Origin of the sequence: Paraburkholderia dioscoreae, assembly GCF_902459535.1 — a bacterium.
Lineage (GTDB): Bacteria > Pseudomonadota > Gammaproteobacteria > Burkholderiales > Burkholderiaceae > Paraburkholderia > Paraburkholderia dioscoreae.
In genome coordinates this window covers 1-55,278 of the sequence record NZ_LR699557.1, presented here as the reverse complement: position 1 = coordinate 55,278, position 55,278 = coordinate 1, and the positions used below count along the sequence as shown (strand labels likewise).

The 55,278-nt window shown below is 60.8% G+C and carries 62 protein-coding genes (1 of these 62 only partly in view); 45 read left to right on the top strand and 17 right to left on the bottom strand.

Annotated elements, in window-relative coordinates; all coding sequences use genetic code 11:
- The 7 genes in view from PDMSB3_RS37555 to PDMSB3_RS37525 are tightly spaced (at most 59 nt apart) and all read right to left on the bottom strand, a layout consistent with a single transcriptional unit that may run on beyond the window.
- Positions 1–248: the 5' portion of a DUF7682 family zinc-binding protein gene (locus tag PDMSB3_RS37555; protein ID WP_165190389.1), read on the bottom strand. Its footprint begins 145 nt before the window's first position; the window shows 248 of its 393 coding nt (coding positions 1–248); it begins with the start codon at positions 246–248; the stop codon falls past the left edge of the window.
- 59 nt (positions 249–307) lie between these two features.
- On the bottom strand, positions 308–619 hold the full coding sequence (locus PDMSB3_RS37550; protein WP_232064493.1) for a hypothetical protein: 312 nt from the start codon (positions 617–619) through the stop codon (positions 308–310).
- Between the two features lie 27 nt (positions 620–646).
- A complete protein-coding gene (locus PDMSB3_RS37545; protein ID WP_232064492.1) occupies positions 647–1,141 on the bottom strand; it encodes a hypothetical protein in 495 nt (164 codons plus the stop codon).
- 57 nt (positions 1,142–1,198) lie between these two features.
- On the bottom strand, positions 1,199–2,413 hold the full coding sequence (locus tag PDMSB3_RS37540) for a DUF1173 family protein (protein WP_165190387.1): 1,215 nt from the start codon (positions 2,411–2,413) through the stop codon (positions 1,199–1,201).
- A 3-nt stretch (positions 2,414–2,416) separates the two neighbouring features.
- Positions 2,417–2,710, bottom strand: coding sequence for a hypothetical protein (locus PDMSB3_RS37535; RefSeq protein WP_165190385.1), 294 nt, complete (start codon positions 2,708–2,710; stop codon positions 2,417–2,419).
- Positions 2,707–2,976, bottom strand: coding sequence for a hypothetical protein (locus tag PDMSB3_RS37530; protein ID WP_165190383.1), 270 nt, complete (start codon positions 2,974–2,976; stop codon positions 2,707–2,709). Before PDMSB3_RS37530 ends, PDMSB3_RS37535 begins: the two co-directional genes overlap by 4 nt.
- Before the next feature lie 5 nt (positions 2,977–2,981).
- Positions 2,982–3,584: a hypothetical protein gene (locus tag PDMSB3_RS37525; protein WP_165190381.1), complete on the bottom strand. Its 603-nt coding sequence runs from the start codon at positions 3,582–3,584 to the stop codon at positions 2,982–2,984.
- Between the two features lie 242 nt (positions 3,585–3,826).
- Here PDMSB3_RS37525 and PDMSB3_RS37520 point away from each other — a divergent pair, with 242 nt between their 5' ends.
- From PDMSB3_RS37520 to PDMSB3_RS37460, 13 genes are all read left to right on the top strand, one after another.
- Positions 3,827–4,771: a hypothetical protein gene (locus PDMSB3_RS37520; RefSeq protein WP_232064491.1), complete on the top strand. Its 945-nt coding sequence runs from the start codon at positions 3,827–3,829 to the stop codon at positions 4,769–4,771.
- 13 nt (positions 4,772–4,784) lie between these two features.
- Positions 4,785–5,006, top strand: a complete 222-nt coding sequence (locus PDMSB3_RS37515; protein WP_088176886.1) for a hypothetical protein — start codon at positions 4,785–4,787, stop codon at positions 5,004–5,006.
- 77 nt (positions 5,007–5,083) lie between these two features.
- Positions 5,084–8,203, top strand: a complete 3,120-nt coding sequence (locus PDMSB3_RS37510; RefSeq protein ID WP_165190379.1) for an SNF2-related protein — start codon at positions 5,084–5,086, stop codon at positions 8,201–8,203.
- Entirely contained in the window at positions 8,200–8,445 is a 246-nt protein-coding gene (locus PDMSB3_RS37505; protein WP_165190377.1) for a hypothetical protein, read from the top strand. The genes PDMSB3_RS37510 and PDMSB3_RS37505 overlap by 4 nt, the downstream gene beginning before the upstream one ends.
- Positions 8,446–8,731: 286 nt before the next feature.
- Positions 8,732–10,402: a PRTRC system ParB family protein gene (locus PDMSB3_RS37500; RefSeq protein WP_165190375.1), complete on the top strand. Its 1,671-nt coding sequence runs from the start codon at positions 8,732–8,734 to the stop codon at positions 10,400–10,402.
- A gap of 98 nt (positions 10,403–10,500) precedes the next feature.
- On the top strand, positions 10,501–10,977 hold the full coding sequence (locus PDMSB3_RS37495) for a PRTRC system protein E (protein ID WP_128584720.1): 477 nt from the start codon (positions 10,501–10,503) through the stop codon (positions 10,975–10,977).
- A gap of 12 nt (positions 10,978–10,989) precedes the next feature.
- Positions 10,990–11,208, top strand: a complete 219-nt coding sequence (locus PDMSB3_RS37490; protein WP_128584721.1) for a PRTRC system protein C — start codon at positions 10,990–10,992, stop codon at positions 11,206–11,208.
- A gap of 96 nt (positions 11,209–11,304) precedes the next feature.
- On the top strand, positions 11,305–12,450 hold the full coding sequence (locus tag PDMSB3_RS37485; RefSeq protein ID WP_165190373.1) for a PRTRC system protein F: 1,146 nt from the start codon (positions 11,305–11,307) through the stop codon (positions 12,448–12,450).
- 10 nt (positions 12,451–12,460) lie between these two features.
- Positions 12,461–13,189 carry a PRTRC system protein B gene (locus PDMSB3_RS37480; RefSeq protein ID WP_165190371.1) on the top strand — a complete coding sequence of 243 codons (729 nt, stop codon included), beginning with the start codon at positions 12,461–12,463 and terminating at the stop codon, positions 13,187–13,189.
- Complete coding sequence (locus tag PDMSB3_RS37475; RefSeq protein ID WP_165190369.1) at positions 13,186–13,830, top strand: PRTRC system protein A; 645 nt, start codon at positions 13,186–13,188, stop codon at positions 13,828–13,830. Before PDMSB3_RS37480 ends, PDMSB3_RS37475 begins: the two co-directional genes overlap by 4 nt.
- Complete coding sequence (locus PDMSB3_RS37470; RefSeq protein WP_165190367.1) at positions 13,827–14,639, top strand: PRTRC system ThiF family protein; 813 nt, start codon at positions 13,827–13,829, stop codon at positions 14,637–14,639. Before PDMSB3_RS37475 ends, PDMSB3_RS37470 begins: the two co-directional genes overlap by 4 nt.
- Positions 14,640–14,730: 91 nt before the next feature.
- Positions 14,731–15,201, top strand: coding sequence for a hypothetical protein (locus PDMSB3_RS37465; protein WP_165190365.1), 471 nt, complete (start codon positions 14,731–14,733; stop codon positions 15,199–15,201).
- Positions 15,202–15,305: 104 nt separating this feature from the next.
- On the top strand, positions 15,306–16,394 hold the full coding sequence (locus PDMSB3_RS37460; protein WP_165190363.1) for a hypothetical protein: 1,089 nt from the start codon (positions 15,306–15,308) through the stop codon (positions 16,392–16,394).
- Between the two features lie 42 nt (positions 16,395–16,436).
- On the opposite strand, the gene PDMSB3_RS37455 is transcribed toward PDMSB3_RS37460, so the two are convergent.
- Together PDMSB3_RS37455 and PDMSB3_RS37450 are read right to left on the bottom strand one after the other, a co-directional pair.
- Positions 16,437–16,832, bottom strand: coding sequence for a hypothetical protein (locus PDMSB3_RS37455; RefSeq protein ID WP_165190361.1), 396 nt, complete (start codon positions 16,830–16,832; stop codon positions 16,437–16,439).
- 64 nt (positions 16,833–16,896) lie between these two features.
- Entirely contained in the window at positions 16,897–17,118 is a 222-nt protein-coding gene (locus PDMSB3_RS37450) for a hypothetical protein (RefSeq protein ID WP_165190359.1), read from the bottom strand.
- 853 nt (positions 17,119–17,971) lie between these two features.
- Between PDMSB3_RS37450 and ltrA the strand changes: the two genes are divergently transcribed.
- The 24 genes from ltrA to PDMSB3_RS37330 all read left to right on the top strand — a co-directional run bounded on the left by ltrA (position 17,972) and on the right by PDMSB3_RS37330 (position 41,556).
- Positions 17,972–19,342 carry a group II intron reverse transcriptase/maturase gene (gene ltrA, locus PDMSB3_RS37445; RefSeq protein WP_165190357.1) on the top strand — a complete coding sequence of 457 codons (1,371 nt, stop codon included), beginning with the start codon at positions 17,972–17,974 and terminating at the stop codon, positions 19,340–19,342.
- A gap of 145 nt (positions 19,343–19,487) precedes the next feature.
- Positions 19,488–19,637 carry a hypothetical protein gene (locus PDMSB3_RS37440; protein WP_165190355.1) on the top strand — a complete coding sequence of 50 codons (150 nt, stop codon included), beginning with the start codon at positions 19,488–19,490 and terminating at the stop codon, positions 19,635–19,637.
- Positions 19,638–19,917: 280 nt separating this feature from the next.
- Complete coding sequence (locus PDMSB3_RS37435; protein ID WP_165190353.1) at positions 19,918–20,202, top strand: hypothetical protein; 285 nt, start codon at positions 19,918–19,920, stop codon at positions 20,200–20,202.
- Between the two features lie 377 nt (positions 20,203–20,579).
- The gene (locus tag PDMSB3_RS37430; protein WP_165190351.1) at positions 20,580–21,041 is read left to right on the top strand and encodes an outer membrane lipoprotein; all 462 of its coding nucleotides are present in this window, start codon (positions 20,580–20,582) and stop codon (positions 21,039–21,041) included.
- 82 nt (positions 21,042–21,123) lie between these two features.
- On the top strand, positions 21,124–21,516 hold the full coding sequence (locus PDMSB3_RS37425; protein ID WP_197740332.1) for a hypothetical protein: 393 nt from the start codon (positions 21,124–21,126) through the stop codon (positions 21,514–21,516).
- Positions 21,513–21,965, top strand: a complete 453-nt coding sequence (locus tag PDMSB3_RS37420) for a hypothetical protein (protein WP_165190349.1) — start codon at positions 21,513–21,515, stop codon at positions 21,963–21,965. The genes PDMSB3_RS37425 and PDMSB3_RS37420 overlap by 4 nt, the downstream gene beginning before the upstream one ends.
- A 285-nt stretch (positions 21,966–22,250) precedes the next feature.
- Positions 22,251–22,694: a hypothetical protein gene (locus PDMSB3_RS37415; RefSeq protein ID WP_232064490.1), complete on the top strand. Its 444-nt coding sequence runs from the start codon at positions 22,251–22,253 to the stop codon at positions 22,692–22,694.
- 104 nt (positions 22,695–22,798) lie between these two features.
- Positions 22,799–24,133: a hypothetical protein gene (locus PDMSB3_RS37410; protein WP_165190347.1), complete on the top strand. Its 1,335-nt coding sequence runs from the start codon at positions 22,799–22,801 to the stop codon at positions 24,131–24,133.
- 267 nt (positions 24,134–24,400) lie between these two features.
- The gene (locus tag PDMSB3_RS37405; RefSeq protein ID WP_165190345.1) at positions 24,401–25,426 is read left to right on the top strand and encodes a P-loop NTPase family protein; all 1,026 of its coding nucleotides are present in this window, start codon (positions 24,401–24,403) and stop codon (positions 25,424–25,426) included.
- Between the two features lie 119 nt (positions 25,427–25,545).
- Complete coding sequence (locus PDMSB3_RS37400) at positions 25,546–26,457, top strand: hypothetical protein (RefSeq protein WP_086916698.1); 912 nt, start codon at positions 25,546–25,548, stop codon at positions 26,455–26,457.
- A 10-nt stretch (positions 26,458–26,467) separates the two neighbouring features.
- Complete coding sequence (locus PDMSB3_RS37395) at positions 26,468–27,745, top strand: vWA domain-containing protein (protein ID WP_165190343.1); 1,278 nt, start codon at positions 26,468–26,470, stop codon at positions 27,743–27,745.
- Positions 27,746–28,075: 330 nt separating this feature from the next.
- Complete coding sequence (locus tag PDMSB3_RS37390) at positions 28,076–29,125, top strand: CpaF family protein (RefSeq protein ID WP_165190341.1); 1,050 nt, start codon at positions 28,076–28,078, stop codon at positions 29,123–29,125.
- Positions 29,126–29,137: 12 nt separating this feature from the next.
- Positions 29,138–29,491 (top strand): conjugal transfer protein TrbC, encoded by a 354-nt coding sequence (locus PDMSB3_RS37385; RefSeq protein WP_165190339.1) that lies wholly within the window; start codon positions 29,138–29,140, stop codon positions 29,489–29,491.
- Position 29,492: 1 nt separating this feature from the next.
- Positions 29,493–29,801: a VirB3 family type IV secretion system protein gene (locus PDMSB3_RS37380; RefSeq protein WP_165190337.1), complete on the top strand. Its 309-nt coding sequence runs from the start codon at positions 29,493–29,495 to the stop codon at positions 29,799–29,801.
- The gene (locus tag PDMSB3_RS37375; RefSeq protein ID WP_165190335.1) at positions 29,795–32,257 is read left to right on the top strand and encodes a VirB4 family type IV secretion system protein; all 2,463 of its coding nucleotides are present in this window, start codon (positions 29,795–29,797) and stop codon (positions 32,255–32,257) included. Before PDMSB3_RS37380 ends, PDMSB3_RS37375 begins: the two co-directional genes overlap by 7 nt.
- A gap of 29 nt (positions 32,258–32,286) precedes the next feature.
- The gene (locus tag PDMSB3_RS37370; RefSeq protein WP_165190333.1) at positions 32,287–33,054 is read left to right on the top strand and encodes a type VI secretion protein; all 768 of its coding nucleotides are present in this window, start codon (positions 32,287–32,289) and stop codon (positions 33,052–33,054) included.
- A 3-nt stretch (positions 33,055–33,057) separates the two neighbouring features.
- Entirely contained in the window at positions 33,058–34,104 is a 1,047-nt protein-coding gene (locus tag PDMSB3_RS37365) for a type IV secretion system protein (RefSeq protein ID WP_165190331.1), read from the top strand.
- Positions 34,101–35,456 carry a TraI domain-containing protein gene (locus tag PDMSB3_RS37360; protein ID WP_165190329.1) on the top strand — a complete coding sequence of 452 codons (1,356 nt, stop codon included), beginning with the start codon at positions 34,101–34,103 and terminating at the stop codon, positions 35,454–35,456. The genes PDMSB3_RS37365 and PDMSB3_RS37360 overlap by 4 nt, the downstream gene beginning before the upstream one ends.
- A complete protein-coding gene (traD, locus tag PDMSB3_RS37355) occupies positions 35,453–37,324 on the top strand; it encodes a conjugative transfer system coupling protein TraD (protein WP_165190328.1) in 1,872 nt (623 codons plus the stop codon). Before PDMSB3_RS37360 ends, traD begins: the two co-directional genes overlap by 4 nt.
- Before the next feature lie 10 nt (positions 37,325–37,334).
- The gene (locus PDMSB3_RS37350; protein ID WP_090812843.1) at positions 37,335–37,853 is read left to right on the top strand and encodes a hypothetical protein; all 519 of its coding nucleotides are present in this window, start codon (positions 37,335–37,337) and stop codon (positions 37,851–37,853) included.
- Positions 37,810–38,061 carry a hypothetical protein gene (locus tag PDMSB3_RS37345; RefSeq protein WP_232064489.1) on the top strand — a complete coding sequence of 84 codons (252 nt, stop codon included), beginning with the start codon at positions 37,810–37,812 and terminating at the stop codon, positions 38,059–38,061. The genes PDMSB3_RS37350 and PDMSB3_RS37345 overlap by 44 nt, the downstream gene beginning before the upstream one ends.
- Positions 38,054–38,668: a DUF4400 domain-containing protein gene (locus tag PDMSB3_RS37340; RefSeq protein WP_165190327.1), complete on the top strand. Its 615-nt coding sequence runs from the start codon at positions 38,054–38,056 to the stop codon at positions 38,666–38,668. Before PDMSB3_RS37345 ends, PDMSB3_RS37340 begins: the two co-directional genes overlap by 8 nt.
- 284 nt (positions 38,669–38,952) lie before the next feature.
- Entirely contained in the window at positions 38,953–39,822 is an 870-nt protein-coding gene (locus PDMSB3_RS37335) for an ATPase (RefSeq protein ID WP_165190326.1), read from the top strand.
- A 9-nt stretch (positions 39,823–39,831) separates the two neighbouring features.
- A complete protein-coding gene (locus PDMSB3_RS37330) occupies positions 39,832–41,556 on the top strand; it encodes an ATP-dependent helicase (protein WP_165190325.1) in 1,725 nt (574 codons plus the stop codon).
- A 46-nt stretch (positions 41,557–41,602) separates the two neighbouring features.
- Here PDMSB3_RS37330 and PDMSB3_RS37325 read toward each other — a convergent pair whose 3' ends face one another.
- A complete protein-coding gene (locus PDMSB3_RS37325) occupies positions 41,603–42,223 on the bottom strand; it encodes an RNA-binding protein (RefSeq protein ID WP_165190324.1) in 621 nt (206 codons plus the stop codon).
- Between the two features lie 127 nt (positions 42,224–42,350).
- On the opposite strand from PDMSB3_RS37325, the gene PDMSB3_RS37320 reads away from it, so the two are divergent.
- Positions 42,351–43,505 carry an IS110 family RNA-guided transposase gene (locus PDMSB3_RS37320; RefSeq protein ID WP_197740331.1) on the top strand — a complete coding sequence of 385 codons (1,155 nt, stop codon included), beginning with the start codon at positions 42,351–42,353 and terminating at the stop codon, positions 43,503–43,505.
- Positions 43,506–44,379: 874 nt separating this feature from the next.
- Here PDMSB3_RS37320 and PDMSB3_RS37315 read toward each other — a convergent pair.
- The 7 genes from PDMSB3_RS37315 to PDMSB3_RS37285 form a co-directional block, all read right to left on the bottom strand.
- Positions 44,380–44,889 carry a hypothetical protein gene (locus PDMSB3_RS37315; protein ID WP_165190322.1) on the bottom strand — a complete coding sequence of 170 codons (510 nt, stop codon included), beginning with the start codon at positions 44,887–44,889 and terminating at the stop codon, positions 44,380–44,382.
- Between the two features lie 39 nt (positions 44,890–44,928).
- On the bottom strand, positions 44,929–45,138 hold the full coding sequence (locus PDMSB3_RS37310; protein WP_165190321.1) for a hypothetical protein: 210 nt from the start codon (positions 45,136–45,138) through the stop codon (positions 44,929–44,931).
- A gap of 19 nt (positions 45,139–45,157) precedes the next feature.
- Positions 45,158–45,583 (bottom strand): hypothetical protein, encoded by a 426-nt coding sequence (locus PDMSB3_RS37305; protein ID WP_165190320.1) that lies wholly within the window; start codon positions 45,581–45,583, stop codon positions 45,158–45,160.
- Positions 45,584–45,648: 65 nt separating this feature from the next.
- A complete protein-coding gene (locus PDMSB3_RS37300) occupies positions 45,649–46,155 on the bottom strand; it encodes a hypothetical protein (RefSeq protein WP_165190319.1) in 507 nt (168 codons plus the stop codon).
- Between the two features lie 75 nt (positions 46,156–46,230).
- Positions 46,231–46,683, bottom strand: coding sequence for a bactofilin family protein (locus PDMSB3_RS37295; RefSeq protein WP_165190318.1), 453 nt, complete (start codon positions 46,681–46,683; stop codon positions 46,231–46,233).
- Positions 46,684–46,694: 11 nt separating this feature from the next.
- Complete coding sequence (locus tag PDMSB3_RS37290; protein ID WP_165190317.1) at positions 46,695–47,600, bottom strand: hypothetical protein; 906 nt, start codon at positions 47,598–47,600, stop codon at positions 46,695–46,697.
- Between the two features lie 94 nt (positions 47,601–47,694).
- Positions 47,695–48,300: a DUF1845 domain-containing protein gene (locus PDMSB3_RS37285; protein ID WP_128589943.1), complete on the bottom strand. Its 606-nt coding sequence runs from the start codon at positions 48,298–48,300 to the stop codon at positions 47,695–47,697.
- A 658-nt stretch (positions 48,301–48,958) separates the two neighbouring features.
- Here PDMSB3_RS37285 and PDMSB3_RS37280 point away from each other — a divergent pair.
- The 7 genes from PDMSB3_RS37280 to PDMSB3_RS37250 form a co-directional block, all read left to right on the top strand.
- The gene (locus PDMSB3_RS37280; RefSeq protein WP_327197063.1) at positions 48,959–49,228 is read left to right on the top strand and encodes a DUF7696 family protein; all 270 of its coding nucleotides are present in this window, start codon (positions 48,959–48,961) and stop codon (positions 49,226–49,228) included.
- On the top strand, positions 49,225–50,553 hold the full coding sequence (locus PDMSB3_RS37275; protein ID WP_165190316.1) for a recombination directionality factor: 1,329 nt from the start codon (positions 49,225–49,227) through the stop codon (positions 50,551–50,553). Before PDMSB3_RS37280 ends, PDMSB3_RS37275 begins: the two co-directional genes overlap by 4 nt.
- 165 nt (positions 50,554–50,718) lie before the next feature.
- Positions 50,719–50,928 (top strand): hypothetical protein, encoded by a 210-nt coding sequence (locus tag PDMSB3_RS37270; protein WP_088177004.1) that lies wholly within the window; start codon positions 50,719–50,721, stop codon positions 50,926–50,928.
- An 11-nt stretch (positions 50,929–50,939) separates the two neighbouring features.
- Positions 50,940–51,422, top strand: a complete 483-nt coding sequence (locus tag PDMSB3_RS37265; protein WP_165190315.1) for an NADAR family protein — start codon at positions 50,940–50,942, stop codon at positions 51,420–51,422.
- Positions 51,423–51,501: 79 nt separating this feature from the next.
- On the top strand, positions 51,502–52,899 hold the full coding sequence (locus PDMSB3_RS37260) for a metallophosphoesterase family protein (protein ID WP_197740330.1): 1,398 nt from the start codon (positions 51,502–51,504) through the stop codon (positions 52,897–52,899).
- A gap of 219 nt (positions 52,900–53,118) precedes the next feature.
- Positions 53,119–53,652: a hypothetical protein gene (locus PDMSB3_RS37255; protein ID WP_165190314.1), complete on the top strand. Its 534-nt coding sequence runs from the start codon at positions 53,119–53,121 to the stop codon at positions 53,650–53,652.
- Positions 53,640–55,278 (top strand): SMC family ATPase (locus PDMSB3_RS37250; protein ID WP_165190313.1); only part of this gene is annotated, 1,639 nt, incomplete at its 3' end. The genes PDMSB3_RS37255 and PDMSB3_RS37250, both read left to right, overlap by 13 nt.

Sequence of the window (55,278 nt, the reverse complement as noted above, 5' to 3'; positions counted from 1 at the left end):
TTACCCTTCAGCGCGCACGGATGGGTTCCGTCGCGAACCTTACTCAATACGAGTCGGGCCTCTCTCTGAACAGAGGCCAGATGATCGACGCAGGAGAGGTCGATGAGGTCTGAGGAGGCGGCTTCGGCCTTTGACAGCCGTTTTTCTTGCCGCGCGAGACGTTCCTCTTCTTTGGCTTTTGCGGTTGCGTCGCAGGCGTGGCAGTACTTGCCTTTGCCCGAATGACCGCAGGCGAACGTGCGCTTCATGGTGATCCTTCTGAGCTAGATGGTTCACCATTCGACCACGAAGGCACGGCCAGTCAAGTTCAGGTTGACGCGGGTTCTAAGCGCCCTTTTGTCCGTGTCTGGCCGTCAAGTTCGGCTGACAGTTCGAGGATGCGGGAATCCGCGCGGGCAAGCCTGTCCTCAAGCCGCCTTGCATGATCCAGCGCGAGTTCGTACTGTTCGGCGAGCATGGTCAGCGCCCAGAAGGGAGAGAGAGACGCGCCGCAATCGCGACAGGTGACGATGCCGCCTCGCGAGTCGAGCTTGATGTTGTGATGCGCGCATTCACCGGGGCGGTGGGTGCGATTGTCGGTGGTGACGCGCAGGCGCGCGAACGGGATAACACTGCTCATGGCCTGTCGCTCAACAAGGGGAGTGGTCTATGGGGTGAGGCAACCAGAGTGCAACGCGAACGGGGCCTCAGCCGGGAAAAGGGCGCGCGAGATTGCCTCGTCGCGCCGGTAATGCTGCTCAACCGTGTCGAGGTAACGACGAAATGCTTCGGTGTCGTGGGGCGCAACGCTCGCGCTGCCGCCGGCGAGGCGCACGTCGGTCGGCGCATGCGCATAGCGTTCGATGCTGGCGAGCGCGGCGACGTCTGGCAGCCACCAACGGTTCCAGCGGGTTGTGAAAGCAAGCCAGCCGCGCGTAGCCGCATCCATCTCTGTCCATGCCGCACGGAAATCGAGGATCGCGCCCAACGAACTGAAAAAGGCCATTCGGATTGTCGCGTCATCCGCGGCCGCGACGACAATCTGCTTTCGGCGTTCGTCGACCGGATCGGTCGAGCTCGCCATACAGAGGGCCGGATAACTGACGTGCCAGTCGGCGCCGCGTGCTACGGCGCGCCGCAGAAAAAACGAATTCGATTCCATCTTTGCGATCCTGGTTATGAGCTATGCCTGCCCCAACCTATCGGCTTGGGCGGCAAGTCAAGTCGCCGGTGGGAGCATGACAGAGCCGAGCGGGGAAGGCGGGACCCATTCGACGCACGGCTCTTTACTCCGCGCATACAGAGCCTGCTTCTCCGTCTTGCGGGCGCGGTAGGCATCGTTCGACTCCATGCCATACACCTCGATAGCGGTGGGTGGCGTCGTATCCAGCAGCCGGAAGTCAGGCAGCATTTTATCTGCGTCGTCGCGACGGATAGGTTTCAGGAAGCGTCGGCGCTCTTCCACCAGCCGGTTCGCCATGTCTACCTCGTAGCTCGAGTCACACGGAATGAACGAACGGTTGCAGAGTTGCAATGCGAGGTCGATCGCGCGCAGGTTGTCGTCCTTGGTACGCTCAATGACGAGCACGGCGACGATACGCGCCTCGGCTTTGCCAATCATTGGCCACGCATGCCGGAAGGATCTGGCTGCACTTTCGACAAGCTGCTTCGACGCGTAGAACGTTTCGAAGGTCTGGCGCAGGCGAAGGATGAAACCGTACTTCGAGGGATCGATTGACTTTACCTCGGCGATGACCACGCCGCGATCTGATGCGGTAGGGGTTGTGCGAATTCGGTTGAGGAAGGAATCGAACTCGGCCTTGATGGTCGCCTGTTCGCTTTCCTCATATCGGCGCATCACATGCACGACATCCTGAATTGGCTTGCCGTTGATCTTCCCCTCGCCAAGAACGGCAAGAATCTGTGAGCTGCAGGTGCCCCAGTTACGCTGAAGCCCGCCGGACCACTGGTTGAGGCCCGCGTCCTGCCATACACGTTGCAGGAAGCCGAGCAGGGGCGCCGTGCGGCGAGACGTTGACCGACCGGCGGCTTTCGCCGTGCCGTCAGCCTTAACCGTGCCGACAGTCCGGACGGTCAATGAAACGTCGAGTCTGGCATTCAGCCCAGCAGGCGTACTGCGGATCGCGTCCTGTTCATCGCCAGCGGAAGCGCCGGATTCGGTCGCTTCGGCGAAGAACGAGCAGGTTTTCGAGTTGTGATGGGTGCCTTCCTCCGGCCAGCGAGCGAGATGGAAGAGCGCGCCATACCGGCGAACGACGAGCCGAAGTGGCTTTCCCCCGCTCGCGCTCTGGCAGATACACTCGGCAAAGCCTGGTGAGCGCTTTGCGCGTTCAAGTCGCGCGGCGAAGCGTGCGGGGTTCTCTTGCACCTCTTCGAGCGAGGTCACCAATCCGTCGAACGTGACGTCTGTCATCGTTTAATCCTTCTGAAACCAGCGAACGCCGACGCCGGCGGTGCCGCGGAACGCGTAAGTGCCGAGCAGCTTGCTTACCTGACGGACACTGCATGCGAACTGGTCGCGATGGTCCCGGGTGGGGAAGCGGGCAACGACGCGCCGGAGAATGCCCGGTGCAATGTAGTCCCGATGCTCGATATATCCGTCGCCAATCAGAGCGTCCATCCAGCAATCGGGCATGCCCAGCGCAGCGAGACCGAAAGGGCCCGACTGACCGCGGGTCGTGTCAAGGAATTCGAAGACGATGGTGGTCATGGCTGAATCTCTGAGGTCCTGAGTGCGTCGCCACGCTGGGCCATGCGCCCGAGCGGAACGATGCGCTCGATGGTCGCGACGTCGATCACATGGCGGACGCCGGACGCGTTCTGGAATTCGAGAAAGGTGACGCCCTCGACCACGTGCCTCTGGATAAAGGTCCGCTCAAGCACCAGGCCGGGAAAGTAGCCATTTGACAGCGCGACGGCGCGCGTCTCAATGCAATAGCCCGTTGCGGGTTGCAGTTGTTCTTTGGTCTGCAGCATGCGGTTCAAGACGGTGGGTGTCCGCGCTTTGCGCGATACGCGTCGAAGAGCGAGATCGCGCCGAGTGCAGTGGCGAAAGCGTTGAACAGGGCGAGCGCGATAAGCGAGGCCGAACGCCTGTCGCTGGATGCGAGCTCATTGGCACGCTGGCGCTCCGCTGTGGCGAGGTTGGCCCTCTGCGCGTTCAGCGACTCATTGAGTGCCTGTTCCGATTGCACCTCGTGCCGCGCAAGAACTCCGGTGCGTAGCGCTACCGGCATATCCCTGATAGCGTCAGAGACGCCGGTCAGTTCGGAGACAATTGCCGTGTCGATCACCACATCGGCTGCTGCGCGTTGAGGTCGCAGTTGGAGTCCGGCGACGCCAATGGTCGCAACCGAAGTAAGCACGGCGATGGCGAGGATCGAAAGCGTTGCGCGTTGACTGAGTTTCATGATGACCGATGTTGAGCGTGCCCGCGAGCGCGGCGCTGCGCCTATTTTCGGACGAGTCGTCAGGCATGCGCGGGCGCAAAGCTGAGAGAAAAACGGAGCATTAGGATCGTTGGAGAATGCTGGTTCGAAAGGGCGGAGTAATGATGTGCCCGGAAAGGCATAGCAAAAGCGCAAGCATTCTCCGGGTGGACCTGTAACGCGTTACACGCTGCCGGTCCGATCGGTCGAATTCAGGGAAATCGGACCGGTGAATTCGCCGGGTCGTCGCTGCGTAGGCAGCGCGCCGGCGCGGACCCGCAGCGACGGCTTATCCACAGCTTTGCGCACAGAAACTGTTGATAACTTGTGTCGAGCTTTCCGAAGAGGCGGGCCCAAAACGCAGCCATTAACCTTGGCCGACACGTCGGCGCGCCGGTATGTTTACGCATCACCCGCGCATACGCGCATCGACTACCGCGCATCCGCGCAATCATCTGACGGCTGCTTCTCGCGGTCGCTCATTCAACCCAGACGGGATCCATCCCGCTCTGGCGTGGTGTCCCGTCAAATCCAACGAGGGATACACCATGTACACAGCACTTGTTCAGCAGTTCAAGGATGCACAGACGAAGGCAGCCGCTGCTTATCTTGAAGTGCGAGCGGCCGAAACTGCGCTTTTTCCTCCTGACGGGCAGTATTCGTACTGTGCTGCCGAGACGCGATCCGAATACAAGACGGAACGCGAACTCAGCGACTTCTGCAATCGACTCGCTCACGTACTTGTCCGCGAGGCGGTGCGACGCTTTTCGCCTCCCGGCGGACGGCTTGAGATCGAAGACAGCAGGGAACTCGCTAACGCATCGATCGACATTCACGAGGCGCTCAGGGCTGGGAAGTGTCCCGACTTTGACGCGTTCTGGACTCATCTGGAGCGCACTTACAGCGGCGACGCCGGCAAGCGAATCGGCCTGATTCAGGCGGCGAAGTCGATCATCGACGGGTTCTACATTCGCCCGAACTCCGAGATCAAGCGGACGTCTAGCGCCATCGTGCTCGAAGCTCGCATCTGGAGCGAGACGTGTTACCGGTCCAGCGCCCGCAAACCGACGTACCAGTCGGGGCAGACCGTCGTAGGCCTGTCGCGAGGCCTAAGTGCTTTCGCGGCGCATGCCGGCTTTGACGTACTTGCGTCCGAGCTGAAGCACGGGCGACTGGCGGATTACGAGTTCGAGACTCGCGAGAAGGTCTGTTTCCGTGGTGTGGATATCGTGATGTACAACGAGAAATGGCAGTTCAAGTTCTCGCACGAGGTTGGAGACGCTCTCTCGCTGTTCATCAGCGAGTTTGGCGCCGACTACCTGGCCACCCGTGACCGGTACTAAAGCGGGGGCCACCATGTCTCGTCAACGCATCTATCTGTTCTCCCGCTACGTCGCCAGGACGTACGCGTTGTCTCTCGACAATCTCATCACCATCGTGCGCGCGCGTGAGTGCTATTCCCCGATGTTTCGCGCTGCGGCGTTGCGTCATGTCGTGCTGCAGGCCCCGCTCCATGTGACAGGCGGGCAGCCGTTTGCCGCCCGTCGACGAGCCGTTCGCAAGTTCTATCAACTGTAGTTTCCAACCCGCCGGATACGTCCGGCGCTTTTTCTTTGGCCCGCTTCACGCGGGCCTTTTCTTTTATGGATGCAATCATGCAGAGAGATCTGTTTTCTTTTGCGCCGGACTGGTACGAGCCTTTGCGCTCGTTGCTGAGCCTCGGGTCCCAAGCGGCTCCGGTGGCTCATCAGGGCGAACTGGCCGCAGCACGTCGTCAGCACCTCGGGCAGTTTTTCACGCCCGACGCGATCGCCGCGTTCATGTGGAGTTTCGTCAGCGGCTGGCGGCTGGGTCGGCGTATCCGTCTGCTCGATAACTCGGTGGGCTCGGGAAGGCTGTTTCAGTATGCCGACCCGGAGCGTTACGCCGTGTATGGCGTCGACGTGCATGCGGACGTGATTACGCAGTGTCAGAAGGTGTTCGAAGAAGCGGGTTTCGACTGCGAATTCAGACACGCGGGCATGGAGGACATCCAGCCGACGAACTTCGACATCGCGATCATCAACCCGCCGTTCTCGGTGCACCTGGAGTCGCCGCACCTGAAGCCCTTTTCGTGCACTAGCTGGGGCAGATACGGTGCTAACACAAGTGCGCTCAGTCACGAGTACGCGGTACATCAGGCATTGGACGCGGCCAATATCGTCGTTGCCTTACTCCCGATCACTACGGCAGAAGCTGTATTGGCCGGAGGACTGGGCGACTCGGCGCAACGCCGCGCAGCGGGCCTGTTCGAGTTGCCACCCGATGCGTTCAGATCGGAAGGAGCAAACGTACGGACGGCTGTCGTGGTGTTCGACCGTTACCGGTCGAGGCCTTCGGACTTCGTGAGAACGAAAATCGAAAACCTCGCGCTACCGGGGCCCGACCTCGGTTTGCACCACGAGGATCGAAGCTTTGGCGAACCGCGACTGCGCTTCCAGAAGCTCGATGACAGCGTTCCGGCCATCACGCGGCCTGTGACGGGCAACAAGTCTGTCGTCATCTCGCATGACGGCCGGCGCGTCCGTCTGGGCTTCGCCTGCGGCTTCAACGAGGCGATGGTGCTCAACAGTGTCTTCGTTGAGCGCATCTACTCGCGCGACGGCCATCGGCTGCCACGCGGCTTTCGTTACGACGGTCAGGGGCTGCTCGACATCGAGACGTATCTGATGCAGGGCGATCCGCGCGGCGCGCTCGGCAAGCTGCTCGACCGCATCCGTAGCGTCGGTGGTGAACCGCAGTTCGCGCCAGGCTTCCTTGAGCACCTTGAGCGTCGTTCAAGACGCAGCGAGCGTCAGGCGACACCGCTCAGGCATGTCGCGTGGACGACCGGCGCCGGCTCGGCGGATGTTGTTACGGGAAAGGCGCGGGAGACCCACAAGATCGACTTGTCGCGCTGGGCCAGTCCGCTCGTGATGGCGGGTGAGCCGGTCAGCTTCACGCGCGAAGACGATGGCCGATACCGCTATGCCGTGAAGGGCGCTACCTATCATCTGTCGGTCGATGAGTTGAACGCGCGGTTTGCGGTCGATAACGTCGCTGAAGGGTGGGAAGTGGTGCACGAAGGGCTCGCGGTCAAATTTCCACAGCAGGCCGCGGCGCTCCGCGCCAGAGTTCGGGCGCTGGGCGTTGATCGCTGGCTGAACTGGGAGTTTCAGACCGAGGATCTTGTCGAAACGCTGATGAAGCCGTCGGGTTGCGTGATCGCGTGGGAGCAGGGTTGCGGCAAGTCGCGCCTCGCGATTGCGCTCATTCTCGTCGCGAAGGTCAGGCATGGACTCATCGTCGTTGAGTCGCGTCTGATTGACGAGATGATGAAGGAGATCGCGATGCTGCCGCTCAATGCGGATGACGTGAAAGTCATCGGTTGTGCGGCGGACCTGAATGATCTGCGACGGTTCAACCTGATCTCCTATGAGCGCTTGCGTATGCCGGTCGACAAGGGGGCGTCGAAGCGCGTGACGTATGCGCACCGTTTGCGGCGGCGCATTGGTCTGCTGGTTGCCGACGAAGGCGAGCGGCTGGCCAATCCGACGAGCGACCAGAGCCGCGCGCTCTGGCAGCTTTCGGCGCGACGCCGTTATGTGCTCACCGGCTCGCCGATCCCCAACTATCCGCGTGACGCTTTCGGGCTGATCGCGTTCTCTGGTGGTGATGGCACCGCAGCGCAGCCATACGGTTACCGGCTGGGCTATCTGGAGGAAAACTGGATCAATACCGTCCAGTATGCGATGCGCGGTGTGGACCGGTTTCGGGATGACTTCGTGGTGCTGGAGTGGGTCACGTGGCAGTTCGCGGAGAGCCTGCAGGAAGGGGCGAAGCGTGAGGTGCCAAAGATCGGGAACCTGCACGGCTACCGCGCGATGCTTGCGCCGCATATCAAGCGGCGGCTGGTGGCAGAGCCGGAAGTCGCGAAGTACATCCAGATCGACCCGCCGGAATTCGAAGTTGAGACCGTGGACTGGGACCGTGGCCATCTGGCCACCTACCTGCGAGCGGCCGACGAATTCGCAGACTGGTATTGCTCGTCGCGGGATGACCGTAAGGCATGCAACCTCATCACCATCCTTGCGCGTATTCGTGCAGTGCATTTCGCCGCCAACTTTCCGCAGTACGGGATGGAAGGCGTCGATCGCATTCGCGGCCTGACGAGCAAACAGCGCGCGGTGATCTCACGCATGCGGGAGATTGCGGCCGAGGGAAAGCAGGCGATCGTGTTTGCGGAAAACCCGGGCGTGCTTGATCTTCTCGCACGGGAGCTCGAATCGCACGGTGTGCAGTCGGTGGCGTTTCATGGCGAGATACCGATCAAGCGCCGCGTGTCCGACAAGGACAAGCGGTTCCTGACAGGACTGGCTACGGGGCTTCTGGCGACAAAGGCGTCGGGGCGTGCGGGCTACAACCTGCCGAACGCCGACTACATTCTCTTCTACGACAGGTCGTGGACGTGGCGCATCGAGTATCAGGCGATGCGGCGCGCGCTGCGCTGGAACCGGAAGGGAACCTTGAAGGTGCTGTATTTCCACTTGCCCGGCAGCATCGACGAGTACCAAGACCAGATGGTTGCGCACAAGCGTGATGCAACACAGGCAGGACTGGACTGGGCGACGCCCGAGCTTGAAGACGAAACGTTCCTGCACATGGATTCGCTGCTGGACCGTTTTGTTCATGACCTCGCATTGAACGCCGATCGCGAGAGCGGCGACATGCGCAAACTGTTGAAGGAGGCTGCATGAAGGAATCCAAGGTGTCGGTGTTGGTGGGAGACGGTGTCGTGACGGTCAAGCGCGAGGGCTCGAACCGCGCGCTACAGGCGAACATTCTTGGCACCGTCGAAGCCGACGGCGTCCAGGTGTTCTGTCTGGACCGGCTGGTGCATGCAAGCCATGAGCAGCAGTTCGGCGAATGGACGCTGGCCGGCGCGGTTACGACCCTTCTGTCGCGACCGCTGAAGCTGGCGGCGGTTGCGCTGCAATGAGATGAGAGCGGCGCCGATAAGGCGTCGCGCTCGGTACCCTGATCAAACCCGGCTTCGTGCCGGGTTTTTTTTTCGTCCGCGAAATGCGCTGGCCTGTTTCGTTTACCGGAAAGGCACTGCGTTTACGCGAGCTTTGCGCCTCGAATGGCCGTTGGCGCGGCGGTATCTTTGCGTTATCACCCGCGTCCCTGACGCATCGACTCGCCGGCTTTGACCGGTCTATTGTTGTTCAACCCTTCGGGAGCTCACTCCCGGCGGGGCTGGGTTCCCTCTCCGGAGACCCACAATGCAACAGCAACCTACTCTTGCCCTCAAACAGATCACCATCGCTGCCAATCCCCGCACCTACTTCGATGCGGCGGAAATGGAAGAGCTGACGGCTTCGGTCCGTGAGAAGGGCGTCATCCAGCCTGTCATCGTTCGCACGCTTGCTGATGGCGGATTCGCTCTTGTCGCCGGTGGCCGCAGATACAGAGCTGCCATGACGGCGCATGGCGAGGATTACGAGATACCTGTCGTCGTGAAGGAGATCGATGAAGTCGAAGCGAAGCAGCTTGCGATCATCGAAAACATTCAGCGCGCGGATATGTCGCCTGCCGAGGAAGCCATTGCAGCAGCCGAGCAGGTCGGGCTGTGCAAGGGCGATCGCGACGAGGTCGCGCGCATCTTCGGATGGTCGCGTGCCACGCTCGACAAGCGCCTGGCGCTCATGAACTGCAGTGCTGCGGTTCTAGAGGCGCTCAACACCCGGCAAATCCTTCTGGGTCACGCAGAGCTTCTAGCCGCGCTTCCCAAAGAAACACAGGACAAGCTGCTTCCCGTCATCGTCAAGGAAGGCAAGTCGGTCGCCGAAGTGAAGAAGACGATCGAACAGGTCGCCTGTTCGTTGTCTGCTGCGATCTTCGACAAAACCGACTGCGTCAGCTGCCCCCACAACTCGTCAACACAAGGCGAGATGTTCGGCGAGTCCATTGCCACAGGCAACTGTACGAACCGTACCTGTTTCAACGAGAAAACGGAGAAACAGCTTGAGGTGGTGGCCACCGGCCTTCGCGATGACTTCCCCGTCGTGCGCATCGTGCGCGCGGGCGACAACCACACCCGCATACAGCTTGCTGTGGAGGGTGCAAAGGGCGTCGGCGAGGAACAGGCGAAAGCCTGCCACGCGTGCCAGAACTACGGCGCGGCGGTGAGCGGCCTTCCGGACTCAGTCGGCAAGGTCTACAAGGGCCAGTGCTTCGACACCGTCTGTAACATGAAGATGGTGGCCAAGCGCCTGCAGGCTGAAAAACCTGCTGTCGCGCCGAAGTCTGAAGCGAAGGCCGATGGCACTGGCACGGCGAAGGCTGCAGCCAAAGCCTCCGGCACCGCACCGTCGACGACGGGTAATCCGCCGGCGACGGTCGTTGCCGAATCGGATCGCATCAAGACGTATCGCGTGGCGCTGTGGCGTAAAGCCCTGCGTCGCGAGGTTGGCCAGAATGCTGCGCTAGCCCAGCGATACCTCGTCTCAATCGCTCTCGCCGGACAGGCCCGCTGTGTCGATGACTCGACCATGAAGGGTATCTGGGAAAAGCTGACCGAAGAAAAGATCGCGGTGTCGGATGTGGCCAAGGCCGCAACGTCCGTGGCCGCCGCCGACGGCGACAAGTTCGCGCTTGCTCTCACCGGCGTCACGGTCGCTGCGATTCAGGGTCTGGACGTTCACCATCTGACGAGTCTGTGCCGTCATCATCGACTCGACCTCAACCAGCACTGGAAGCTCTGCAAGGAGTTTCTAGAGCTGATCACGAAGTCGGAAATGATGGTGGTGGCCGACGAGCTTGGCATCCGTGCCGCGCTCGGCGACGAGTTCAAGAAAGTGTTCAGCAAATCGAAGGCGGAAGTCATCGATGCGCTGCTCAACGTCAAGGGCTTCGACTACACCGGGAAGATTCCGAAGGTTCTCAAGTATTAACGCGCCTTCTGGCGCATCGACCGAAGCGGACTTTCCCGTCTGCTTCATTTCTCTTTTGGACTGCCTGCGGGCGGTCCTTTTTTATTTGCGGAGTTTTTATGTTCGTTGAACTTGAAGCGCTGTTGAAGTCGTGCGGTGGGCTGAAGCTGGCCATGAAGATGAAGGGTGATGCGATGGTCGTGGTCGTCATGCCGGAAGGCGAGGCGAAAGACACGGCGTTGCGTCAGCCGCTCGTCATGACCGCGACGGCGGCGGAACTGGATGCCGGCTTTGCCGAGCATCTGGCGACGTACACCGGCGCTCATGCGTCGCTGGCCGAACAGGTGGCCGCAACGACGGCGATCCTCGGTGAAGCGCAGAAGGCCCAGGTCACGAAAGCGACCAAAGCTCTCTCGGGCAAGGCTGGCAGAAGTTCGCCAGCCGCGGCGAAAGCGTCACCAGACGAGGACGCTGAGGATGACGACAGTGAATCGTCGGAGTCGGACGCACCGGTCGCCGCGAACGAAGGCAAAGGGGACGCTCCGGCGCCTGCTGAGCCTGCTTCGAGCGGCACCGACCTCGCTTCGCTCTTTTAAGGAGGCAGGGTCATGTCGATTTCGATCACCGCGCTCGTTCGCCAGTTCTCGTACAACGGTGTTGCCTTTGCCGATCCCGGCCCGGCGTTTTCGCCCGAGGACGTTCGCGATCTCTACTCGGCGCAGTATCCCGAGCTGACGACTGCGTCCGTCGATGGGCCCGAATTCGCGGGCGATGTCGCAACCTACAAGTTTGTCCGCGCGGCAGGCGCCAAGGGTTCGTATGCGTAAGCAGACGCTTCTCAAGGCTCTAGCCGACCCGGCCAACGGGTTCAACCAGGAACCGCCCGGAAGGGCGGTTTTTTTATATGACGACGAGGTTCGCCAATGCTGTTCGATCCTTCATTCACTGATCGACCGGTCGATGCGGGCGCCGGTGCGTCCTGGCAACCGCCAGTCGCTGCCGTTGCCCGACATCGATCTGCCGATTGTGTTCTGACGCTGCCGGATGTTGCTGAAGACGTTCCTGTGCGCGCATCGCTGAAATGGCGCGAGGACACGTCGGTTGATGCGGTCGTGCTTGAGCAGTTCAGGCACGGGCCGCTTCTCGCGGCTGACGTAGAGGCACCTGTCAGTCCGGTCGACGCGTTCCAGCAGGCTTTCTTTGCGTGGGCGCGTCGGCAACTGCCAGCGCCGCTTCGTCACATGTCGTTCGGACTGGATCTGTGTGACACCAACGCGGTGACCGATGCCATTCAGCATCAGTACGACCACGATGAGTTCAAGCCACGCACGCCATTGCATCTCGGCGTGAAGTGCTCCGACGAATGGGTGCACCAGGTCGGCGATCTTGCCGAACCGCTCCGACGCGCTCATCCACTGCTGCTGCACACGATCTTCGAAACGGTCGATCGCGTGTCCGGCAAGACAGTGTTGATTCGTACGCCCGGCTGGTTCCTTTGCGAGGCGTCATGCATGCACTGGGAGGGCGACGAAAGCGCGACCGATGAGGACGTGCGTGAGTGGCTGCAGGAGATGAATGGCGACGACTCCGACGTTATTGATCGGTATCTCCCGTCCGTACTTCGGCCGCTACTCTGTCCTGACGAAATCCGCGCTCCCGCAAAAGTCGAGGGACGCCGCTCACGGTCTCCAACGCTTTCGGATAACGAGTTGCGGGAGTTGCGCAAGGCGTCTCCTGCGATGGTGGCAAGGGTGTGCGTGGAACTGCTCGCCCTGAAGCACCTGTTACGCAAGGCAGGCAAGTCCGGGTGCCTTTCTGATGGCTATGACGCGCAACCGATCTATTCGGGCTGCACGCTGCTCCTCGCGCACAACGAGCGAACAGGCGAATTGCTTGACGACCACATGGAGAACGCATTCCAGGCGGGCGAAGCGACCGAGTACAGCCGCTTCATCACTTTTTCCAACACACGACAGGGCATCCGCGAGCAGTACACGCGATGGAGCCTTGGCTTGCGCATGCTTCATCACCTCGATCGCCTTCTGGCGCTGGTGGTGGATCCTAACTAGGAGTTTTCCAATGAAAAATGTTTCGATTGGCCAGACGGGTCACGACGTTGCGTTGTCGTCAGCCCTGCTGCTTTATACCGCTCAGAATGGTTCGCACTATGCAACGGTGCATCCTGTCGCTGCGGAACGCGAAACCGGGCGCCCGATTATCGGTGCCGGTCGGCCGCTCGATCGGAAGGCCCTGATCGATGCACTGATGCAGCTGGATCGCAATGCCGCGCCCAAAGCCGATTTTCTCCCCGCGACTGTGCTTGGGGTGACGTCGGCGGCAGTGACGTGGTGGTGCCCGCCGGCTCCGCGACGCGTGTTTTTCAAGTGTGAGGAGCTGGGTGAGCGCAGTGCGATCGTGCCTCATCCGGGACTGGTCTTTCAGGCCAGCACCAATGGCTTCAGTGTCTTCGCGCTGAAAGGCGACAGCAGACCTGAACCATCCACACCGCTTTTTGAGCCTCCGTACTTCAACACGTGGGACAGGGGCAAGATTTGCATCGGTTCGGCCAACGTCCCGCGTCGCATTGAGGTCGCGGCGATCGCTGGATGGGAAGAGGGCTTTTTTACTTCGGCCTTCACGCACCCCAACCACGGCAGCAAGCGTGTCGAGTACAAGAACGGCTTCTACGCGTTCTGGAAAGACATGCTGGACGGCGGCTTCGAGGCATTCCCACTCGGTGTGCTGGTGCCGATGAAAGGCGCGACGGCGGGCAAGCTCGTCGCCGGACAGATTGGAGGTCAGGAATGAATCCAGTCGATCAGGTGCTTCAAGGCTCTTTCCCGTCCGTTATGGTGCCAACGCGCGAACCGGTTGTCCCGATGTCCGCACCGGGCGAACGGCTGCTGATTGCGTCCAATGGTGTGTTTATCGAAATCGACCGCCCGTGGATAAGGCTGGTGAGGCGTCTAGGCTCGTTCAGCTGGCGCACGCCCGTGCCCTACGGCAAGGCGGCCGATGCGACAGAAGTCCGCTGCGGCGCGGTGCCGGCGGAACTGGTTGCCGGATTCGCCCGCATGGCTCGTGCAGCTTTGCCCAACGAGGTAGGGGCGTGGATAACCTGGAACGCGTCGACTGGCGCTTTCCGGCTGCTTCCGCTCCCTTCGTTGTCGCACAGGCCGGTGCACCTTCAATACGAACGTCCGGAGCTGCAGGCCGGCGAATGGCTGGTGGTTGACTGTCATTCGCATGGCCGCGGCAGGGCGTACTTCTCGCCGACCGACGATCGCGACGATCAGCACGATGTAAAGCTGGCGCTGGTGCTCGGTCACTGCCATCAGGTGCCGTCCGTCGCGCTGCGGTTGTGCGTGAAGGGGCGCTTCGAAGTCCAGAGCGCTGTACCTGAGCGCTGGAAGGCAGCGTTGGCTACGTTGGCTGCGGAGGTCGTATGACGCTTCTACATACGACTCCGCAGCACATGCTGAGTGGGCCCTGGAAGGTGGTGGTTGTGGGCGCTGGCGGTACTGGCAGTGCCTTGCTTCCTTCGCTTGCGCGGCTGCATCACGCAATGATCGAACTCGGGCACCCGGGCGGGATCGAATGCGTGGTCTATGACGACGACACGGTCAGCGAGTTCAACGTTGGCAGACAGGGCTTTTATCCCAACGACGTCGGCCAGTACAAGGCGACGTTGCTGGTCAATCGCCTGAACCTGCTGATGGGCACGAACTGGACGGCCGAGCCGCGACGCGTCGATTCGAAGCTGAATCTGTACGCGGACATGGTGATTGGTTGCGTCGATTCGCGGCGTGCGCGTCACGCGATTGCGCAGGCGGCCAAGCGCGGCAAGGTTCGCTATTACCTCGACTGCGGCAACGAGACGGATCGTGGTCAGGTGATTCTCGGTGAATTCGGCAAGGCACGGCATGACAGGTTGCCCCATGTGGGCGACCTGTTTCCCGACCTGCTGAATCCGAAGAATGACAAGGGCGACGATGCGCCGTCCTGCTCGATGGCCGATGCACTGCGCAAGCAGTCGCTGGTCATCAATCAGGCGATCTCTGTGCAGGCGTTCAATCTGTTGTGGTCACTGTTTCGCAACGGTGGCCTCAACTTCTCGGGCGTATTCGTGAACCTCGCAACGGGGCGAACGAACCCGATTCCCATCGACCCGGCGGCATGGGCGCGCTTTGGCTATGATGCGCCAAAACCGCCTGTGAAAAAGACCAGAAAGCCTGCGAAAGGCAAGGTCTCTGTCTGAGTCGCACCTGTTTAAGGAGCGGCTCTATACCTCTCTGATGTCCCGCTTCGGCGGGGCATCGAATTCCCTATCTCAAACTGGAGGAGTCTCAATGACCCCACAAAAACCGTCGACCCCGGTCGGCAAGATGTTCATTCGTTGGGCCCAGTCCGCGGCGGCTGGAGCCGCTGTTTCGTATGCGGCCAATCACTACGGTGTCGTGCCGGTGCTCCAGTCGGTCGCACGGGCCGTTCTCTGTCACGAAGCGCTGGTCGGTCCCGAAGTCGGGAAGCGGCTGCTCATGGTGCTCGCCGTCGCTGCGTTGCTGTTCGCAGCGTCGCTTGCGACTGAGAAACGCCGCAATGCGTTCCTCGATGCCGTAGCTTCGCGTGGGCGGCGCCTTGCAGACTGGCTGCTGGCTGGTGTTGCGGTGAAGGTCTGTTTCGTTTGCGGCGCGCTGGCGGGTTTCGGCGGTCTAGGCTGGCTCGCTGGCCTGCTGACACTCGTGATGTACGGCGTCGTTCTGCTGTGCGTCAGGCATCTGGTCATGACTGCCCTGATGCCTCGGATATCCCGGTCGTAGTCAGACCATTTTCTTGCCGCTCTTCGTAGCGGCTTTTTCCTTTTTCCCTCAGCGGGTCGCAGCCCGTTGGGGGCTGCTCCGCATCTACATATCGGAGCTTCAGAATGGGTGCAACTGTACTGACTGGCAAGAAGGCGGGGGCCTTTCAAACGACAGATGGCGAATGGATGTTCGCGCTGTTCGAGCGGACATACGAGAAGAACTGCTATCCCCACATCGACCACTGGTCAGCGATTGCCTTCGGGCGATATGCCGACGTGATGCGAAGGGTGTTCAGACACGCCTCGTCGTGCGAAGGCGGCATGCTGCAAAGCCGTGCTGGCTACATCAAGCCAGAGAACTACATAGGCACCTGGCGATCGTTGCTAACGAAGCCCTTCCGGCTTCCTGAGCAGAAGATCCGACTGGAGGTTTCGAAGTCCTTCCGGGCGGCGATTCCAGAAGCGTCGATCGAGGACGTTCGCAGCAGCCTGAGCGCTGCGGGGTTTGCTGAACGCGTGGACGAGGTGGTTGGAGGGCAGGCGGAACTCTCGCTGCACGGCGACGCTTCGCTGCTGGAAACCATTTATGGCGAAAGCGGAGCGCTCAGCGCGTGGCGAGTGCTGAGCGAGCACGACTGCTCAAGTGTGCCCGTCGCCGGGGACCTCAAGCTGCCGTCTCGCGATTCGTCGGCGATGGATCGGATGCCGGCGGTCCGATGCTACAAGATCGACGATGAGAACCGGCTTTTGTCATTCGACGAGCAACCGTGGGATAACGGTGGCTGGCAGTATTCGGCGATTGGTAGCTTCATCACTGACGTTGCCTATCCGATAGAGATGGAGGCGCCCGGTTTTGCGAAGGGTGCGATTCCGGCGTATCGGCAGCTGCTGACGAACGCTGGCCCGTTGCCTGGCGAGACGGTGATTAACGTCACACGGCAGCCCGAAGGCGTAGAGGATTATTGCGCGCGGGTCGCCGATGAACTCGCCGGCTATCTTGGCCGTGCAGACGGCGAGGGACGTGCGCCTGAGCGGTTCAGCTTCCGGTTTGGCGATGTGCCTGCCGAGCCGCGCGGCTCAGCGATGTACAAGCTGTGCAACCTGCGCAGCCAGCAGGTGACCTGGACTTTGCCGCAAGACGCAGCGTCTACGCAGCCGGTCCAGGAGGTGCCATACACTGATCTCGCCCAGATGATTCTTGAACTGGGTTAATTGCTGACGACAAGCGCCGCTCCGAAAGGGGCGGCGTTCTTTTTACCAGTAGCGCCGACGGCGACGCGCATAGATGGCGGCCGCGAGCAGTCCAACGAGAAGCCCTTCGACGCCCCATTTCACCCAGTCACTGTTGATGAGCGGATCACCCATTGGCCGGAAGAAGTCTTCCGTGTCGCGACCTCCGCTAGCGATGCTGTCGAGCACCGGCCAGGTTGACGGCCATGCGATGACGAAGAAGCCGGCGAGGAGGGGCAGGGCGAAGTCGTCCAGAAACCGCCAAGCAGCGAAAAGAATGACCGCCGAGAACAGGATCGGGACCGTCGCTGTGCACACGGATGAGAAGCTGGCTCCGAGAGTCCGCGAGATCCAGAACAGGCCGCCAATGATGGCCAAAACAAACAGGACGAGGAGTGAAGAGGTAGCGTCGTTGCGCATGGGAAGGTGCCTTTGCAGTTGGTTGGGGATAAATAGGAAAGCGGCGAATACCGCCGCATGGTGCTCAGAACACAAAAGCCTTCTGAGCCGGCGTTTCGGGCTCGCTTTGCGTAGCACCCGCGGTCGCTCGAGCGGCGAGCAACGAGTCGTAGCGAGCGGCGACAACGGCATCGCCATCGAGAAGCGCGTTCACTTCTGCGGTGCTGGCGATGGTTCGGTGGACACGGGTGGCCGGACTGGTGAGGCGCTCGAGGAGCGACGAGAGGTCGATGATCTGAAGGGACATGGCGCGAAGCGGAAGTAATCGTGTTGATTCATCTTCGCAGTTGCAGCGCAAAGTCAAGGCATCGCCGCAGACGATCGCGGTGATAGCGAATCGGCCCCTAATGAGGCGTCTTTTCGGAGGATTGGCGCTCGGGCACGTCGATACAATGAAGTCTCTCTCTTGTTCGTAACGACCACCCTCGGAAAGACGAACTCTTCAGGCCAGCCCTTACCGGCTGGCCTTTTTTTTCGCCCGTTGTGGGACGCGGCTAGGGAGAGACGGGTGGAAATCTGGAGCATTGCGGGCGTGGCCGGTGCCCTGTGCCGATAAACTGGCTTCATTCCCTGCGCTACTGCGCATCGACCTCCAGACGTTCCTTTCCAGGTCCGTCCAATTTTTCTCTCCAGCCATTCACTCGGTGAATGGATTATCGAAAGGCTGACGTTCGCGTCAGCCTTTTCCTTTGTGCGCCGAGCATGCGCAACAGCTTGGGGGTGCAAGTCCCCTGTCCAGCCTGATGGGGCGAAGGACTAGCGAAACGCAAGGGCGTCGTCGCGAGGCGGGGTCTGAAGGAAGCGTGTAGCAAAGCCACGACTTGACGAACAGAAACCAGATATGAGGCCTACCCGGCCGGACGAGCGAGCAAATGATCGCGAAGTCCGCAACCATCAAGGGCTGGGGTGGTAAATCTGGCAGGTGTGTGGTGAAGGCGGTTGTGCTTACCTCGGGAGGCCTGCGCGGTGTCCTGGAATCAGGACTGAACGGACCGCAAGGGACGTTGATCGCCGTGCAGGAGTCAGCAGCGGGCATATTAGGGCGGCGACGCCTGAAGGCCCAAACGGAAAGGAGCGGCGAGTAAGCCGGAGAACTCGACATGGGAGCGCAGCAGAAAACGCATCGCGTCCTCGACAGCGGAGGCAGGGGTGAAGCCCCAAGGGCTGCTGACCGAGGGGCTGAACCTATGGCGGCGAACCCCGAGTCTGAAAGCCCGTCGGCGTGTGACCGACTGATGGAAGAAGTCTGCGAAAGGGAGAACCTGAAGCGGGCGTTGAAGCGCGTGAAAGCGAACAAGGGAGCATCGGGCGTGGACGGCGTGACGGTCCAGGCACTACCGGCGCTTCTGCGGGAGCAGTGGCCGTCGATACGGGACACGCTGCTGAACGGCACATACAAGCCTCAACCTGTGAGATGTGTCGAGATACCCAAGCCGGATGGAGGTGGCGTGCGCAAGCTCGGCATCCCTTGTGCGCTTGATCGATTCGTCCAGCAGGCGGTCTTGCAGGTGTTGCAAAGGCAGTGGGACCCGACGTTCTCGGAAGCCAGCTACGGTTTCCGTCCGGGACGCTCGGCGCATCAGGCAGTGGCGAAGGCGCAAGGCTACATCCAGTCGGGGTATCGATGGGTGGTAGATCTGGATCTCGAGAAATTCTTCGATCGCGTGAGCCACGACATCCTGATGAGTCGGGTGGCAAAACGGGTCAGCGACAGACGTGTCCTGAAGCTGATCCGTTCCTTCTTGACGGCGGGCGTGATGGAACACGGGCTGGTTGGGGCAACGGACGAAGGGACGCCGCAGGGTGGTCCCCTGTCACCGTTGTTATCCAATCTGATGCTCGACGATCTTGACCGGGAGCTCGGGCGACGCGGGCTGCGCTTCGTGAGGTACGCCGATGACTGTAACGTCTACGTACGCAGCGAACGCGCCGGTCAGCGGGTGATGGTGGGGGTGAAGGCCTTCCTCACCGGCAAGCTGAAGTTGAAGGTCAATGAGGCGAAGAGCGCCGTCGCACGACCACACACGCGGAAGTTTCTCGGGTTCTCGTTCACCCCGCAGGCACGGGCTAAGCGGCGTATCGCGCCGAAGGCTCTGGCCCGCTTCAAGGAACGCATCCGGGAACTGACCCAACGCACGCGCGGGAACAGCGTCGACCGGATGATCGGTACGCTGAAGCGATATCTGACGGGCTGGCGTGGCTACTTTGGTTTCTGTGAAACGCCCAGCGTGCTCAAGCAACTGGATGAATGGATTCGACGCCGCCTGCGCTGTTTCTTCTGGAAGCAGTGGAAGCGTGGCCGGACCCGATTCCGGGAGCTAGTCGCGCGGGGCGTGAGCCGGAACCTTGCCGCACAAACGGCCGGTTCGCCGCACGGTGTCTGGCACCTCAGCAATAGCCCGGCACTGAACAAGGCGCTGTCGAATCGTTACTTCCGTTCGCTGGGTCTTCCGTCGGTCGGCCCGGTATAGCCGATCAACCGATCCGAACCGCCGTGTACGGACCCGTACGCACGGTGGTGTGGGAGGGGTCGGGCCGCGAGGCCTGCCCCTATCCCGATTTTCCCGATGGGAGCCCCCCATCAGGGTAGCTCCCGAATTTTTTCAGGAGTTGTCCATGTCCTCTACGCTCAAACATGCTTTCAGCAGCCTCGCCTGGTACACCCGGCAGGACGCTGAAGCCTGGAAGATGCTCACGTTTCTGGTTGGCGTCGTAGCTCTTGCTACCGCCATTGCATCGGTTAGCAACGTGCCGTTTTCGTTGTAATCCGCCATCACTTTGTTCATTCGCTGCGCTGCTGCGCATCGACCTACGGACGATCCTCCAAAGGACCGACCGTCCATTTTTTCTCTCCAGCCATTCACTCGTTGAATGGATCACTGAAAGGCTGGCGTTCGCGTCGGCCTTTTCCTTTTTCCCGATGGGCTGTCCCATCGTTTGTTGCACGCTGTAGCTACAAGGCGGACCTTCTGGTCCGTCACATTCCATGTACCCATCCGGGAGCCTCCTCCCAATGGGACTGGCTCCCCTTCGAAGGAGCCACACCATGTCGCAGCAAATTATCGTTTCCGAAGAACTCGCAGGTGTTCTGGCAGTTTCGGCCGATCCGCATAGAGTTCAGGAAAAGTGGGGCTTTCGCGAGAAACAGCGTGTTTTCGCTCAGGCCGTCTCGAAGCTGCCGATCCGTCAATTCAGTGGGACGATTCTGTCCCTCTGGAGCGATGGAACGGCCACGGTCAAATTCGACCACGACTTCGCTTTCGATGCTGAGCGCGAGCTCGTCAAGAGCGGTCGCGTGGATCTGCACTACCTCACGCGCCTTGCTTCGTAAGTATCTCGCTCGTGGCCGAAGCCGATATCGGCATCAGGCGCTAGCCGCGTAACGCAACTATTTTTTTTAACCCTGTGGGGAACGTCCCCACAGGGCGTTTCTCGTCATTTTTTCAACGAGGAACGTCATGTCCGCTGTTCGAAATCTTCGTATCCGCACCGAAGCGGTAACCCTTTCGGTTCGACCCTGCTCGCCCCGAGTCGGCAGCACCCATACCTACGTTTTGAACGGCACGCTCATGCGCGACGTTCTTGTGAACGGAAAGTGGGTAACTGTCCACACGGGCGAGCCGCGCGTTCGTCTCGCACACTAAATTCCTTCCCCGTCAGGGCAACCTCCCTGGCGGGTGGTCGCCCCTTTCTTTCGTTGAGGCAACCATGTTCAAACTTCTGATCAGCATCGCCCTGCTTTCGCTTCTCACCGCTTGCGCCAGTGCGGATTTCGGCTCGCCGAATACGTATCAGCGATACGACGTCCAGCACCTCGGACAGATGGAACAGGCAACCATCATCCGGGTCCGTCAGGTCACCATCGAGTCGAGTTCGGATTCCTCCGGCCTGACTTCGATCGTGAGCTCTGCGGCGAGCGCGTTTCTCGGCTCCCAGATCATCGGGAACGGGCGCGGTCGTTACATCTCGGGTGCGCTCTCAGGTGCTGCTGCAGGATTCATTTCGCAGCATGTCAGCGCTGCGATGTCGCGTCACAGCGGCGTCGAAGTCTTTCTGCGTCGAGCCAACGGGCAAACCGTTGTGGTGACGCAGGTGGACGACCAGCAGTTCGCACCCGGCGAACACGTTTATCTGGTTTCCAGCGGGTCCGGTTACCGGATTACCCACTGATCGTCTGCGCGCTCTGACCGGCGCGCTTCCCTTGCGGGGCAACTCCCCGCAAGGGAGTCGCCTCGTCTATTCGAGGTTCATCATGAAATTTCCCAAGCTTTTCTACGCGGATCGCCGGGCCGCTGGCGCCGGCGCAACCGCTGCTCTCCAGCAGCAGGCCACGCGCGTGCTTCGTCGCGTGGCGCAAGACCTGCGTCTGCGTTCCCACGAAATCGTTGTCGAACCGTCGCGCCGGAATCTTCCGGGGCGTGTTTCGTTGCGCACTGAGACGCTGTTTGTCGACGTGCTGGACCGGCCTTGCCAAAAGCCGGTTGCACTGAGCTTTCGCACGCGCCGCGGCCGTTCGGACCTTACCGGTGGCGGTGAAAACTACGTGCCGCTCGATCAGATCGAGACGACGCGTGGCTATCAGTCGTTCCTCGACGGGCTTCGCTTGGCGGGTGGTATCGACACCACTTCCGGAGGTCGGCGATGAAACTCGCAAAGGTGAAAGTCGAGTACTCGTGCGGCACGACGATTACGGACAGGGTGACGCTTGACCCGGAAACGGGACAGGTACATCTCCCTCCACGTTTGCAGACGTTATTGCAAGCGATGGACGCGACTGAATGTTCCCCGTCGTTCGTGTTGGAACACGACGGTGCCACTTTGTCGGTTTCGGAAGATTCGAGCGGACTGCGGAAGATCGGCAAGCCCAGCGGGCGTAAGTCGGGCTTCGAGCAGCTGTTGAACCCAACGAAGGACCAGCGACAGCAAAACGCTCGCTTCCTTCATACGCTGTCGGCCGCATCTGTGGGCGGTCTGGTGGGCTATGTCCATGCGGCGTCCAAGCTGGACTTCACGACGGGTGCAGGCACGGCGATTCTGGCCGTTATTGCGATACTATTGTGGTATGTTGGTTTCATCGGAATGAAAGGAGAATGAAATGGTTGCAAACATCATTACTCTCGTTGTGGGCGTGTCCATTGCAGCGTTCTTTCTCTGGACGAACAACAACGGCATCAAGCGCGACCATGAGCGCGCCTGGGGCAAACGTGATTGACGACATGGCCTGAGGCCGCGTCAAAACAGATATAGCCGCACCTTCTGGTGCGGTTTTTTTTCGTCTTCTTCAACCATTTAACGCGCCTTCGGGCGCGTTTTCTTTTTCCGAGATAAAAAATGAACCATGCATTTGTAAAGCCCGTGGGATATCAGCAGCCGGTTGCCTTGGCGACCGGCAACGGAGCCGTTGCGGGCGCGATCGCCGGCGCACGTGCTGATGCGTTGCCGTGCGGTGACCGTCTGGACGTCGAAGGCAAGACTGTCGGAGAGGTCTGCTCGATGCTCTGCAAGGTATTGCGCAGCACAGAGCTTGAGCCGGAATGGCTCGTAACCGCAAACATGCTGGACGATGCCGACGAAGCGACAAACGGCGCGCGCATGGACAGGGTGTGGCCTGCGGACAGCGTCTGGAACCGCGTGGCTGTCTCCGTTGCCATTGGCAGATCCGAAGGCTGGATCGTTCATGTCGACTGGATTTCCCGTACCGAAATACCGGATGCGGTGGGCCGAGGCTATGCGGTGATGCCGCTGTTGCGCGCGAAGGTGTTTGTCCCCGATCAGGCCTGGCAACTGGCCCGTTTCATTGCCCGTTCGATCGACGTCGCGTAACCCGTTTTTTTCAGCGTCGTAAGACGCATTTGTCAATTCATCCCTCTGCGGGCACTCGGCCCCGACAGGGAACGATTGCCCGCTTCGTTTTTTCCGGAGCAATCGTGTATCAACTCTCCTTCGCTGGTCTTACTCTCCCTTTCGCCACTCTGCTCGAAGTACTGGCAGTCTTCCGAACCGATGCTCGCCTCCTTGCACTCGAGTCTTCGGACATCGTTCTGAAGCATAGCGGCCAGGCCGTTCAGGTCCTGCGTCACAATGGCACGCTCACGGTGCGGCGCCCGGGCACCGCCCGAGACGTTTTTCTCTCGTTGGTCGACGAAATCGACGGCGCGTACTTCCGACCGAACGGCGTTCTGCAGGCTGCATGGCAAATCCGGCGTTCGCACTGGAAGCTGCTCTACGACGCGTTCGACCTCACGTCCACGCCCAGACTGATCTTTTCGTCCGAGCAGATCGAGGCCGCGGCCAATAGCCGGGGTCGCCTCGACCTCCATGAACTTTTGCAACAGGAATGCGAGCGGCGATTCGGTTTTCGCTATGCGGGGCCCGAGTACGGGCGCACGCGGGATCGAAACGGGCGGCACGAAGTCCACGTCGCTTACGCGCTCGCGGAAGGCTGGGCTGTGCCCGAGGCGGTGCTGGAGGAGTATCGCCAGCTGCCGGACCGGTTCACGACTGACATGAGCTGGGGCAGGGTGCTGGTCGACGTGCCGGAATTGCGTGGGGCGATGTCGCCGCACAAGGTTCGCGTGCTCGTGAGTGTAATGCGTCATGAAAAGGGCGGAATCAGTTCGGCGAATGCCGCGCTGCTCGCGATGGTCATGCGGCTGGCGCCGAACTCCCCGACGTTTGAGGAGGTCGACGATCTGCTGTTCCATCACGGTCTCGTTCAGGCGTACAACCTGCCTGACCGGTATGCGACGCCCCAGCCGCTCGGAACGCCTGTCTCAAAGTTGGCTGAGGTGTACCGGCAGAACATGGCGGACAAGCGGCGCGACACATCAATCGCCCGCCTGAAAAAGGAGCGTGCGGCCGGGCGGATGTCTCAACGTACGGTCGATCAGCAGACGCAGATTGCACTTCTCGAGCATGGGCGGGAAACGTTCATGCTGGGCAATGAGATGTCGAACGCGATCGACAGCGGCGATGTGCATTACCTGCTGCAGATCATGGACTGCCCTGACGATCGCAATCGCGTCGCCAAGCAGACGGTGCGTGAAGTGTTCGGTATCAAGCTGCTCGGTGTGCGCGCTGCTACCCGTCGGCGCGCCATCTTTGCCTTGGCAGGCTATGACGAAGCCTGTCAGGCAGAGTGGGAATCGGCGGGCTCACCGCAGGCCCGCCAACGTGTCATCGAGCTCCATCAGGCGACGCGTGCGGCCGCCAGCGTGCATCCGGCGGTGTTCGCCCGGACGCAGGTGGCTCACCACGCCTGATCTGCTCGAATCAGTCCTTTCCGACAACCCGGCCTCGCGCCGGGTTTTTTTTTTCGTCCTGCCCGCGACGCTTAGGGCGTAAGCCCATATGAAAACGCGACCATTCGGGCATTGCACGCGCGCTTCGCTCCCTACACTGGGTGTCATCTCCTGCGTCATTGACGCATCGACCTCGCCGACACGTCGGCATTTTTCTCCTCGCCCCACAGGGACCACGTCCCCAAGGGCGTAGTCCTTTCGGGGCTTTCTCTTTTCTGGAAAGCCATCATGAAAGTTACGCCCGCACAACTGACCGAACTGCTCTCGCTGTACGTCCCGAAGCGTCTGCCGGTACTCATCACCGGTCGTCCGGGTATCGGAAAGAGCGATATCGTCGAGCAGGTCGCGCACGCAACCGATCACGATCTGCTCATCAGCCATCCCGTGGTTGAAGATCCGACGGACTCGAAAGGGTTGCCGTTTCCGGCGCCAGACGGCTTGAACGCGAAGTTCCTGCCGTTCGGTGATCTCGAACGCGCGATGAAGGCGAGACGTCCGCTCATCTGGTTTCTGGACGATCTGGGGCAGGCCTCGCCCGCCGTTCAGGCCGCCAAGATGCAACTTCTGCTCGCCCGCCGTATCGGCGAACACGTCTTGCCGCCGCACGTGACGTTTCTTGCGGCGACCAACCGCCGGACCGATAACGCGGGCGTGACGGGGATTCTTGATCCCGTCATTTCGCGCTTCGCAACGGTGGTCGAGCTGGAAGCGACGATCGACGGCTGGACGAAGTGGGCTGTGCGAAACAACGTGCCGCCCGAACTTATCGCTTTTCTGCGATTCCGTCCGGACCTGCTTTCGGTGCAGAAGACGTCACGCGATATCGAAAACATGCCGAGTCCCCGTAGCTGGGGTTTCATCGCGAAGACGATGGGCGTGGTGCCGAAACACCTGGAGCACATCTCGCATGCGGGATCGGTGGGCGAAGGCGCTGCAACAGAGCTCGTCAGCTTCCTGCAGATCTACCGGGAACTGCCGAACCCCGATGCGCTTCTGGCTACGCCGGATAAGGCGATGATCCCTCAGACGCCGTCGACGCTTTACGCCATCGCAACCGCTCTAGCTGCACGCGCGACGGAAGCCAACTTCGATCGTGTCGTGACCTATACGGAACGCATGATCGAAGCGGGGCATCGTGAATTCGCGGCGCTACTCGTGCGTGACGCATTGGAGCGCACGCCGGAAATCGCCAACTCTTACGCCTTTATCCGGGCGCAGGGCGGCGAGATCGGCGCAATCATCAAGGGCGACTGATCCGCCGCTCCATTCCACTTTTTTCTCAGCTTCATCACTCATGGCTCTGCCGTGTCCGCGAGGACACGCGGGGCCATTTTTTTCGTCTCATCCATTCATTTTCTATACGGAGTTTTCTCATGAACACCAACATCCAGTCGAAAGTCATGCTCTGCTCGGTCACGATCTCCACGTGGGTTGCCCGTCGATTCGACGGCAAGGCCACCGAAGAAGTCGAGAACAAGCATCATGCAAAGGGCATCGGCAGATTTAACAAACGCCTGCTGCCCGAAAACTCTCCGAGTTTCCAGGAGGTGGTAACGATTGCCGGCCGCATCCGGAAATACTTCTACGATCACTCGTTGAAGTACGACCAGCTCGGGGTGCGCCTGCTGCCGACGATGATTTACATGGAATTCGCCGACAAGATGCGCTCGTTGAAAGACGAGTTCGATCTGGCGGTATCCGTATTCCTCACCGACTACCTGGACCTGAAGGAGCGCGCTCGCGCGGAACTGAACGGCCTGTTCAACGAGGCGGACTATCCGACCCTCGCGGAACTGTCGACCAAGTTTGGCGTGAAGATGGCGGTGTTGCCCTTTCCGGATGCCAGCCAGTTCGGCGTGGACCTCCCTGCGGACGTGCTGACGACGCTGAAAAGCGAACTCGATGAGCACGTGCTGGCGTCGATCGCGACCGCGAACGAGGATCTCGTCGAACGGATGTATACGGCCGTTTCGCAGATGGCGTCGCGCCTGTATGCGACGGGCAACGTGCGTCTGGACGTGGCCAACAACGTGCGCGACCTGTGCGCGTTGCTGCCGAAGCTCAACTTCTCCAACGATCCGAAGCTCACGCACATCCTTGATCAGGCGAAGACTCATCTCGCCGTTCATACGGGTGCGGATCTGAAGGAGTCGAATGTCCTGCGGTCCCAGGTGGCCAGCAAGGCACAGGAGATCGAGGGGCTGATGGCTGCTTTCATGGGTATCACGCCGGAAACGGAGATCGAGCCCGCCGACCACAGCGCGCAGCTGCGCCTCGTTGCTTAAGGGGGTGCTCATGGATCGCACCGTGACGGTAGCTGGCAATGGCGCGGTCCATCCGCGCATTGCCAAACAGCGAACTGAGCTCGTTCTGTCACAACCGTTTTTCGGGTCGCTCGCATTGCGCCTGAAAATGGTTGAAGACAGGTCGACGAAGGAATGCTGGGTAGACGGGGAATCGTTGGGCTATAACCCCGAATATGTCGATAAGTTGAGCGACCTTGAACTGCGGGGCGTGCTGGCGCTGAAAGTCATGCAGGTGGCCAACGGTCATTGCTGGCGTCAGGGCGCGCGAGAAGCCGGTCGGTGGAGCGACTCGAGCCAATACGCCATCACTCCGATTCTCCGTTCGTCGGATTTTGTGTTGCCAAGGGGCGCGCTGAACGACGCACGCTTCGCTGGAAAGTCGGTTGAAGAGATTTATGGCGCGCTGACGCAGGAGGCAAAGCAGAAACATCCCAAACCTGATCAGCAGCCTGAATCCGATCAGCAGTCGAAACCGCAGCAGCAACCTGAACCGGATGGCCAGTCGTCAGGGCCGGACGGAAAAGGTGGCGGCCCACGCCCGCAGCCAGGTGACGGCCAGGGTGATCCAGAGCCGTCTGCTGGTTCATCGTGCGGAGAGGTCCGCCAGTACTCGGGGACTGACAAACCTGTGAAGGAGGCCGAGTGGAAAGTTGCCGTCGTGCAGGCCGCCAAGGCTGCGCAGATGCGCGGCAAGCTGCCCGGCGACCTTCAGGCAATGGCCGGCGAGGCGGTGCGGCCGGTCGTTGACTGGCGCGCGGTGCTTCACCGCTTCGCGCAGCAGTCATCGCCGACCGACTACAGCTTCGCCACGCCGAACCGCCGGTATCTGCATCTTGGGTTCTATCTGCCCTCGCTGCATACGCCGGCAGTTGGCGATGCGGTTTTCGTGCGGGACTCCAGCGGCTCGGTGTTTGACGAGACGCAGGCACAGTTCGATGCAGAGATCCTGTCGGTGTTTCACACGCTCAAGCCCGCCCGGTTGATCGTGATGGACTGCGATACGCGGGTCACACAGGTGCAGGTGTTCGAGCGGGGCGACTCGCCCGAGATCAAGCCTGTGTGCGGTGGAGGCGGAACGGCATTCACCGATCCGTTTAACCGCGTGGCGGCCGATGGTCTGAATCCGGCGTTTCTCGTCTACCTGACGGACATGGTTGGCTCGTTTCCAGCGTCGGCGCCGCATTACCCGGTGCTGTGGGCGTCGACCACACCGCTCACGCGGGCACGGCGGGCGCCATTCGGCGAAACCGTCGAGGTCATCTGCTGACTGCATCGAAATCTTCGTTAACCCAACCCGGCCTCGCGCCGGGTTTTTTTTCGTCCACTGCGCCGCAGGAGTCGCGAAAGTCAGTCACCGTGCGGCGGAAAGGTATGCCTTTTTTGGGGTCTTTCTTCGGATAGACCCGTAACGCGTTATACGGCGCCGTCGCGAAGGGCTATGCGCAACCAGATCCGGAGCTATCACCACGACCAGAGCATGACGGGTTGCGATTCGCGCACACCGGGAAAGCCGTGTGATTTTGTGGCTCTTTTGAAGCCTGTCCAGCGGGGCCAGCGAGAACAATAGTCGCATGTTAGACCGCCCACAAAGCCTCGCATGCACGACGTTGACGACAACCCGTTACTGAAGCTTCAACCGCTGAAGGCGGAGGCCGTCGCGATGTTTTTTGAGGCGCTGAACCCACTCAAAGGACTGCTCGATGCGCCCGACCTCGCGGAAATTATGGTCAATGATCACCGCAACGTATGGATCGAGCACCGGGGTGTGATGTCGCGCGTGAACGTGGATTTGCGGCCCGAGCATCTGGAAGGGGCAATCCATTCGCTCGCGTCTTCGGTAGACAAGTCGGCGCACGCCGGCAGCGACAAGGGAATCATCAACGCGGGCCACAAGAATCTGCGTATCGCGGCCGTGATGAACCCCACCGCCATCGACGGGCACGCGCTGAGCATCCGCAAGCACCGCGAGACGAAATTGACGCTCGAGGACTACGTGAGCATGGGCGCGTTCTCTGCGGCAAATGCGCGCCCGGAAGAGGCGGAAGCAATCAGCTTCGAGGAAGGCATCCAGGACGAGGCGCTCATGCGCGCACTCAAGGCGCTGGTGCAGTCGCGTAAAAACGTTCTCGTCGCCGGCGGCACCTCGGCGGGCAAGACGACGTTTCTCAACGCGATGGTTGGCGTGATCCCCGAAGATCAGCGGGTGATTACGATCGAGGACACGATGGAACTGAAGGTTCAGGTTCCAAACCGCGTCCGCCTGTTGTCCAACGCCGATACGAACGTCACTACACAACTTCTTGTTGCGCTGTGCCTGCGGTTTCGTCCCGACCGCATCATCGTTGGCGAAGTCCGCGGGGGAGAGGGCTACGACCTGCTCCAGGCGCTCAATACTGGCCACGACGGTGGCCTTGCCTCGCTTCACGCCAATAACGGCCGCACGGCCCTGAGCCGCCTCGAAAGCCTTGCGATGCTTGGTATCCCGCCCGGTTCCCGCTGGGAACTGGACGACATGCGCAAAAACATCGCTGACTGTTTCAACTATGTGGTGCATTTCAAACGCACGGGCGAGATGCGCCATGTCTCCGAAATCCTCGAAATCCGGGGGTTTCGTAACAACGACTATGACCTACGACGAGTTTTTTAACGGGAGCAGGAAATGAAGCAAGGAAAGTTTTTCAGCACAGCCGCAACGGTCGCGAAGAAGCTGCGACCGGGCAAGCCACTCATCGTCGGCGCGCTGTTGAGCGTGGCGTCCGCCGCAGCGATGGCCGCGGGCGATTATGCGTCGCTCACCGGCCTGACGGACATCATCTGCACGATCAGCAACCTCATCAGCGGCCCCTATCTCTACGGTATCGGCATTGTGCTGATTACGCTCGGTGGCGTCGCCGTCGCAAATTCGGAGAGCAATATCGCCAAGACGTTCTCGGTCGTGCTGATCGGCCTGGGTATCGCATCGGTCGCCGTGCCGATCATGCGCGATCACTTCCACATGACCGTCGCCTGCTGATATGCGCCAGCACAAGGTCAGCCGCGGGCTCTCGTTGCCCCGTCAGATGGGCGGGGCAGACCGGATGCTGGCGATTCTCAACGGCACCCTGACGGCACTGCTCACGTACACGAGCTGGACGCCGTCGTTCCTCGCGCTTGGCGTCGTCGCCCACTTCTACCTTCGGTGGCGTAGTTCGAAAGATCCGTGGTGGCGGATGGTGATGCTCATCTATAACCGCTACCCCGACGTGTATGCGCCTGAGCCTCACGGCAAGTTCAGTGCGCGCTTCAAACGCCCCTACGGTTTCGATCAGGACCTTTCATGCTAATAGGCACTTTTAGCAAGCGCGCGGTGCAGGAAATTGCGCCGTGGATGACGCTCGTCACGCCTGAGCTTGTGCTCGACAAGGACGGCTCGCTGGTCACCGTTTTCGAGTTTGATGGCATCGACGCGGACACACCGAACCCAGGCGACATTACGGCCGCGCGGGACAACCTCGATCACGCATGCCGGAACTTCGACCACCGTGTCACCGCATGGTGGCGGGTCTCGCACCGACGTATCCGGGGCGGAGTCGAAGGCGAGTTCGTGAATGAGGCGGATGCGCGCGTCGATGCGATCAATCAGGAGAACATTGGCAGCGGCAAGTATTTCCGCAACTCCCATTCGCTCGCACTCGCGTTCACACCGGAGACGGGCCTGTCGCGTGTTTTCGACAAGATCGGCTATCACATGACGGTTGGCGGAAAGAACGTAGCCGTCGCGATGTTTGAGGCCGCCAAGGACATGCTGCTTGCCCGGAGCGCCTTTGTCTTTGACCTCACCAAGCTGCAAAACGAGATCAAGCGCTTCGAAGCGGTCATCGACGGCTTCACGGGCGGTGTGACCCGCCTGAAAATGAAAAGGCTCCAACTGCAGAACGCCCTGTCGTTCCTGCATCAGCGTGCAAATCCGGGCACGCCGAAGCGTCGCATGCGCTATCCGGTCACGATGCTGGACACGCATCTGACCGAGACGCAGGTAACCATTGGCGCCGAGCAGCTGATGTTTGAGTCGGCTCACGGCAAGGTCTACGCGCGAATTATAGGCGTCAAGGAATGGATGGGCTTCCAGGAAGCGGCTCTCGATGTGCTGTCGCAGGTCGATGCGGAACTCGACGTTTGTGTGATGTTCCGCTTCCTCGACACCTCGCGCGCGAGCGCGTACATCCGCAAGATCCGCGGCTTCTACAAGGCTGCCGCGTTCAACCCGGTCGCGATCATCAAGCAGTGGGCCACGAAGGAAGAGCAGAAAAACGACGAAGGCCGTGAGCAACTGGCGAAGGAGGCGAGCGAGGCGCTTGCCAAGCTGGAGGCAGAAGGCCAGCAGTATGGTTTCGCGAACATTTCGATCATCGTCTACGGCAACACGCCCGAAGAATGTGAAGACGCGACGCGCCAGGTCGTCGGTGTTATTGGCAATGCAGGCTTCGGGGTGATTGCCGAGAAAGACAACCTTTTCGCCGCGTGGAGTTCGACGTTGCCCGGGCGCTGGGACCAGCAAAAGCGCCTGCAATTCGTTGAGACGCCCGCCGTCTCGGACATTGCGCCGTTGTGCAGCGTGGGCGAGGGTTCAACGCTCAATGAATGGCTGACACAGCAGTCCGGCAAAAAGACGGGACCGCTGACGTGTCTACCCACGCGTCATCGAACGCTACAGAACGTCGATCTGCACCACCCCGGCGGCAAAGCCCATACGCTCGTGGTTGGCCCGATCGGCGCCGGTAAGTCGGTGCTACTCAATTATCTGATGTCACAAACCGGCCGGCACGGCGCGCGTCGCATCCGCTTCGACAAGGACCGCTCGACCCGTATCCCGACGCTGCTCGGCGGAGGGAAGTTCATCGACGCGACCGGTCGTTTTGAGGCGGCAACGTCGGTCAACCCGCTCTCCCTGATCGGGGACGAGAAACACTGGTCGTATGTGGCAGAGTGGGTAAAGCTCGTCATCGAGGGCGAGGATTACACCTGCACCCCCCAGCAGGAAACAATTATCTTCGAGCGCATCCGTACCCTTGCGAAAGCCTATGGGCGCGAAAAGTGGCGGCTGACGGGCCTGATTACCCTGCTGCCAGACGATCTCCGCGAGCGGCTGGCCGTCTGGACCGAAGGGCAGAAAAACGGTCGGTTCTTCGATCACGTAGACGACGGCTTTTCGCTTTCCGATGACCTGTCAATCGAGATGGGAGACCTGTTCCAGAATTTCCCGGTGGCCGCCGCGCTGTTCATGGACTACGCGTTCTACCGGATCGCGCAGATTCTCGACGGCAAGCGCTATACCGTCATCGAGATCGAAGAGGCCGGGTTCTTCTTCACCTACCCGAAGTTCTATGCACGGCTCGAAATCTGGGCTGTGACCATCCGTAAGCTGAATGCGGCGTTGCTTATGGCAACGCAGTCGCTCGGCCAGCTTGCGCGGGTGGCCAACTTCGAGATCATGAAGGAGAACATCCCGAACATCATCTACCTTCCCAACAGCGACGCGATCAACAACCAGACTCTGTATCGGGAGATTTTCGGTCTGACCGAGCACCAGATCAGGATGATCTCGAACGCGGTGCCCAATCGCGACTACCTGTGGGTGACGTCGACGCAGACGCGCATGCTGCAGGCGAGCTTTCCGAAGGAATCGCTTGCCTATCTGCGCTCGGACGGTCGCGCTCAGGCGATTCTCGACAAGCACGTGAAGTCGGGCGTCGACAACTGGCAGGACGCATACGTGCGTGACGTCCTCGCAAACGCATAACGTCAGTCTTACTCCTGGAAATACTCACCATGATCAAAACACTGCTCCGCACCGCGACGGCGACGGCCGCGCTGACCCTCGGTCTTATGTCACAGGCCTACGCACAGCTTGCCGTCATCGATCCGACCAACCTGATCCAGAACACGATGACTGCAATCGGCGCGGTCAAGGGCGAGGTGTACCAGGACACCAACCTGGTCTATCAGTATCAGATGATGCTGAACCAGTTGAAGCAGGCGACCAACCTGAACCCCTCCGCGATGCTCGCGCAGGCGACCTCGATCACCAATGACATCACCAGCCTGACCAAGTACACCGACACGCTGAAGTCCCTGTATGGTGGTCTGCAATCCAACGCTGAGTATGCGACGAAGGTGCAGGCGCTGATCACGCAGTCCGGCAAGACGCCCGCGCAGTGGTTTTCTGATCAGAGCACGCTCATCAGCAACAACGACCAGACGGCCAAGCAGATGTTCCAGATGGGCAACGACGTCATTTCGCACGTGAGCACCCTTGCCAAGCGCCGTCAGGAAATCCAGGACCAGCTGAACATGTCGCCGACTGCGGAAGCGACAGCGCAACTCACGACGCACCTACTGGATATCGTCGCGAGCCAGAACAGCGACATGTTGCAGATGATGGCCTCCAAGCAGCAGGCAGATAGCGTGACTAAGGCGCAAACAGCGTCGAGCGACCAGGCAAACAACACTGCCAGGTCGGCGTTGCAGGCTCAACTGGATCAACAGCGCGCGACCTACAACGCGACGATAGGTTCGTCCAAAGTACTGGGGCAGTGAACCGTGGCCATTTTTTCTCTCAAGCGGCTGCGCTGGCTGTCGGTCATGGTCTGCCTGCTCGTCACCACACTGGCAGAGCCCGCTGCGTTCGCAGACGACAACATGACCCTTCCGGACGGCTCAACGCTGTCTACCGGTTCCCCAGCTACGGGATCGTCGACGAGTGCGAAGCCTCTGACAAGCGCCGACGGGGACTTCGGGAAAGGCTCGACCGACGCGGTCAGCCAGATTCAGACCCTGCTTGGAGGCATCATTCCCGCTGCTGTGACGGCTAGCGCAAGCGTGATGGACGAAGCGAACAAGTTTGCGTGGGGGCTGGGCGTCATATCGCTTGTCCTCCTCGGCGTCCGCTTTTCGGGCACGCATCATCCCATCTCGGCATGGGTCAACCTGTTTGAAGAAGTGGCAGTGCTGGGCATCTTCGTCGCGCTGTATCTGGGCTATTCCACGTCAGCTGCCGGGTTCTGGACCTGGTTCGAGCAGCTTGCGACGCACATATCGGGCGGGTCCAGTAACAGCATTCCGGCACAGATGGCAACCCTGGCCGGCACGATGTTCGATGCCGTGAAGACCCGCTTCGTCAGCATCAAGCTCCTTACGGATCTGACGGGGACTGTGGTCGATGCTATCGGACTGTTCCTTGCGTTCGTCGTCGTACTGATCGCCTCGATCGTCTTTGCCTACTACAGCGCTGTCGGCCAGATTCAGGCGGCAGTGGGGATCGTTCTGGGACCGATCGCGATCGCGCTTGGATTTTCGAGCTACACACGAAACTACTTCATGAAATGGCTCGACTGGATGATCCATTCCGGCATGTACATTGTCATGGTCGCGGTCCTGATCAGGCTGATGGGTGCCAATATCGCAACCGCGGTACAAAAGGCCACGAATGTCAGTGGCGCCACGTCGACCGGCGCCTACGCTTTCGATCTTGCCGTTTTCATTCTGCTGCTGTCGTTTGAAATTCCGAAGCTCGCTGGTATGTTTGGTAGCGGCGCTGGCGCGACGGGCACAGGGGCGCTCAAGCTCGCACGGAGCTTTATCCCATGACAGCCTCCCATCGCCCGGCTGTGGTGAACGACTTGCTGAATACCCACGCGAAGCGCATCGAGCTCGTACGGCAGTGCGCCAATGAGAGCACGGAAGCTGAGTTCGAGCGGAAATGGCTTTCGGTCCTTCGGCGGTGCGCCGCGTGGTTTTCGTCCATGCCGCTTACGCCAGAGTTGCACGCGGAGCCGGGTGGCGCTTTCCGCGCGACCATCGAATCGACCTTCTACGCGATGCGCCTCGCGGGCGGGCAAAAGTTCGCCGCCGACATGACGTCGGACAAACGCCGCAGGCTGGAGCCGCAATACATCTATGCGGTGTTCCTTGCTGCAGCCAGTTCGTCGCTCGACGAGCCATGCCGGCACTTCGAGTTTGTGCGTGTTGCCGACCGCACGCCATGGAGCCCAGCGGCACATGGCGCTTTCGGGAACTGGATCGGCGACGGCGACTACGTAGTCCACCGTCGACCCGCCCCGCTGAAAGGCGAGCGCATGCGTACTGCAATGTTCGCGCAGACCGTTATCACGCCCGAACTGCTGTCGGGGCTTGATAACGCCGTGCTGGCCGATCTCTTCGGTGCCATCAATCCGGAAAAAAGTCCGCAGGGCTTCGAAGCGCTGGTGCACAAGGTGGTGCGCCAGGCGATGGATGTCTCGGTCGAATTCGAGCGAAAGGCGCAGCGCGGGGTCTTCGCCCCTGTGAAGTTTGATGTGCCGTCGGCAGTGCACGTCGCGCTGGAACTTCAGCCGCAGGTCGCACCTGTTGCGGCGCCACCGGATCAGGCGGGCGCAGCGGTCGCAACGTCCGCGGCGGCGGCTGAGGTAGCCACTTCCCCTGGCGCACAGCCGGCGGCGTCACCGCCAGCACCGGCCGCTGCTCCCGCATCCGGCGCGGTGCCGGGCGGCCCACAGCTTTCCCAGTCGTTGCTCGATGCGTTGGAGCGCAGCGAAGCCCAGGCCGCCACCGCGGCCGCGACTGGACCCGTTGAACCTGCCGTGACAGCAGCGCCTGCGGTTGACCCTTCACGGATGGCGGGGGGAACGCCGTCAGCCGCGCGGCAAACGCGTACCGGACCAACGGAGGAGGAGCTAACGGAGATCCTGGGCCCGGGCTCGGCGATGCTGCGGGAGTTCTTCCGCGCGCTCGCCGGCGACGTTGCAGCAGGGAAAGCCAAGGTGACGTGGGAGGAAAAGGGGCTGGCCGTGCAGAAGCGTCTGATCGGCGGCTACGGAATAACGAGTGACACCCTCGTTGAGCAGCTGAGGAAGCGCACGCTTCTTCTGCGCGCGGCCGGCAACGACATCTGCATCGTTGAACGTGCTGGTCGCCTGATTATGGAGCGGCCCGCGGCATGAACTACATCAACCATTTCCGGCCTATCTACGAATTCCGGCCGCTGATCGTCTGGCCGGTCGCAATCGTGGGCATCTTCGTATCGGGCATGCCCTATGGATGGGCGTTCGCGCTGGCATGTTTCGCGATGCTGGCTGTTCGTGCGGTTCAGGTGTGGCGGGCGCTCAGCTTCCGCATGGCGATCTCAACGAAGTGGCTTAGCAAGATTCACATTGGCAAGCTGCTGGAGTTGCAGCGCAAGATGCGCGAGCGCGAGGACTCGATGTATCTGGGGACAGGCTTCGAGTGGACCCAGAAGCACACGCAGATCGCGCACGACATCCTTCGTATGCCCGTGACGGACATTCCGTCGTTGCCGAAATGGCTGAACAAGACGGACTTGGGTCGAAAGACCGAAGCGCGTATCGAACGTCTGTTCGCACCGAACGACAGTATCCGTGATCGCATGCCGCAGGGTTCCTCATGGATTCACGGCATGGAGCCGAAAAAGGTCCGCGTGCCGTTTCACTACAAGGCGATGGGCGGTCACACGCTCGTCGGCGGCACGACCGGTGCAGGCAAGACGCGCACCTACGAAGTGATCTCGACGCAGGTTATCCACAACCCCAAAGACGTGCTCATCATCGTTGACCCTAAAAACGACGACGAGTGGAAAAAGCGTGTCGAGAAGGAGTGCGCACGCGCCGGTCGCAAATTCCTGTACTTCAATCAGGCCAAGCCGCACGAGTCGATCCGCCTGAACCCCCTTGAGAACTGGTCGCAGCCGTCGGAAATCCCGTCGCGCATCGCTCAGCTGATGGAAGAGGGGCCCTTCCGCGACTTCGCGTTCCTGTTCATTGACCGCGCGGTGAAGGGCGAGCTGTACGTGGGCGACAAGCCGAATCTGCGCTCGATCCTGAAATACGCGCAGTCCGGCATCGGCACTTTGCTGGATCGCTCGCTGCGTCGCTTCTTTCTCGAAAACGGACTGCCGAACTGGGAGGAGTTGACGGTCGCGCAGACGGTCAAGGACTCGGTTCGAAAGAACGACGTTTCGCTTGTCGACGGAATGGCCAAGCTCTACATGGACCGGTTCGCTGCGCACGACCGCGGACACGAAACCATCGACGGGCTGATTGCTACGCACACGCACGACCGCGAGCACTACATGCGGATCATCGCGTCTGCGCTCCCGCTGCTACAGATGCTTGCCACCGGCGAGACGGGGCTGATGCTCGCGCCAAAGGCGGACGATTTCGAGGACGAGCGCGAGATCTGGGACATCGACAAGATCATCAAGCAGAAGGCCGTGCTGTACATGGGCCTTGACTCGCTCTCGAACAACATCGTCCAGAAAGCGATTGCTTCGATGGCGCTGTCGGACGTCGCGGCGGTCTGCGGCTCAATCTACAACTTTTACGCGGAAAAGCCTGATGTCGTTCTGATCATTGACGAGATTGCCGAAGCGATCAACGAACAGGTGATCCAGATCCTGAACAAGGGACGGGGCGCGGGATTCAAGGCGTTTGTCGCATTCCAGGCGCGTGCCGACCTCGAAGCCAAACTCGGAAACGCCGCCAAAATGCTGCAGGTTTTGGGCAACCTGAACAACCAGGTCATCCTTAGACTTGAAGATAGCGATACCGCCAAGTGGTTCTCGGACAAGGTGGGGGAGACAGCGATTCGGGTTGTAAACATCTCGAATAGCACGAACACCACGACCGAGTCGCATGCAATGGAATTCAGTGGATCCCAGTCACGCACGCTTCAGCTTGAGAAGGTGCCACTGATTCCCATGCCGCTGATTCATCGTTTGCCGAACCTGCAATATTTCATGCGCATCTCCGGCGGTGCCGTCTACCAGGGCCGAATTCCTATTATCGAAGGCTGAACTACACAATATGTCCGCTGTTTTCAAAAACATCATTCGCGATCACAAGCTCTCGCACAAGCTGATTCCCGTGTTCAACGTTGCGCCGGATCTGGAGCTTGCATGCTCGCGGGTTGCCGATTTCATTGGCGAGCGCTTCGTTGGAGACTCAGGGCCGCTTGCGGCAGAAATGATCGAGTCGGCGCTGGCAAGTTTCAAGCGGGCTAAGCGCACGGGGGACCAGCACGTGGCTTTCATGCAGGGACTGTTTGAGCCGGCCAAGTCGCTCTATGCGCGTCGTTATGTGGCCCGCCGGGGTGACAAGGTCAGCGTCTGGTCGCCCATGCTCGAGCCTATTCCGGCATTTGAAGAGCGGCATCAGAACAGCGAGCTGGAAATGGTCGATGAGCGCTGCCCGGAACACATTACCGAGCGCACCGCAGCTTTCCAACTGGCCTCGCGCGTGTTGCAGGGCGAGGCGTTCCGTCGCTACTTTGAGGAATACGATGTCGCTCACCGTTACGATAATAGCGAAGTTGTCGCGGGTTGATTCGGACATGGCCCGGCGCGCGCTCAACACTGCGAGCGCGTTTGACGAGCCGGACGCGACGCCGCCAGAAGAGTTCACCTGGGGTGCGGGTGCCCGGTGCTACGCACTTGCTTCCATCGCAGTGAACCGCCCGCAGCTGTTCTGGGGGGGAATGCTCGCGATAACCGCGATCCCGCTTCTTGCCGTCGTGAGGCTGATCCATGGCTAGCCGGTTCGGATCGCACCTGAAAGTCTGGTTCCTGCTTGTGCCCGTCCTGTCGATCGCTGTAATGCCCGCGATACCGGACAGGAAACTGTTCGAGGTGCCGGACGTCGAGACTGAGTCCCTTGTCGCGTCGGTCGGACAGGACAGGGCCGACGCAGCGGTACGCGCGGCTAACGAGCTGTTCAAGAGGTCGTTCGTGGACAACGGCCTCCTTCATCGCACGCTGGCGGCGTCCAGCAATGTCGGCGGCCTCAACGACGGCGGCATGTCAACCTTCGCCCACACGTGGACCGAAAACTTCTGGCTGCTCGCGTACAGGGCGATGTTCCGTGCGATGGTGATGAAGATGTGGATCGTGGGCACATTGTGCTTCGCGCTTGGTATGTTCATCGACGGTACTGCGCGCAGGAAGATCAAGGCAGCCGCGGCCGGGTTCGTCAGCCCGCTTTCTTTCCACCTCGCAGGCCACGGGCTGCTGATCGTGACGGGCACGCTGTTCGGCGTGCTGCTCGTGCCGGTGCCGGTTCTTGCTGGCTACTGGCTGGTGGTTGCCGCGCTGCTTGGCGCACTGCTCTGGAAGGCCGCCGAGTCGTTCCAGTCGGCACGGTAAATTCTCCGAGAAGCAGGTCGGGGTTTCCGACCTGCTTTCAGCGTTTTCCCTCCCATTTCAGCGTTCAGTCCGCTCGACTGCTAATCCGCTAGCAGGCGGATGTCTCCTGTCGCCTGTTGTCTGTGGCCGAAAGCTGGGCTTCGCCTTAAAAGCCGTCTGAAATAACGCGTGTTTCGGGAGTTTCGCGCCCCGCCACGCCGCAACAATTGTGCTGTGGGGACGCGTGGCGCGCACCCAATTACCAACGATCAAACGGACACTGGTCCGACCTGGGAGAAACGCGCATGAGCACTGTGGCAGAAACCGAACTCGACAAAGCTGAAACGGCAGGCGCTCTGGCAGCGTCCGATGCGAGCGTACACGCGCAAGCTTCACATGCCGACCACGAGCCAAGGCTTGATGGCGCCGAAGAAGGCGAAGGCGAGATCGAGCGTGAACTGAGTCAGATGGAAGCGGACGCCGACCGTCTGCAGAAAGAGGGTGTCATCTCGCCCGACGACGCCAACATGAAGCGCGCCGAAGTAGCGAAGACCCGCAAGGCGTTCCGGGATCTTCCTGCGAGCGAGCGTATCTCCATCATCAAGCGTCGCCGTGAGATCGGCCGGCAGTTGATGGAGCGTCAGCTTTCGGGCGCTGCAGTGGTCGCCGCACAGGTCCGCCTGAATCACACCCGCCTGAAGCCGCTCTTCGAGCAATGGTGGCCGTACCTGAACCGCATGAGCGTGAACATGCAGCGTTTTGGTGATTCAACGTTCGGCGCGGACGACAAGAATGCTGTGAACAGCTTTTTCGAAAAGCAGATCAAGTCGATCGAGGAGTATGTCGACGAGGCGGTGCGCGTGGCCGGCGGCTACCGCGAGCAGAAGGAAGCCGAGCTCCGCGACGCAGGCGAATTCGTGTTCGAGCCGACGATCCCGATGCCCGCCCTGGACATGCAGGTCGAGGTGTATTCGCGCTTCTCGATGCGGGTGCTGACCGCGATCATGAAGTTCGACCGTGCGATGGATCATTTTGACTTCATGGTCTGGAACGGCATTCGCGATCAGTCCGACGTCGATGACGAAACCGTGCGCTTCCTGAAGAAGGTGAATCCGCTCGGCGTTCGCGGGTACATGACGCACCTGCGCCTGATGACCACGGTCCGCGGCCTGTAAGGAGGCAGCATGCTGGACGAACTCAATCCGCAGCAGCGGGAAGTCGCCCAGTTGCGCCAGAACTGCGTGGCGATTGCATGCCCTGGCGCGGGCAAGACAAAGACGATCGCCACCAAGGCCGCGCTGCTCCTGCAGGAAGGCGCGGCGGTCGTGGGCGCGGTGACGTTCTCGAAAGATGCGGCTGTCGAGCTGCGCGAGCGGATTCTGACGGTGGCAGGCAAGGCGGTGAAAAAGCGCCTGATCGCAGGCACGTTCCATTCACTCGCGTACAAGCAGCTTCAGCGCCTCGGCGGCCGCTCGCTCGACATTGCGAGCGATGGCGACAGGCTGGGACTGCTGATCCGCGTCATGCAGGACCTTGGGCTTGAAGGAAAGGCCGAGGACGTCATCCCGACGATCGAGAAGATCAAGACGAATTTCGGCCGGTGCGATGTCAACAGCGCCGACGGCCAGTTGTACAGCGCCTATCAGGAAGCGCTGGCGCGCAACGGCAAGATCGATTTTCAGGACATGCTGCGGCTCGCCGTTGAGGGCATGCAGAACGGCACCATCCTGCCGTACCCGTTCGCCTACCTGCTCGTCGACGAGTTCCAGGACACTGACCCGCTGCAGTACCGGTGGATCGAGCTTCATGCGAAGGCTGGCTCGATCGTGACGGTCGTGGGCGACGACGATCAGAGCATCTACGCGTTCCGCGAGGCACTCGGCTACCGGGGCATGGAATCATTCATCAAGGAATTTGAGGCCAAACCGGTCGTGCTCGGGAGCAACTATCGGTGCCGCGCCGAGATCCTCGCGGCGGCTGACAGAGTGATTCGCAACAATCCGGACCGCATCCCGAAGGTGCTGCGGGCGGAGAAAGGCGTCGGCGGCCGGGTCGAGGCTTCCCGCCACGCCGACGAATACATGGAAGCCGAGGCCGCCATCGAGGCGCTGGCGCCGCTGCTGCGCAATGGAAAAACCTGCGCGGTGCTCGCGCGCACCAACCGTATTCTTGACCCCCTCGAGGCCGTCTGCCGCTCGTATGGCGTCAAGTATCACCGCGCGTCAGGCGCATCGGTCCTCAATCGTCCTGAAGGCGCGCTGCTGTGCAATCTGCTGGAAATCATCGAGGGCGTGAAGGCGACCGGTCTTGACGCTGTACTGGCGCACTCGGGCCTGCATGCGGACCATCTCCGTGCGCTGCACGCAAGCATGGGCGCGGAACTTGTCCAGAAGCCGCGGGCGGAGCTCGTTGAACTCGGCATGCCGGAAGACGTAGCGACGAACTACCGCGAATTCATGAAGCGGCTTGCCGAGTGGCGCGGGCTCTGCGAGCGGAAGTTCTATTCGTTGGTGCTGTCCGGCGTGAACGAGTGGCTGCTCAAGTACACGAAAAAGGAAAACGGCATCCGCACCATTCAGGCGACCTATGACGTGCTCTCACGACTGAATGGCACCTTCGCCGAGCGGCTGCTGTTCCTTCGGCAGGACAACAACGAGCCCGCACCGGACGCGTTGGTCCTGACGACGATGCACAGTTCGAAGGGGCTTGAGTGGGATCACGTCTGGATCGCGCGGTCAGAAGACACCATCGTCCCCGACGCCAAATCAACTGAACCCGAAGAGCGGCGGCTGTTCTACGTCGCGATGACCCGCGCGCGCGAGACGCTGATGATCTCAGGGACGTCGAAGAATTTCGCGTCGCGGTTTGTCACCGAAGCGCAGATCGAAACCGCAGCGCACCTGGCTTAGCGCGAGAGAACCGCCTTTGGCTCCGCTCCATCGAGCCTGTCCTCCATTACTGCATCCAGTCGGGCAGCCGCGAGTGCGCCAGCCTCGCGACCAGGCAGTCTGGGCGATAGGCGAAACCGAAGTGCGCTTCGAAGAGATCCGACAGTTCCCTTGGGAGAGTCCCCTGCAAGTCTGCCTTGCCGGGGCCGTCTAGCATGAAGTTCATGGGTTCGGCCGCCCTGATACGCAGTCTCATCTGGAATTGCTGCAGCCATATCATCGTGCTGTAGAACGTTCCGTAAAGCGCGAACAGCAAGAGACTCGGCGGCGCTGCAGTGGCTTGTTGCACTTTCCGGGAGGGAAGCGTCGACCACTGTTCCCGTACCTTGATAACGGGCCCCCTGGACCTGCCGGCCGCGGTCAGGACCGCTTGCGCGAAGTCGCGGCAGTCCGGAGGTCCCAGCAGCGTTCCATCTATCCTTGCGCGGGCAGTCGCCAGATCGACAGTGTCGTCGGCGAACCGGATTCGAATCCGTTCTCCGCACGGATTGAATTCGTCCAATGCCTGACCGATTGCCGCTGCATCGAAGCTGCCATGGTCGACAATTGGCGAATCGGCGGATACGCGCCTGACGGCAGCGAGATCCGGGGAAATCCACATACCCACAACCACACGAAACGCGCCCATAGCGGCCCCCCGGGCTGGTGTTGGATGAAGTAATACTAGTCGAGGCTTAAGATTCTATGAGCGTCTGGGCCGGCGAGAGACTGATGCCTACAATCAACTCGCGAGGCTACTGTAGGAGGAGATGATCATGGGCAACGACCAGGGATATCAGTCGGGTACTGACGAAATCGTGCTGGCTGTCTCACTCGAGCTCGCGGCCAAGAAGTGGAAGGTCGCGCTGCACGACGGCCGGCGCGAGCGGCCAGCCGTCCACACGGTCGACCAGCCGCAGGCCGCAGCGCGCCTGCAAGCCGTGCTGGCGCTGATTGACCAGCACAGGGAAAGGTGGTCCCTGCCAGCGGGCGTACGCATCGTCGTCTGCTACGAAGCCGGCCAGGACGCGTTCTGGATCTGGCGCGCGCTACAGGCCCACAGCATCGAGTGTTACGTCGTGGATCCGGCGAGCATCCCGGTCCAGCGTCACAAGCGGCGTGCGAAGACCGACCGGCTTGACGCGATCAAGCTCGTCGTCAACCTGCGCGCATGGCTGCACGGCGAGCGCGACCGCATGCACGTGGTTCACGTGCCGTCCGCGCAGGATGAAGCGTCGCGCCACCTGATGCGCGAACGCGGGCAGCTGCAGAAGGAAGAGCTGCAGCACCTCGACCGCATGCGCAAGCTGCTGGCCACGCTCGGCTGCTGGGAAGACGTCACCCATCGTGCTTTTGCCGACCGGCTCGCCCGCGACGAGGTGCGGTGTCACGACGGCACGCCCCTGCCGCCGGAACTGCGTGAGCGGCTGCTGCGCGAGTGCGAACGGCGCGCGTTCGTCGCGCAGCAGCTCGCTGTACTCGAAAAGACCCGCCAGGCCAGCGTGCCGGCACCCTCGCGCGCACGCAGCGATGCCCTGGCACGCCTGAAGGGCGTTGGCGAAGTGAGCGCCTCACGCCTCGCGCTCGAACTCTACTGGCGCGATTTCCACAACCGGCGCCAGGTGGGCGCGTGTGTCGGACTGGTGCCGCAGCCGTATGACAGCGGCGAGAGCCAGACCGATCAGGGCATCAGCAAGCAAGGCAACAGGCGCGTACGCGCGCTGCTGGTCGAGATCGCGTGGACCTGGCTGCGCTATCAGCCCGGCAGCGCACTCACCCAGTGGTTCAACCGGCGCACCCAAGGCACAGGGCCCAACCGCCGTGCCCGACGGATCGCGATCGTCGCGGTGGCGCGACGTCTCGCGATCGCGCTTTGGCGCTATCTGAAGGACGGCGTAATACCCGAAGGTGCACAGCTGAAGCCGGCGTAAGCAGCCCCCTAAAGGTTTGGCAGGAAGGAGGAACGGTCAGTCAGGCAACTACGCAAGCACAAACGGTTTGGAGTGGACACGCCCGTGGAAAGTCCTGGTTGCATGTGCAACCGATTTTAAGATGGGGCGTGTTCCCGGACACAACTCCGGCGCAATGCGCATGCAGAATAAGGCTGGCTACCACGCCAGCGGATAGAAGGTGAGTAAGACGTTGGAGTCTTACGCGCGCGATGATCGGCTTCAGACACGAAACAGACTTGGACCATAGTAACAGTTACCAGGAGGGGCCTGCCTCATGATGATCAGGAGTTATCCACCGCCGGCCGGCGTCGTGCTCTAGATGCGACCCGCCGGCCGGCCGTGGATAACTCCTGCACAGCAGTTCACGACGGGCGTGACTTCTTGCTTCTCACAGGCTGTGCCTGCCCCCCCTCAGCCAGCTGCGACTCTAGCGCATGCAGGCCCCGGGGCAGTCTTGCCAACGCCAGCCACACACGTCCTCAAAACAATTCCTTGACAATTTGATGCACATAGAAGGACTTTCCCGGCATTTTTTTGCCGCAATAAGTCTGGCGTGCGAGCGTCGCGGGCGCTGGGCGCTGCCGGCGCGACTACGTCGTCCGGAAAAGAAAAGCCCGCCAAAGCGGGCTTGAATCCATGCATGGAGAACATGGAGGAGACGGAGTAAGTATAAACCCCAAGCCGCCTCCTTGCGCGGCTCGCTTGTGTGGCAGCGCGAAAGCGTTGCTTAGCGCACCGAGCGTCGACTGTGCCGGGTGCCAGAATGCCGCAGCTACGGGGATGGAGAAGTCGGAAAAGCGGCGGCACAGCCGAAAAGAAAACGGGAGCCTTTGGCTCCCGTTTCGCTTCTTGCTCAAAGAGCGTCGCGGTGAAGATTGAGCACGAGCCGGTATTGCGGGTTCTTCATCGGCACCTCAACGGTCTGGCCGTCGGCGAGTTCAACCGGGAGATCCGATGCGGTGTAGCCGTGGACATCGACCACCTCGGAAGTGCAGTCCGCGGTTCCAACCTTACGGATGCCGTCGAGCACGGTGTCGATTGCAGAGACCGAGAGCCGTACCTTCCCGGAATTGACTGACACAGGCTCGATCAGCAGCGAGCGCCCGACGAACTTCTTTTCCGCGCTCAGGCGCATTGCGCCCGCGGTGCCGGAGCAAACCGCGTATCCGACTTCCTTCCCGCTGCGATTCAGGTACGGTGCCGGACCGGTATCGTCGTTAATGATGTGTCGTCCGCTGTCGATCACCTGACCGTCCTTGTACCAGGTAATGTCCAGCGTCTGGACTGTCGTTGCCCCGTGGGCGCTCGCGATTAGGCTTGCTGCGACTGCCGTCGCGAACAACGTTTTGCGTACGAATTGCATATTGGTTCTCCGTTTCAACGTGATGTTTATTCGTTTGATTCATATCCGCGAGGGATGCGGCACAGGGGTGATCAGGGCAATGTGCTGTTCAAAAAAATCAGAGGCTAGGGCAAAGCGACTCCGGTGCGGTGTCTCATCCGGCATTGCCTGCCGGTTGATAAACCGGCCGTCGCTGAGCATGCAGAAGCAGAGCCCGTCGAAGGCGGCTTCCTGTGCTGCGGCTTCCCAGTCGCGGGTGTGGTAACTCACGCTGGTTTTTGAATGAGAGTCACGCCGCAGCGGCGGAGCCGTCCGCGCGTTTGCGTGGCAACACGATAGCCAGCGTCACTGCGAGCCAACTGCTGATCGCTACGCAAAAGAAACCGATAGCTGTGTTGCGCCAAACGCGGCGCGCTGTATTTTCGACGTCCGCGCGAGTCTGCGCAAAGGTGGTTTGCGCGAGCTTTATCCTCTGCTGCAAGGCTTCGGACGAACTCAGGCCGTGTCTTGTCAGTAGCAGCGACCCATCCGGAGCGGGAAGGCTCCGGACGTCACCGCTGAGCTGTGACAGCCTCACCATGTCTACTTCAATGAGGGACGCTCTTGTCAGAGCGGAGCCATTCTCCAGGTAGGCTTCGACCATGTTGATCACCGTGAAGGGCATGGCGATCGAAACGGCTACAGCGACCCACGTGATTGCATCCTTTACCTTCATTTATCCACCTATGTAGCGAGCGTTGCGACCTTTTGCGGCGATTTCCTGCACGGCAGAAAAAATCGTTAGACGACGCGCGCCTTGATTGTCAGCAACAACCCATTGAGTGGGATGGTCATTGCCTGGCCCTGCGACAGGTGGAAGGCGCCGCTTGAGGTGTCGGTGGTTTCGGCGGGGAGCGCTGCCGAAATGACCATTTTGTAGAACGTCAGAATGGATCCGTCAGCTGCAACGGCGGGCGTAACAGACAACATGAAGCCGGAATGCAGCTCGCCGGCTGAACAGCTGGCGGCGTCACAGGCACTGAGGTAGGGAAGCTCTTCTTCAGTTGCCGCGGTAGCCTGTTTCCGGTCGTCAGTCAGGATGGTGAGCGACTTGACGATGTGGCCGCCCCAGGAGAGAGTCACCTGATAAAACACCTGCGCTGGAACAGAGTGCTCGCTGTCTTGGAGGGTGAGAGTTTGCGTGCGCTGGCCAATTGCTGGGCTGTTCGTCGGGATCGGGTCAGCAATGCCTTGTGCAAAAGCACTGGTGGCAAAAGCGGTTAGCAGCAAGGCGAGGGTCTTCTTCATTCGCTTTTCGGCCGTGGATGATAGTAAAGGGCTGGCTTGGCTGGTCGGAGAAAGCAACTGCGAGGTTTATCGGCCTTAGGCCTTCGCGCGCGAGAATTCGGTCACGTTTGATTCGGGGCGCTCTGGCGCGGCCGCAGCCGGGGATGTGGCCGCAAGCACTGGATTCGCGCTCTCGCTGGCTTCCGGTTCGACCGTCAGCATGCGCGCCACACGCTTGAGTGTGCCGTTGAGAGCGGCGCGTGGACCGAGGCGGATCGTGCCGCAGTACATGATGTCGCCCGAGACGTGTCCGTTGATTTCGAGCGTGCCCCGCGCGTGGACGTTGCCGTCGACGCGACCGTCGATGCGCACGTGGTCGCCCTGGACATTGCCCTTGATAAGGCCGCCGTCGCCAACGTGCAGCAGGCCTTGCGTCGAGATGAGGCCGCCGTCTAGCAGGCCGAAATAGCTGACGCCGTGATCAACGATCATGTCGCCGCTGATCGTGCAGCCGGCGGATACGAGGGTGATCGAAAGTTCGTTTTTCATGTCAGGGCTTCCTAGAACATCTTCACTTCGGTGGACCCGGCGCGGCTTTCGGCCGACGGCTTGGCGTCTGAATTGGACTCAGCGTTCTGCTCCGCGCGAGGGCGCGAGATATGGCGGTGCGCAGCGCGGGCCGGTTTGGCTGCTTCGGCGGGCTGTACCGGCTGCGCCGGTTGTGCCGGTTGCGCCATCGGAGCGGGCGCTTGTGCCGCAGCCGCCGGCGGTTGCGTGACTTGTGCGGCCTGTGCGGACTGCGCTTTGGTCTGAGCCGCTGGTGCAGGTTTGGCAACGACAACGGCCTGAGCAGGCGCCGGGTCCGCCCGCGGCGTCGGCTGCGTTGCTGCGGCAGCCGCTTCACGGCTCGCGCCCGCGCGATGGATCGGTGAGACGGCCGCGAGCTGTGCTTCGCTCGACAGCGCGGGCGCGGAAGGCGACGTTACAGGCTGACCGGCGCGCGCCGGGGACCTCAGGGAGTTCCTGAACTGGTCGGCGGTAAGGCCGAGCGAACCGGCGGAAGCAAAGTCGCTGGCGCTCAGGGTGGGTGCGGCGCTGACCGGATGAGCGGGCGTGGCGTCGACTTCCTGAAACGCCGGCTTCTCTGTGGTTTGGGGCGACGCGTCCGACTTCTGTTCGGGCGCTGTTGAGACCGTCGACGCCGAGTGGTGACCCGCCTGAAAATTCCTGTAAAGCGACGCTGCGCCCATTCCGCTCATGGCGACCATAGCTGCAATGGCTAGTCCGATCGCACCTTGTCTGGCACGTGGCGCCACGCCTGCCATGCGAGCATGCATCGCCCGCGACGGGTCGGATTCAGAATGATCGCCCGGCGCCGGCAATGCAGCGATCTGGCGGGGAAGGTCGATGACCATCGAATCCGGGGCGAACTGCGCGTGCAGTCGCTGGATCTCGCGAATGTCCATGAAGATGCCTCTTCTCGTTGTCTGGCTTACAGCCTGCCCGATACCGCCCGATGTCAAGGATGACCTCTCCCGGCGGCGGCGAAGCCAGCGGGGTTCAGTGCGTGTCGTCGTGGTCCGGGAGCAGGACGCCTTCCGGGGTGTAGCGGTCGTTGTCCGGCATGCACAGGATGGGAATCTGCTTGATGCGAGCGGCAGCAGCGTCCAGCGCAGACTTGCGATCGTGTGCCATCACCGAGCGCCCAACGAGGGCTTCCATGGTCTTGCTAAAGAGCTGGTCGTAAATCGTGAGCAGTCGCACGAGGCGCCCCGACATCGGGTGTTTGATTTCGAGCGTCACGCGCTCCGGCTCAAGGCCGGTGCTGCGACCGTGCAGCTTATTGGCCCAGGCGAGTGCCTTGCGGAAAAACGCTTCTGCCGTGTGGAATTCCGCCTCCAGCGCGAGAAGCTTGCCGCCGCGCGCAACGGTCATCTTTGCCGCGCAGAAGTTGTAATCGGATCTCACGAAGGTGCGCGCGAAGTCCGAGTAGTACAGCAACTCGGTTTTGGCCAGCGTCTCGGGATGAATTCGCGCAAGGCGGTCATCGCTCGTCAGACGCTTGATGGGTCGCAGACCGCCCGCGCCCGTTTGGGCAGCAGCGGAAGGGGCAATCAGTCGTTCTGGGTCAGCCGCCTCGGGCTTTTCCGTTTCGAAGCCAGACATAACGTGTTCTCGGTGTATGTGTTCTCTCTCACATAAATTCTCACTGAACACTTAACCGTCAAGGAGGCAAAAGCTATATCAATTTCGTGAGCTTTAAGATGCTCTCTCGGGCAATTTGCCCGGATACTTCAATCCATTCCCCGCGTCTCTGACGCATCGACCTCGACTCCAAGCCCGGAGTCCATCTTCTTTCTCCAAGTCGTGCTCCTGAGCATGCTCCGACCGGATAGCTACCGGTGTGGAAATCTTCTTGTGCTGAGTCTGCCCGCTACAGACTCCCCAATTTCAGCTGTGATACTCGTACCTGGCCCGCATTCTTTGCGCCGGTACATCGTTCGAACCCAGGTTTTCGGGTGTTCTCTCTCCAGAGCCTGATCTGGGTAGAACGATCGAAGTTGGCTGATCCGTGATTCCTGCGGCGGAATGTATTTTCCGAAAAGGGCTGTTGCGCGGCGTGACCATGCTGCGCGAGGACGACTTTACGTCCTCTGACAGAGCGCACCGGTTTCCGGTGCCGCTCCCTGCTCGCCACGTCCCCAGAAGGGACGTGGCGCGTAGGTCACATCTATCCTGATTTCACGAAGCTCGCTCCCTTACCGGAGCGGGCTTTTTTTTCGTCCGTCCATCCCGGATGGGCTTTTCTCAACTGGAGGTGCTTATGTTGTTGCACGACCGCCTCAACGAACGTATCGCTGAGGCCATCAAGCTTCAGCTCGACAACGAGCGTGGCGCTTTGGACACCACGTCCGACGCCTGGCGCAGCCGCTGTGAGGTCGCGAAGGTCGCGATGTTCAGCGATGCGGAGCGCTCTGTCTTTATCCACCATGTCAGCGAACGTCGCGGCAATGTCGCTGCCCGGGAGATGGAATCCCAGGCCACCACGTTGCGTACGAACGCCATCTTCTTTCTCGCAAGGAAACCTTCATGAACGCAGTCGTCCAGATGTTCGACAACGCGCCTCGCAGTCTGGTCGAAGAGCGCGCAATCCGCCCGCCGGTCATCGGTAAGATCAGGCCCGGCATCAAGGTGCTAACGCGCGCTGCGCAGGGCAACCCGAAGGCCGTTGAGATGTACAACGCGATGGTGGCCGCCGGCGACTCATATGAGACGATCGGAAAGGTCATTGAGACAAAACTCAAGCTGCGCAACGCGCTCATCCCGAGAAACGTCGCGCATTTCACTTGCAGACGATCCGACTTTTCAAACCCCGACACGGCAGACGAAATTCTTCGCCTCTATGGTGCGGATCGTGGCGATGGCGTCAAGCTGCATCGATTCCCAGTGATGTTTGCCTTTGACGACTGGCTGCGCAACGTGCCCAACCAGATGGCCGCATACACAACGACCGGCCGCCAGTACTTCTCGGAATATGGTCGCGACGGCAAGCGCTACTGCAAGACCTATGCGCCGGTCGAGCGCGACGAGCGTGCAAAACGGGTGCGGCGGTCTTTCGGTGGACGCCTTGTCATCCAGCGGCAGGACGACGACATTCCCGACGGCCTCTGCGATCCGCATGTGTGCCCGCAGTATCAGGACCGCAAATGCAATCTGAGCGCGAACTTCGTGTTCGCGATTCCCGACGTCAAGGGGCTTGGGCTGATCGAACTTCCGACGAATTCGATTTACGTCCTGCAGAAAGCATATTCCGCTATGCAAACCGTCTCGCTCGCGCGTGGCAGGTTGACCGGCACGCGATTCTGGCTGTCAAAGAAGGAGTTCGACATCACCCGCATAGATGAGAACGGTCAGGCCGTACGTCAGAAGCAGATGTTGACCGTGCTCGATGCCGATATCGATCTCGGCGCGCTACTGGATGCAGGCGACGAGCCGCAACCGGCGCTTGATGCGGCGAACCGGGCGGTTGCCCTGATCGAAGCAGCAGGTAACGTCGAAGTGCTGCCGCAGACGTTTGGGGAAGCCGACGTTGGTGAACCGGAAACGGGCGGGCCGATGCATGGTGAAACTGACAGCGCCGGTGGTGCGGACGTCGAGGGTGGCGGCACGGCCGGGCGACCGGAGCCGGATGAAACCCTTGAAGACAAGCGTCACCGCATGTCGGATTTGCTGAACCGGCTCGGTATGAGTCAGCCGGATCGTCAGCAGGATTTCCGCAGATACGCACACGTCACCTTCGGGCGCGGCTGGGCGGAAAGACCGGCAGACGTCGATCAGATGAACGCACGCCTTACAGCGGCGCTCGATGATCCCGTTGCGTTCGACGATGACATCAAACAGGCAAATAGCTACGTCTAAACCTGACCAGCCCCTTCGGGGCTGGTCATCCTTCTTCTTTCCTCGCGTACGAGAGCCCTTCAGCAAGCGGACTTGCTAAAGCGTTTTCGACCGCGCACATCTGCGCATCGAATTCTTCCGCCATCACGGCGGATCATTTCCCTGTCTTGATGGAGTATCAGCTTCATGTCGAACGATCTGGGCACCCTCACGGGTCTGCAGCAGATGCGTTGCGGCGGTTGTGGTGGTGACCTGTTCAAGGTCTTCACTGCGGATCGGACGCAGCGGATCGTTGTCCAATGTCAGCAGTGTATGAGCACGTCGTTCATCGAACCCGAACCTGCGAAGCTGCAGATCAATTGGGGAGAAGGCGACGGCTGCATGACCGTCTTCTAGGAGCTTCAACCATGCGCAAGATCGCAAACTTCACGCTGTTTTTTGGTGAGCAGGACGCCCTCAGTAACTGGCATCGCTGCCAGTTCGCTTATCACGACGTGAATTTCACGTCCGTTGAACAGTTCATGATGTTCTCCAAGGCCAAGCTTTTCGGCGACGAGGCAGCGGCGGAAGCGATCCTCGCGGCGCGACACCCGAAAGATCAGAAGGCGATCGGACGGGGCGTCAAAGGTTTTGACCTTGCAGCGTGGGAAGCGAAGCGCGAGTCGATCGTCTATGTGGGATGCCGGGAGAAGTTTGCCCAGAATCCCGGATTGCGTTCGCTGCTACTGGCGACCGCGCCGACCGAGCTTGTCGAAGCCAGTCCCTACGACCGCATCTGGGGAGTAGGACTTGGCGAGCGCGACCCGCTGATTCTCGACAAGGCAAACTGGCGGGGCACGAACCTGCTTGGCGTCACGCTGATGAAGGTGCGCGACACGCTGTCCGGATAACCATTTTTCGAACGCGCCGCACGGCGCGAAATCCATTGAGGCTGCCTGCGGGCGGCCTTTTTCTTTTTCAGGAGGCGACGTGAAAATCGCTCACATGTCTGACCTGCATTACTCACCAGAAAACCTCGATGAGGCGGACCGGTGTTTTTCCTTCGCGGTGCGCGACGCCATGAATCGCTGCATGGACGTCGCAGTCATATCGGGCGATTCGACTGACCATCGTCTTGATGCACATGCTCCGGCTCTCAACCGGCTCGCGTGGAACATCAACCACCTGAGTCTGTCCATGCCGGTGTTAATGCTTCAAGGCACGTTCTCGCACGAGCCACCGGGAACGCTTCGCAACTTCGCATTGATGGGCACGAACCACCCGGTATTCATCGCCGAGCGCGTGCAGCAGGTCAGCCTTCTCGAAGGGAAGTTCTTCGGTTCGGCGGGGCCCGTGTTCAACGAAGAGGAGCTGCACAGCGTCCTGACTCTTGGCGCCGATGTCGTGTTCACCTGCCTGCCCTCGATCAACAAGGGGCAGCTGGCGGCCGCGGTCGGTGCGAAGGATGCCGCGACGGGGCTTGAGGCGGTGCTGGGTGATTACCTGGCAGCGGCTGGACGAGTCAATGCACAGCTTCGAGCGGCTGGCATTCGCACGGTCGGTGTGTCGCACGGCACGGTCAACGGTTGCACGACTGAGCATGGCGTCACGATGGCGGGCTTCGATCACGAGTTTTCACTCGGTGCACTGTTCGAGGCCGAATGCGATGCGTTCATGCTCGGCCACATTCACAAGTCGCAGCAGTGGGAACGCGGCGGCCGTGTCGTGGCCTATGCCGGGTCGCCTGGTCGGTTTCACTACGGCGAGGAAGGTGACAAGGGCTATCTCGCGTGGGACGTTGAGACAGGGAGCGCGAGAGCGTTGCTTGTTCCGACGCCGGCGCGCGAGACGATCTGCGTTGACTTCGACGGCCCCCCGGACATGGAGCGACTCGCGGCCATCGCGGCTGACGCAGGCGACAAGTTCGTCCGTGTTCGCTGGCAGGTGGACGAGGAGCATCGCCAATCGGTAGACCGCGACGCGATCGAAGCGCTTTTCGCTGGCGCGTCGGCTCTCAAGCTTGAGCCGCGCATCCTGCCGGTGACCCGATCGCGTTCGCAAGGCATCAGTATCGAGCCGACTGTCGATCGAAAGATTGAACGGTGGGCCGAACACGCGAACGTGGAGGCTGCGCCGATCGTCGAGCGGTACCGGTTGCTTGAGGCTGGATATGCGGAAGCGATTGCTGCTGCGGTGCTGGCCGGCCTGGCCGGTGAAGACGTTGGCGCTGCTGTGGCGCAACCGGTGCCTGAGCCAGTCTCGTCGTCAGGCCAGTTGCCGGTGGACATTCCGCTGGAGCCTGAAAGCGACACGGTGCCTGATGCGACGGTCGAGGTCTTGCCCGCCGCACAGATGTCGTGGCTGGAAGATGATCTGTTTGCAGCGTAGTTTGCTGCCCGAATGCGGGAGAGGCCGGTATGGCTCTCCTGCAGTGGAACAGTAGCCCTGTTCCGATAGCTGTCGCGGCTATCGAAACGAGGTTTCACCGCGTCTCGCGACGCATCGATGTAGTCGTTGCTTCACCTTTCTCAGCAGTTCATTTCTTTTACCCTGGCGGGGAGCGATCCCTACAGGGAGCACTCCGCCTGTTACCTACGGAGTGCAATCATGTTTGGTCTTTACCCTGCTGGATCCGATTGGGCTCGAATCTTCGCCAATGACGATCAGGACATACGCGACGTTCAGAAGTCGCTTGTTGAGCACGCCGGTTTCTCGGCGGCAATTCTTCACCAACCCTTCGGCAAGGACCGTGGGGCCGTCCTGGCGCAGTCTGGCCAGATGCTTGTCCTGAGCGCAACCACGGCGGGAGCGAGTCAGGTCGTCGTTACGCCTGCCGTTGAAATGCAGCACCTGCTCTGGTCATATCACACGGGCATGGCGACGCAGTGGTCCCCGATGGAGATCCGTACCCTGACCGGCTATGCCGGCTGGGACGAGCTTCTTACGTGTGCCCGCCGCGAATTCGCCCGGGCCTGCGAAAAAGTCGAGGCTGCGATCGCAGGCAAGCTTCGGGCGCCTATGGCTGTCGCAGAGAGAGTCGATCCGATGGTCGAGTCTTTCCCCCACGATGACGATGTCGCCTTCTATTCGCGGATGGCAGCAATGTCCGAAGCTGCGGAGGTATCGCCATGCGCCCTCTAAAACTGACGCTCGAAGGCTTCTACGGCGTTCGTGACGGGATGAGGCGCGAAAGCTTCACGCTCGACCTCGAGTCGCTGCCGGAAGGCCTGATTGCGCTTGTCGGCCCCAACGGGGCGGGCAAAACGACGATCATGGACAACCTGCATCCATATCCGATCATGCCGTCACACGCTTCGATGCTGTCGGTCGATGCCTTCTCATACTGGGACCACATCTGTGGAACCAGCGCGCTGAAGGAGCTGGAGTGGGAACACGACGGTATCCGGTACCGCTCGACGTTTTCATTCAGAAAACCCGGCAAGACAGGCAAGGCGGAGTACTACCTTGCCTGGCATGGATCGGACGGCACATGGCACCCCGTTACATTGCCCGACGGTACGGTATCGGACGGCAAGGCGGCGACGTATAACCGCTGTGTCGAAGCGATCAACGGTTCGCTTCAAAGCTTCTTTACCAGCGTCTTCTCCGCGCAGAACCGGCGGCCGCTCGCGTCGTACGGCGCGGGAGAAATCAAGACGCTGCTCGCAGAGATGCTCGGCATTGAACACCTCAAAGCGTTGTCGGCGAAAGCCGGTGATGTCGCGAAGATTCTTGGCCGTGCGCTCGACGAGATACAGACGGATCTGACGGCACTCGCGGGAAAGCGACAGCGTAAAGCGGATGTCGAACGCTCCGTGCTTGCACAAGGCGAGCTTCTGCGCGACACGCGTGCACAACGCGATCTGAAGCTTGAGGAAGCTGCGAAGCTGACTCAGGAGCGTGCGACGCTGGCGGCGAAGGCAGGCGAATCGGCAACTGTCGAGGCGAGGCTGCGGGAGCTGTCGGTTCGCGCGCATGAGCTGGTCAAAGGTGTGCAGTCGCTGGATGGCGATGAGCAGGCAGCATCCGTTCGGACCCAGCAGCGCGTCAACTCGCTGAAGCAGGCGGTGGTGACTCATCAGGCGACGCTTGCCCGCAAGGAAGCGATTCTGGGAGCGGCGGCGAAGCGCGATGAAGCGCAACTTCTGATCGGTCGCGAAGAGGCAAAGCTGGAGCCTCTGCAGCGCATGATTGCGGATCTTGAAGCGAAGCAGGTGAGTCATGCGACGCTTCAGACTGCAATTTCGGGGCTCATGACGCAGGGTCAGACGAAAGCCGCCCACTTCGAGACGTTGACGAAGCAGGCTGCAGTCGTCGATCAGGTGCCGTGCGTGGGGCATGCCATGCATGCCACCTGTCCGCTGCTCAGTCAGGCGCTTCAGGCGAAATCGCAGGCAGAAGAGCAACGTGTGTCGGTGGCCGAACTTCGTGCGCAGTATCGCGAAAAGAAAGCACAGGCCGATCTTCTTGCACCGGTGGTCGCAGAGCTTGCTGCAAAGCGCAGTGAGCTTAATACGGTCGCCCGTACCCTGACTGACGCCAGGCGTGATCTGCAGGCGGCGACTGAACTTGCTGCCAGCAAGCCGCTCCTCGACGCTGCCGCAACGGGTCTTGAGACGGCTAACGCGGAACTGGGAGGCGTTGCGAACGAAGCCGCTGCGCGGTCTGCCCGATACGAGTCCGAGAGGGCCCGTATGACGGCGGAGATGACCAGAATCCAGCAGGAATCGAAGCAGCTTGCAGCCGTCGACGTGACGGCCGCAATTG

Excerpts from the sequence above, each read along its gene's own strand:
- PDMSB3_RS37550 (WP_232064493.1), bottom strand. The coding sequence starts at position 619 with ATGAGCAGTGTTATCCCGTTCGCGCGCCTGCGCGTCACCACCGACAAT.
- PDMSB3_RS37480 (WP_165190371.1), top strand. The coding sequence starts at position 12,461 with ATGAAAAATGTTTCGATTGGCCAGACGGGTCACGACGTTGCGTTGTCG.
- PDMSB3_RS37455 (WP_165190361.1), bottom strand. The coding sequence starts at position 16,832 with ATGCGCAACGACGCTACCTCTTCACTCCTCGTCCTGTTTGTTTTGGCC.
- PDMSB3_RS37505 (WP_165190377.1), top strand. The coding sequence starts at position 8,200 with ATGAAGGAATCCAAGGTGTCGGTGTTGGTGGGAGACGGTGTCGTGACG.
- PDMSB3_RS37400 (WP_086916698.1), top strand. The coding sequence starts at position 25,546 with ATGAACACCAACATCCAGTCGAAAGTCATGCTCTGCTCGGTCACGATC.
- PDMSB3_RS37540 (WP_165190387.1), bottom strand. The coding sequence starts at position 2,413 with ATGACAGACGTCACGTTCGACGGATTGGTGACCTCGCTCGAAGAGGTG.
- PDMSB3_RS37350 (WP_090812843.1), top strand. The coding sequence starts at position 37,335 with ATGTCCGCTGTTTTCAAAAACATCATTCGCGATCACAAGCTCTCGCAC.
- PDMSB3_RS37390 (WP_165190341.1), top strand. The coding sequence starts at position 28,076 with ATGCACGACGTTGACGACAACCCGTTACTGAAGCTTCAACCGCTGAAG.
- ltrA (WP_165190357.1), top strand. The coding sequence starts at position 17,972 with ATGGGAGCGCAGCAGAAAACGCATCGCGTCCTCGACAGCGGAGGCAGG.
- PDMSB3_RS37375 (WP_165190335.1), top strand. The coding sequence starts at position 29,795 with ATGCTAATAGGCACTTTTAGCAAGCGCGCGGTGCAGGAAATTGCGCCG.
- PDMSB3_RS37255 (WP_165190314.1), top strand. The coding sequence starts at position 53,119 with ATGTTTGGTCTTTACCCTGCTGGATCCGATTGGGCTCGAATCTTCGCC.
- PDMSB3_RS37380 (WP_165190337.1), top strand. The coding sequence starts at position 29,493 with ATGCGCCAGCACAAGGTCAGCCGCGGGCTCTCGTTGCCCCGTCAGATG.
- PDMSB3_RS37290 (WP_165190317.1), bottom strand. The coding sequence starts at position 47,600 with ATGGACATTCGCGAGATCCAGCGACTGCACGCGCAGTTCGCCCCGGAT.
- PDMSB3_RS37460 (WP_165190363.1), top strand. The coding sequence starts at position 15,306 with ATGGGTGCAACTGTACTGACTGGCAAGAAGGCGGGGGCCTTTCAAACG.
- PDMSB3_RS37545 (WP_232064492.1), bottom strand. The coding sequence starts at position 1,141 with ATGGAATCGAATTCGTTTTTTCTGCGGCGCGCCGTAGCACGCGGCGCC.
- PDMSB3_RS37475 (WP_165190369.1), top strand. The coding sequence starts at position 13,186 with ATGAATCCAGTCGATCAGGTGCTTCAAGGCTCTTTCCCGTCCGTTATG.
- PDMSB3_RS37430 (WP_165190351.1), top strand. The coding sequence starts at position 20,580 with ATGTTCAAACTTCTGATCAGCATCGCCCTGCTTTCGCTTCTCACCGCT.
- PDMSB3_RS37535 (WP_165190385.1), bottom strand. The coding sequence starts at position 2,710 with ATGACCACCATCGTCTTCGAATTCCTTGACACGACCCGCGGTCAGTCG.
- PDMSB3_RS37500 (WP_165190375.1), top strand. The coding sequence starts at position 8,732 with ATGCAACAGCAACCTACTCTTGCCCTCAAACAGATCACCATCGCTGCC.
- PDMSB3_RS37530 (WP_165190383.1), bottom strand. The coding sequence starts at position 2,976 with ATGCTGCAGACCAAAGAACAACTGCAACCCGCAACGGGCTATTGCATT.
- PDMSB3_RS37485 (WP_165190373.1), top strand. The coding sequence starts at position 11,305 with ATGCTGTTCGATCCTTCATTCACTGATCGACCGGTCGATGCGGGCGCC.
- PDMSB3_RS37275 (WP_165190316.1), top strand. The coding sequence starts at position 49,225 with ATGAACGCAGTCGTCCAGATGTTCGACAACGCGCCTCGCAGTCTGGTC.
- PDMSB3_RS37420 (WP_165190349.1), top strand. The coding sequence starts at position 21,513 with ATGAAACTCGCAAAGGTGAAAGTCGAGTACTCGTGCGGCACGACGATT.
- PDMSB3_RS37470 (WP_165190367.1), top strand. The coding sequence starts at position 13,827 with ATGACGCTTCTACATACGACTCCGCAGCACATGCTGAGTGGGCCCTGG.
- PDMSB3_RS37340 (WP_165190327.1), top strand. The coding sequence starts at position 38,054 with ATGGCTAGCCGGTTCGGATCGCACCTGAAAGTCTGGTTCCTGCTTGTG.
- PDMSB3_RS37495 (WP_128584720.1), top strand. The coding sequence starts at position 10,501 with ATGTTCGTTGAACTTGAAGCGCTGTTGAAGTCGTGCGGTGGGCTGAAG.
- PDMSB3_RS37405 (WP_165190345.1), top strand. The coding sequence starts at position 24,401 with ATGAAAGTTACGCCCGCACAACTGACCGAACTGCTCTCGCTGTACGTC.
- PDMSB3_RS37335 (WP_165190326.1), top strand. The coding sequence starts at position 38,953 with ATGAGCACTGTGGCAGAAACCGAACTCGACAAAGCTGAAACGGCAGGC.
- traD (WP_165190328.1), top strand. The coding sequence starts at position 35,453 with ATGAACTACATCAACCATTTCCGGCCTATCTACGAATTCCGGCCGCTG.
- PDMSB3_RS37490 (WP_128584721.1), top strand. The coding sequence starts at position 10,990 with ATGTCGATTTCGATCACCGCGCTCGTTCGCCAGTTCTCGTACAACGGT.
- PDMSB3_RS37520 (WP_232064491.1), top strand. The coding sequence starts at position 3,827 with ATGTTTACGCATCACCCGCGCATACGCGCATCGACTACCGCGCATCCG.
- PDMSB3_RS37360 (WP_165190329.1), top strand. The coding sequence starts at position 34,101 with ATGACAGCCTCCCATCGCCCGGCTGTGGTGAACGACTTGCTGAATACC.
- PDMSB3_RS37270 (WP_088177004.1), top strand. The coding sequence starts at position 50,719 with ATGTCGAACGATCTGGGCACCCTCACGGGTCTGCAGCAGATGCGTTGC.
- PDMSB3_RS37305 (WP_165190320.1), bottom strand. The coding sequence starts at position 45,583 with ATGAAGGTAAAGGATGCAATCACGTGGGTCGCTGTAGCCGTTTCGATC.
- PDMSB3_RS37295 (WP_165190318.1), bottom strand. The coding sequence starts at position 46,683 with ATGAAAAACGAACTTTCGATCACCCTCGTATCCGCCGGCTGCACGATC.
- PDMSB3_RS37395 (WP_165190343.1), top strand. The coding sequence starts at position 26,468 with ATGGATCGCACCGTGACGGTAGCTGGCAATGGCGCGGTCCATCCGCGC.
- PDMSB3_RS37300 (WP_165190319.1), bottom strand. The coding sequence starts at position 46,155 with ATGAAGAAGACCCTCGCCTTGCTGCTAACCGCTTTTGCCACCAGTGCT.
- PDMSB3_RS37285 (WP_128589943.1), bottom strand. The coding sequence starts at position 48,300 with ATGTCTGGCTTCGAAACGGAAAAGCCCGAGGCGGCTGACCCAGAACGA.
- PDMSB3_RS37265 (WP_165190315.1), top strand. The coding sequence starts at position 50,940 with ATGCGCAAGATCGCAAACTTCACGCTGTTTTTTGGTGAGCAGGACGCC.
- PDMSB3_RS37315 (WP_165190322.1), bottom strand. The coding sequence starts at position 44,889 with ATGCAATTCGTACGCAAAACGTTGTTCGCGACGGCAGTCGCAGCAAGC.
- PDMSB3_RS37280 (WP_327197063.1), top strand. The coding sequence starts at position 48,959 with ATGTTGTTGCACGACCGCCTCAACGAACGTATCGCTGAGGCCATCAAG.
- PDMSB3_RS37345 (WP_232064489.1), top strand. The coding sequence starts at position 37,810 with ATGTCGCTCACCGTTACGATAATAGCGAAGTTGTCGCGGGTTGATTCG.
- PDMSB3_RS37425 (WP_197740332.1), top strand. The coding sequence starts at position 21,124 with ATGAAATTTCCCAAGCTTTTCTACGCGGATCGCCGGGCCGCTGGCGCC.
- PDMSB3_RS37515 (WP_088176886.1), top strand. The coding sequence starts at position 4,785 with ATGTCTCGTCAACGCATCTATCTGTTCTCCCGCTACGTCGCCAGGACG.
- PDMSB3_RS37510 (WP_165190379.1), top strand. The coding sequence starts at position 5,084 with ATGCAGAGAGATCTGTTTTCTTTTGCGCCGGACTGGTACGAGCCTTTG.
- PDMSB3_RS37330 (WP_165190325.1), top strand. The coding sequence starts at position 39,832 with ATGCTGGACGAACTCAATCCGCAGCAGCGGGAAGTCGCCCAGTTGCGC.
- PDMSB3_RS37385 (WP_165190339.1), top strand. The coding sequence starts at position 29,138 with ATGAAGCAAGGAAAGTTTTTCAGCACAGCCGCAACGGTCGCGAAGAAG.
- PDMSB3_RS37440 (WP_165190355.1), top strand. The coding sequence starts at position 19,488 with ATGTCCTCTACGCTCAAACATGCTTTCAGCAGCCTCGCCTGGTACACC.
- PDMSB3_RS37435 (WP_165190353.1), top strand. The coding sequence starts at position 19,918 with ATGTCGCAGCAAATTATCGTTTCCGAAGAACTCGCAGGTGTTCTGGCA.
- PDMSB3_RS37450 (WP_165190359.1), bottom strand. The coding sequence starts at position 17,118 with ATGTCCCTTCAGATCATCGACCTCTCGTCGCTCCTCGAGCGCCTCACC.
- PDMSB3_RS37465 (WP_165190365.1), top strand. The coding sequence starts at position 14,731 with ATGACCCCACAAAAACCGTCGACCCCGGTCGGCAAGATGTTCATTCGT.
- PDMSB3_RS37325 (WP_165190324.1), bottom strand. The coding sequence starts at position 42,223 with ATGGGCGCGTTTCGTGTGGTTGTGGGTATGTGGATTTCCCCGGATCTC.
- PDMSB3_RS37320 (WP_197740331.1), top strand. The coding sequence starts at position 42,351 with ATGGGCAACGACCAGGGATATCAGTCGGGTACTGACGAAATCGTGCTG.
- PDMSB3_RS37370 (WP_165190333.1), top strand. The coding sequence starts at position 32,287 with ATGATCAAAACACTGCTCCGCACCGCGACGGCGACGGCCGCGCTGACC.